The 50643-nt window shown below is 60.2% G+C and carries 36 protein-coding genes; 23 read left to right on the forward strand and 13 right to left on the reverse strand.

All coding sequences use genetic code 11. The features are described 5' to 3' along the window. Positions 1-95 precede the first annotated feature (95 nt). The 9 genes from AC5FXY_RS20115 (at position 96) to AC5FXY_RS20155 (ending at position 9890) form a co-directional block, all read left to right on the forward strand. The gene (locus AC5FXY_RS20115) at positions 96-1190 is read left to right on the forward strand and encodes a glycoside hydrolase family protein (RefSeq protein ID WP_493558516.1); all 1095 of its coding nucleotides are present in this window, start codon (positions 96-98) and stop codon (positions 1188-1190) included. Between the two features lie 239 nt (positions 1191-1429). Beyond that, positions 1430-2932 (forward strand): sialate O-acetylesterase, encoded by a 1503-nt coding sequence (locus AC5FXY_RS20120; protein ID WP_493558517.1) that lies wholly within the window; start codon positions 1430-1432, stop codon positions 2930-2932. A gap of 156 nt (positions 2933-3088) precedes the next feature. Beyond that, positions 3089-3403, forward strand: coding sequence for an L-rhamnose mutarotase (rhaM, locus tag AC5FXY_RS20125; protein WP_493558518.1), 315 nt, complete (start codon positions 3089-3091; stop codon positions 3401-3403). 216 nt (positions 3404-3619) lie between these two features. Next, positions 3620-5041, forward strand: coding sequence for a glycoside hydrolase family 28 protein (locus AC5FXY_RS20130; protein ID WP_493558519.1), 1422 nt, complete (start codon positions 3620-3622; stop codon positions 5039-5041). A gap of 97 nt (positions 5042-5138) precedes the next feature. After that, a complete protein-coding gene (gene fucP, locus AC5FXY_RS20135) occupies positions 5139-6407 on the forward strand; it encodes an L-fucose:H+ symporter permease (protein WP_493558520.1) in 1269 nt (422 codons plus the stop codon). Between the two features lie 113 nt (positions 6408-6520). Then, on the forward strand, positions 6521-7285 hold the full coding sequence (locus AC5FXY_RS20140; RefSeq protein WP_493558521.1) for an SDR family NAD(P)-dependent oxidoreductase: 765 nt from the start codon (positions 6521-6523) through the stop codon (positions 7283-7285). A gap of 130 nt (positions 7286-7415) precedes the next feature. Further along, entirely contained in the window at positions 7416-8273 is an 858-nt protein-coding gene (locus tag AC5FXY_RS20145) for a fumarylacetoacetate hydrolase family protein (RefSeq protein ID WP_493558522.1), read from the forward strand. Then, the gene (locus AC5FXY_RS20150) at positions 8260-9090 is read left to right on the forward strand and encodes an amidohydrolase family protein (protein ID WP_493558523.1); all 831 of its coding nucleotides are present in this window, start codon (positions 8260-8262) and stop codon (positions 9088-9090) included. Before AC5FXY_RS20145 ends, AC5FXY_RS20150 begins: the two co-directional genes overlap by 14 nt. Positions 9091-9101: 11 nt before the next feature. Next, complete coding sequence (locus AC5FXY_RS20155; RefSeq protein WP_493558524.1) at positions 9102-9890, forward strand: L-fucose dehydrogenase; 789 nt, start codon at positions 9102-9104, stop codon at positions 9888-9890. A 32-nt stretch (positions 9891-9922) separates the two neighbouring features. Here AC5FXY_RS20155 and AC5FXY_RS20160 read toward each other — a convergent pair whose 3' ends face one another. The 7 genes from AC5FXY_RS20160 to AC5FXY_RS20190 all read right to left on the reverse strand — a co-directional run bounded on the left by AC5FXY_RS20160 (position 9923) and on the right by AC5FXY_RS20190 (position 19606). Then, positions 9923-10486 carry a LutC/YkgG family protein gene (locus AC5FXY_RS20160; RefSeq protein WP_493558525.1) on the reverse strand — a complete coding sequence of 188 codons (564 nt, stop codon included), beginning with the start codon at positions 10484-10486 and terminating at the stop codon, positions 9923-9925. Then, positions 10483-11859, reverse strand: a complete 1377-nt coding sequence (locus AC5FXY_RS20165) for a lactate utilization protein B (RefSeq protein WP_493558526.1) — start codon at positions 11857-11859, stop codon at positions 10483-10485. Before AC5FXY_RS20165 ends, AC5FXY_RS20160 begins: the two co-directional genes overlap by 4 nt. Positions 11860-11952: 93 nt before the next feature. Then, on the reverse strand, positions 11953-12750 hold the full coding sequence (locus AC5FXY_RS20170; protein ID WP_493558527.1) for a (Fe-S)-binding protein: 798 nt from the start codon (positions 12748-12750) through the stop codon (positions 11953-11955). Between the two features lie 292 nt (positions 12751-13042). Next, complete coding sequence (locus tag AC5FXY_RS20175) at positions 13043-14371, reverse strand: FGGY-family carbohydrate kinase (protein ID WP_493558528.1); 1329 nt, start codon at positions 14369-14371, stop codon at positions 13043-13045. Further along, the gene (locus AC5FXY_RS20180) at positions 14368-15648 is read right to left on the reverse strand and encodes a sugar isomerase (RefSeq protein WP_493558529.1); all 1281 of its coding nucleotides are present in this window, start codon (positions 15646-15648) and stop codon (positions 14368-14370) included. The genes AC5FXY_RS20175 and AC5FXY_RS20180 overlap by 4 nt, the downstream gene beginning before the upstream one ends. A 485-nt stretch (positions 15649-16133) precedes the next feature. After that, entirely contained in the window at positions 16134-17147 is a 1014-nt protein-coding gene (locus AC5FXY_RS20185; protein WP_493558530.1) for a GntR family transcriptional regulator, read from the reverse strand. A gap of 350 nt (positions 17148-17497) precedes the next feature. Next, positions 17498-19606 (reverse strand): bifunctional aldolase/short-chain dehydrogenase, encoded by a 2109-nt coding sequence (locus AC5FXY_RS20190; protein WP_493558531.1) that lies wholly within the window; start codon positions 19604-19606, stop codon positions 17498-17500. Between the two features lie 235 nt (positions 19607-19841). Here AC5FXY_RS20190 and rhaT point away from each other — a divergent pair, with 235 nt between their 5' ends. Then, positions 19842-20972, forward strand: coding sequence for an L-rhamnose/proton symporter RhaT (gene rhaT / locus AC5FXY_RS20195; RefSeq protein WP_493558532.1), 1131 nt, complete (start codon positions 19842-19844; stop codon positions 20970-20972). 311 nt (positions 20973-21283) lie between these two features. Here rhaT and AC5FXY_RS20200 read toward each other — a convergent pair whose 3' ends face one another. Further along, on the reverse strand, positions 21284-22060 hold the full coding sequence (locus tag AC5FXY_RS20200) for a rhamnogalacturonan acetylesterase (protein ID WP_493558533.1): 777 nt from the start codon (positions 22058-22060) through the stop codon (positions 21284-21286). Positions 22061-22385: 325 nt separating this feature from the next. Here AC5FXY_RS20200 and AC5FXY_RS20205 point away from each other — a divergent pair, with 325 nt between their 5' ends. From AC5FXY_RS20205 to AC5FXY_RS20235, 7 genes are all read left to right on the forward strand, one after another. After that, a complete protein-coding gene (locus AC5FXY_RS20205) occupies positions 22386-25598 on the forward strand; it encodes a SusC/RagA family TonB-linked outer membrane protein (RefSeq protein ID WP_493558534.1) in 3213 nt (1070 codons plus the stop codon). 106 nt (positions 25599-25704) lie between these two features. Continuing rightward, entirely contained in the window at positions 25705-27213 is a 1509-nt protein-coding gene (locus AC5FXY_RS20210) for a RagB/SusD family nutrient uptake outer membrane protein (protein WP_493558535.1), read from the forward strand. Positions 27214-27317: 104 nt separating this feature from the next. Next, positions 27318-31049 carry a DUF4450 domain-containing protein gene (locus AC5FXY_RS20215; RefSeq protein WP_493558536.1) on the forward strand — a complete coding sequence of 1244 codons (3732 nt, stop codon included), beginning with the start codon at positions 27318-27320 and terminating at the stop codon, positions 31047-31049. 63 nt (positions 31050-31112) lie between these two features. Continuing rightward, positions 31113-33263, forward strand: coding sequence for a hypothetical protein (locus AC5FXY_RS20220; RefSeq protein WP_493558537.1), 2151 nt, complete (start codon positions 31113-31115; stop codon positions 33261-33263). A 244-nt stretch (positions 33264-33507) separates the two neighbouring features. Beyond that, positions 33508-35169: a glycoside hydrolase family 28 protein gene (locus AC5FXY_RS20225; RefSeq protein WP_493558538.1), complete on the forward strand. Its 1662-nt coding sequence runs from the start codon at positions 33508-33510 to the stop codon at positions 35167-35169. Positions 35170-35434: 265 nt separating this feature from the next. Then, positions 35435-36640: a glycoside hydrolase family 88/105 protein gene (locus AC5FXY_RS20230; protein ID WP_493558539.1), complete on the forward strand. Its 1206-nt coding sequence runs from the start codon at positions 35435-35437 to the stop codon at positions 36638-36640. A gap of 107 nt (positions 36641-36747) precedes the next feature. Then, positions 36748-37572, forward strand: a complete 825-nt coding sequence (locus AC5FXY_RS20235; protein WP_493558540.1) for a hypothetical protein — start codon at positions 36748-36750, stop codon at positions 37570-37572. A gap of 93 nt (positions 37573-37665) precedes the next feature. Here the strand turns inward: AC5FXY_RS20235 and AC5FXY_RS20240 are convergent, their stop codons facing one another. After that, entirely contained in the window at positions 37666-40623 is a 2958-nt protein-coding gene (locus AC5FXY_RS20240; protein WP_493558541.1) for a glycoside hydrolase family 2 TIM barrel-domain containing protein, read from the reverse strand. A 214-nt stretch (positions 40624-40837) separates the two neighbouring features. On the opposite strand from AC5FXY_RS20240, the gene AC5FXY_RS20245 reads away from it, so the two are divergent. Next, positions 40838-42196: a type IX secretion system plug protein gene (locus AC5FXY_RS20245; RefSeq protein ID WP_493558542.1), complete on the forward strand. Its 1359-nt coding sequence runs from the start codon at positions 40838-40840 to the stop codon at positions 42194-42196. Positions 42197-42344: 148 nt separating this feature from the next. On the opposite strand, the gene AC5FXY_RS20250 is transcribed toward AC5FXY_RS20245, so the two are convergent. Further along, on the reverse strand, positions 42345-42893 hold the full coding sequence (locus AC5FXY_RS20250; RefSeq protein ID WP_493558543.1) for a hypothetical protein: 549 nt from the start codon (positions 42891-42893) through the stop codon (positions 42345-42347). 195 nt (positions 42894-43088) lie between these two features. On the opposite strand from AC5FXY_RS20250, the gene AC5FXY_RS20255 reads away from it, so the two are divergent. Beyond that, positions 43089-44525: a M48 family metalloprotease gene (locus AC5FXY_RS20255; RefSeq protein ID WP_493558544.1), complete on the forward strand. Its 1437-nt coding sequence runs from the start codon at positions 43089-43091 to the stop codon at positions 44523-44525. 23 nt (positions 44526-44548) lie between these two features. On the opposite strand, the gene AC5FXY_RS20260 is transcribed toward AC5FXY_RS20255, so the two are convergent. After that, the gene (locus AC5FXY_RS20260) at positions 44549-45121 is read right to left on the reverse strand and encodes a hypothetical protein (RefSeq protein ID WP_493558545.1); all 573 of its coding nucleotides are present in this window, start codon (positions 45119-45121) and stop codon (positions 44549-44551) included. 117 nt (positions 45122-45238) lie between these two features. Beyond that, entirely contained in the window at positions 45239-46339 is a 1101-nt protein-coding gene (ychF, locus tag AC5FXY_RS20265; protein WP_493558546.1) for a redox-regulated ATPase YchF, read from the reverse strand. Positions 46340-46774: 435 nt separating this feature from the next. On the opposite strand from ychF, the gene AC5FXY_RS20270 reads away from it, so the two are divergent. Continuing rightward, positions 46775-47203, forward strand: coding sequence for a Fur family transcriptional regulator (locus AC5FXY_RS20270; RefSeq protein WP_493558547.1), 429 nt, complete (start codon positions 46775-46777; stop codon positions 47201-47203). A gap of 240 nt (positions 47204-47443) precedes the next feature. After that, positions 47444-48643: a hypothetical protein gene (locus AC5FXY_RS20275; RefSeq protein ID WP_493558548.1), complete on the forward strand. Its 1200-nt coding sequence runs from the start codon at positions 47444-47446 to the stop codon at positions 48641-48643. A gap of 153 nt (positions 48644-48796) precedes the next feature. On the opposite strand, the gene AC5FXY_RS20280 is transcribed toward AC5FXY_RS20275, so the two are convergent. Next, complete coding sequence (locus tag AC5FXY_RS20280) at positions 48797-49144, reverse strand: DUF3276 family protein (RefSeq protein ID WP_493558549.1); 348 nt, start codon at positions 49142-49144, stop codon at positions 48797-48799. A gap of 256 nt (positions 49145-49400) precedes the next feature. Between AC5FXY_RS20280 and AC5FXY_RS20285 the strand changes: the two genes are divergently transcribed. Further along, on the forward strand, positions 49401-50327 hold the full coding sequence (locus AC5FXY_RS20285) for a DUF58 domain-containing protein (RefSeq protein ID WP_493558550.1): 927 nt from the start codon (positions 49401-49403) through the stop codon (positions 50325-50327). A gap of 19 nt (positions 50328-50346) precedes the next feature. Next, the gene (locus tag AC5FXY_RS20290; protein WP_493558551.1) at positions 50347-50544 is read left to right on the forward strand and encodes a hypothetical protein; all 198 of its coding nucleotides are present in this window, start codon (positions 50347-50349) and stop codon (positions 50542-50544) included. The last annotated feature ends 99 nt before the right edge of the window (positions 50545-50643 follow it).

A 50643-nucleotide genomic window follows, 5' to 3' on the forward strand; every position in this document is an offset into this window, starting at 1 on the left:
GTTCTGGAGTAAACAAGGACCATCAACCACCCCCAACCCCTCCTCATCTGAGGAGGGGAGCTAGTCCTAACACTAGTTCTAAACCAACAAACCAAATGCTCACCCGTCGTACCTTTCTTACTGGTCTGGCTTTGGCGCCCTTTGCGCGGGCCTTGGCGGGCTTTGCTGATGGCGGCCAGTCCTTATTACTACCGAAGCGGAGCTTTGCTAAGTTCAGCAAGCGGCTGAAGCCCGTTGGGCGGGCATTGGAAATGGAGGACTACTACGTATGGTGCAACAGTCCCATTTACGGGCCCGATGGCAAGGTGCACTTGTTCTTTTCCCGCTGGCCTAAAAGCAAAGGCATGGGCGGCTGGCTCAACAGCTGCGAAATAGCCCGCGCCGTGGCCGACTCGCCCGAAGGCCCGTTTCGGTACGTGGAAACCGTGCTGGCCCCGCGTGGGCCTGGATATTGGGACGCTACCACTTGCCACAACCCGCACATTCAGTTCGTCGACGGTAAGTACTGCCTGTTTTTCATGGGCTGCTCCAACGGCAAGACCGACACCAAACGCATTGGCCTGGCTACTGCTGACCGCCCCGAAGGCCCCTGGGCCCGCCCCGATGAGCCCTTGCTGCTGCCCGGCGAAACCGGCGCCTGGGACGACCATTGCACCACCAACCCGGCCTTCGTCAAGCACCCCAACGGGCAGTACTGGCTCTACTACAAATCCTGGAACACGCAGGAATACCTGACATCCACGCACCCCAGCATCCGCGGCAACCGCAAGTACGGGCTGGCCATTGCCGAGCGGCTGGAAGGCCCGTACGTGAAGTACGCCCGCAACCCCGTTATCGACTTTTCCCGCCTGGGCGACAATACCTCGAACAAGCAGTTCGAAGACGCTTTTGTATGGCGGGAGCACGGCGAGTTCAACCTGTTGGCCCGCGATATGGGCGTATACAACCACGAAGTCGGTCTCTACCTCGATTCCAAAAACGGCACCGATTGGGCTTACCCTAAAGTGGCCTACCTGCCCATCCGCGAGTACGGCATCGAGGAGCCGTCGGCGCCCAAGCACCTGAAACGCTACGGCCGCTTGGAGCGCCCGCAGCTGCTCCTGCGCGACGGGAAGCCCGAGTACCTGTTCTGCGCTTCCCAAGGCGGTAAGCACATGACGGCCTCGGCGTTCATTTTCAAGATTGTGTAAGCAGGACTAAGGCTAGAGCTAGTTCCCCTCCTCAGATGAATTCCGCGCCTCGAGCGGCGTGGGCTAGGGGTGGTTGAATGACGCTTGAACGACGAATTCAGCACGTCATGCTAGGAGGCGTTCAACTATTGGTCAACCACCCCCAACCCCTCCTCATCAGAGGAGGGGAGCTAACTCTAGCTGCAACATTCTAAATGCTTATGACGCAGCGTCAATTTCTGCCAACGACTTTTGCTTGTATGCTGAGCCTAGTGGCTCAGGCCAACATCAAGCTACCCGCGCTCATCGCCGACAATATGGTGCTGCAGCAGAAGACCAGCGTGGCGCTGTGGGGCTGGGCTGATCCGGGCGAAAGTGTTACCATCACGCCCAGTTGGAGCAACAAGTCCATGAGGGTGGTAGCTGATGGGCAAGGCAAGTGGCTTGGCCGCGTGCCTACCGGCAAAGCCGGTGGGCCGTACACGCTCAGCTTCGTAGGCAAAAACCGGCTGACGGTACAGAACGTGCTGCTGGGCGAGGTATGGTTGTGCGGCGGCCAATCCAACATGGTGTTTCCCGTAAGCAAACGGCCAAATAGCGGCTCTTACTCCGGTGTCGTAAACGAAGCGGAGGTAATACCTAAAGCCAACTACCCGGCCATCCGGATGTTCACGGTGAAGAACAAAGTGGCCGAAACGCCCCAGCCGGACACCGAAGGCAGCTGGGTGGTGTGCAGCCCGCAAACGGTAGGGGAGTTCTCGGCCGTGGCGTACTTTTTTGCCCAGGAAATCCACGAGCGCACCAAGCTGCCCATCGGGCTGATTAATTCCACCTGGGGCGGTACGCCGGCCGAGTCGTGGACGCGGCGCGAGGTGCTGGAGCAGGATCCGGACTTCCTGCCCTTCTTGGAGCGTTACCAGCGCGGGCTCGAAACCTACCCGCAGCAGTACGCCGCCTTCCAGGCCAAGCTGGAAGAGTACAAGCAGGAGCGGGCCACCAATCCCAGCCTGCGGCGGGCGCCGCCGCGGGAGCCGATTGGGGCGAACAGCAACAAGTCGCCATACAAGAACTACAATGCCATGATTCACCCGCTGGTGCCGTATACCTTGCGCGGCGTCATCTGGTACCAAGGCGAAAACAACGCCGACCGCGCCCACCAGTACCGGCGCCTGTTTCCGGCCCTGATTGCGAGCTGGCGGCAGGAGTGGGAGCAGCCCAAGCTGCCATTCTACTTCGTGCAGATTGCGCCGCACCGCAGCCAAAATCCCGAAATCCGCGAAGCGCAGCTGCTGACCATGTTGTCAGTGCCCAATACCGGCATGTCCGTAACCACCGACGCCGGCGATTCGCTCGACATTCACCCGCGCAACAAGCAGGTGGTGGGCCACCGCCTCGCGCAGTGGGCACTGGCCAAAGAGTACGGTGAAAAGAAGCGGCCTTATTCCGGCCCGATCTACCAATCGATGAAAGTGGAAGGCAAGCAGGTGCGCCTGCGCTTCATGCATACCCATGGCGGCCTCGTGGCCCAGGGCGGCGCGCTGCGCGAGTTTACGGTAGCCGGCCCTGACAGCGTATTCCGGCCAGCGCAGGCCCGCATCGAAGGCAAGGAAGTAGTAGTGTGGAGTGACGCTGTGCCCCAGCCGGTAGCCGTGCGCTTTGCCTGGCAGTACGTGCCTTTCCCGAATTTCTACAACGGTGCCGGCCTGCCCGCCTCGCCCTTCCGCACCGACCAGTGGCGCACACCCACGCAAGGCAAGCTATAGCAGCATATAGCACCCTGTAGCGCGGACTTTGCAAGTCCGCGTCCACAGATAGTAACCTAAAATACCTGCACCTCACAAGCCCGGATTCTAAAACTGGACTAGTGAGGTGCAGCCACATCGTTCACGCAAACGCGGGCTAAAGCCCGCGCTACATTCATGGAGGAAGTAGCCTTTACCATGCAGCTCAAGCCCGGCAACGAAGCTGAGTACCGCCGCCGGCACGACGAAATCTGGCCCGAGCTGACCAATGCCCTGCATGCAGCCGGCATTCGGGACTATTCCATTTTTCTGGATTCGAGCAGCGGCAAGCTATTCGCCGTGCAAAAGCGCGCCGCGGGCCACACCACGGAGGCGCTGCCCGGCCTGCCTGTGATGCAGCGTTGGTGGGCTTACATGGCCGATTTGATGGAAACCAACCCCGACAACTCGCCCGTGGTGACCCCACTCGCGCGGGTGTTTCACCAGCCCTGACGGCGGATAAAAATTGCGCACAGCAGGAGGGTGCGGGAGGGTGCAGCCTGGGGTAAAGCCCAAATTGGCACCGTGGGAATCGTTCTGGCTGGTGCTCGGCATGGGCAGCAGCGTTGGGAGGAATCGTCAACCACCCGACCGCTGCCCAGCAGCCAAGTGCCAGCCAGAGCTGCCCCCGCGACCAGGCTTTGATCTTCGCCCCTAACCCTTCTGGCCATGCATTCCCTACTGACCTTCCTGCTGCCGCTGCTCACCTGGCTGGGCGCCCTCTCGGCCCCCGAAGCCCCGGCCGCCTTTGATGAGAACTGGACCAAGAACGTAGGTGCCAAAACGGCGCCCACCGCCAAAGCCGTGTTTCTCGTGGCTAAGTACGGCGCCGTGGCCGATGGCAAATCCCTCAGTACCCAAGCCATTCAGAAAGCAATTGACGCGGCCGCCAAAAAGGGCGGGGTGGTCACCTTTGCGCCGGGCGAGTACCTCACCGGCTCCATCTTCCTTAAGAAGGGGGTGACGCTGAACATCCCCAAGGGCGTAACCTTGCTCGGCAGCCAGGACCTGAAAGACTACCCCGACATGCCCACGCGCATTGCGGGCGTAGAAATGACTTGGCCCGCCGCCCTCATCAACGTGCTCGATCAGGACAACGTGGCCATTACTGGTGAAGGCACCGTGGACGGGCAAGGCAAACCGTTCTGGGACAAGTACTGGGCCATGCGCAAGGAGTACGACCCCAAGGGCCTGCGCTGGATTGTGGACTATGATGCTAAGCGTCCGCGCACGCTGCTCGTGGCCAATTCCTCGAATGTGTCGCTGAAAGGCATCACGTTGCAGCGTGCGGGTTTCTGGACGGTGCACATCCTGTACTCCAAGCACGTAACCGCCGACGGCCTGATCATCCGCAACAACATCGGCGGCCACGGCCCCAGCACCGACGGCATCGACATCGACTCGTCTAGCTACGTGCTGGTGCAGAACTGCGACATCGACTGTAACGACGATAACTTCTGCCTCAAGGCTGGCCGCGACTGGGACGGCCTGCGCGTGAACCGACCCACGGAGTACGTGCTCATCCAGAACTGCGTAGCCGGCGCCGGCGACGGGCTCTTCACCTGCGGATCCGAAACGTCCGGCGGCATTCGCCACGTCATTGCCCGCGGACTCAAAGCCAAGGGCACCAAGTACGGCATCCGCCTGAAGTCGGCCACCAACCGCGGCGGCGTAGTGGAGGACATACTGGTAGAAGACATCGAGATGGACGCCGTGCGCGTGCCCATCATCATGACTATGAACTGGAACCCGGCCTACAGCTACTCCACGCTGCCCGCCGGCTACACCGAAGCTTCGCTGCCCGAGCACTGGAAAAAGATGCTGGCCAAGGTGGAGCCCGAGCGCGGCACTCCGCACTTCCGCAACGTGACCATCCGCAACCTGCGCGCTACCGGCGCCAAGGAAGCCATTTCGGCCGAAGGCCTGCCCACGTCGCTGCTCGAAAACTTCACCCTGGAAAACATCACCATGACGGGCGCCACCGCCGGAAAAATTGACCGCGCCAAGGGCTGGAGCATCAAGGGCCTCGACATCAAAGCCGAAGACCAGGAGCCGGTGGCTGTGCTGAACAGCGCCGACATGAAGTACTAGGCGGCGCAAATACATTGACAGACAAGACCGTCCTGCTGAGCGCCGCGAAGCATGACGGTCTTTTTTGCCCTACTCCCCGTTTCATGCCCACCGCCCCATGAAAACCAACCGTCACTTATTCGCCGTGGGGCTCATCACCTCGCTGTTTTTCCTCTGGGGCTTCGCCGTCAACCTGAATCCGGTGCTGATTCCGCACCTGAAAAAGGCTTGCCAGCTTACGGATACGCAGTCTGCTTTCATCGATTCGGCCTTTTTCGTGGCTTACTTCGTGATGGCGCTGCCGGCCGGGCGGTTTATGCAGCGGTTCGGCTACAAAGGCGGCATTCTAGTGGGTTTGGGGCTGTTTGCTACCGGCGCCTTCCTGTTTTACCCCGCCGCCGAAGCCCGTACTTACGGCTTCTTTCTGGCGGCGCTGTTCATCATTGCCAGCGGCCTCACTTTTCTGGAAACCGCCGCCAACCCCTACATCAGCGTCCTCGGCGACCCAGCCGGGGCCACCCAGCGGCTGAACTTCGCGCAGTCGTTCAATGGCCTGGCTGCTACGCTGGCACCGCTTATCGGCGGGCAGTTGATATTGTCCGGGCACACGCTTTCCGCCGCCGAAGAAGCGACCATGTCGCCGGCGCAGCTCGGGGCTTACCTCAGCCGCGAAGCCCAGGCCGTGCAGCTGCCTTACCTCGTGATTGGGGCGGTGGTGCTGCTGGTGGCCGTGTTCATTTACTTTACCCGCCTGCCCGAAATCGTGGAGGACGAAGCCAGCGCTGACGGCAACGGTGGCACCTCGCTTTGGCAAGAGAAAAATTTGCTACTGGGCGTGCTGACGCAATTCTTTTACGTGGGGGCGCAGGTGTGCATCAGCAGCTTCTTTATCCGCTTCGCCGGCTCGGTGGCGGGTATCGGCGAAAAAACGGCCACGCTGTACCTCTCGGGGGCGCTGCTGGGCTTTATGGCCGGGCGGTTTATCGGTACGGCCCTCATGCGGGTGGTAGCGCCGGCGCGGCTGCTGCTCGTGTATAGCCTGATGAACGTACTGCTCATCGGCCTGGCCGTGACGCTGCGCGGGCAACTGCCGGTGTATGCGCTCATAGGGGTGGAGTTTTTCATGTCCATCATGTTCCCCACCATCTTTTCTCTGGGCATCCGCGGCCTCGGGGCCAAAACCAAACTTGGCTCTTCGCTGCTGATCATGGCCATTGTGGGCGGGGCGGTGTTTCCGGTGCTGATGGGCTGGGTATCGGACCTGAGCACCATCCAAACGGCTTACCTTGTGCCCGGTGCCTGCTTTGTGGTGGTGCTGGTATTTGCGCTGAGCAACCTGAAAGCCGTTAAGCAGCCTGCACCTTTGGCCGTGGCCGGTGGCCATTGATATTCGGTGTTGCCTTGCGCGCCGCCTGACAGCAAGTGTCTTTACCGGATAGCCCGTAGCGCTTCGCAAGGCCACGCTTCAGTCACATTTGATTTGACTTTCAACTCCACCCAATGTTTGATCTGAGTGGCAAGACGGCCGTCATTACCGGCGGGGGCAGCGGCATCGGCCGCGCCATTAGTCAGCTGTTTGCCCGGCAAGGCGCTGCGGTGCACATCATCGAGCTGAATACGGAAGCCGGCCAGGCCGCCGCTGAGGGAATCCAAGCTGCGGGCGGCACCGCCCAAGTGCACGCCGCTGATGTAAGCCAGCAGGCGCAGGTAGCGGCTACCGTGGAGGCCATCGGCCGCGTCGATATTCTGATCAACAACGCCGGCATTGCGCACGTCGGCAACGTGGAAAACACCGCTGAGGCCGACCTCGACCGCGTGTACCAGGTGAACGTGAAGGGAGCCTACAACTGCCTGCACGCCGTAGTGCCGCGCATGAAGCGGCAGGGCGGCGGCGTGATTCTAAACGTAGCCTCTATCGCGGCCCACGTCGGCATCACCGACCGCTTTGCGTACTCCATGAGCAAGGGCGCCATCTTCGCCATGACGCTATCGGTGGCCCGCGACTACCTGGCCGATGGCATCCGCTGCAACAGCATTTCGCCGGCCCGGGTGCATACTCCCTTTGTCGATGGCTTCATTGCCAAGAACTACGCCGGCCGCGAAACCGAGATATTCGACAAACTCTCGAAAAGCCAGCCCATCGGCCGCATGGGCACGCCCGAGGAAGTGGCCGCCCTGGCCCTGTACCTCTGCTCCGATGAAGCCGGTTTCGTTACCGGCTGCGATTATCCCATCGATGGCGGCTTTATCCGGCTCAATAATTAGAACTTGAAACCCTTCAGAACGTCATGCTGAGCTTGTCGAAGCATCTCTGCTGCTTCGTTGAGAAAAGTACACGGTAAAGTTGCTTCGACAAGCTCAGCAGGACGGCCAAATAACCGCTTTCATCCACCCTATGAAACTCATTCGCTTCGGCTCGGCTGACCAAGAAAAGCCCGGCGTTCTGCTCGACGGTATTCGCTACGACGTATCGGCGCACGTGCAAGACTACAACGAGCAGTTCTTCGCTCAGAATGGCGTGCAGCAGCTCGCCGACCTGGTGCAGTACCAAGCCGATCAGCTGCCCATCGTGTCTGACGAGGTGCGCCTCGGCTCGCCCATCCCCCGGCCATCCAAAATCGTGTGCGTGGGCCTGAATTACGCCGACCACGCCCGCGAAACCGGCGCTACGCCGCCCCAGGAGCCGGTGCTCTTTATGAAGTCGACGACGGCTATTGTCGGTCCGCACGACGACATCATCATTCCCAAGAACTCCGTCAAGACTGACTGGGAAGTAGAGCTGGCCGTGGTTATCGGTCGAAAAGCTTCTTACGTCGACGAGGCCAATGCCGCCGACTACATTGCCGGTTACGTGCTGCACAACGACATATCGGAGCGCGAATTCCAGTTGGAACGCAGCGGCACCTGGGATAAGGGCAAGGGCTGTGACACCTTCGCGCCATTGGGCCCGTTTCTCGCTACTGCTGATGAAATAACCGATACCGACAATCTGCGTCTGTGGCTGTCGGTGAACGGGCAAACGATGCAGGACGGCACTACCGCTGAGTTCATTTTCCGCATTCCGTACCTGGTGAGCTACATCAGCCATTTCATGACCCTGCTGCCCGGCGACGTAATTTCTACCGGCACGCCAGCCGGCGTAGGGCTTGGCATGAAGCCGCCGGTGTACCTGCAGCCCGGTGACGTGGTGGAATTGGGCATTGATGGCCTGGGCACCTCCCGCCAACTGGTAAGGGCCTATGGCCAGAATTGACGCCCACCAACATTTCTGGCGCTACCAGCCCGAGCGCAACGCCTGGATAACCGACGACATGGCCGTTATCCAGCGTGACTTCTTGCCCGCCGACCTCGCCCCGCCGCTGCGGCAGCACGGCTTCGAGGGCTGCGTGGCCGTGCAGGCCGATCAGTCAGCTACCGAAACCGAGTTCCTGCTCGACCTCGCTGCCCGGCACGAGTTTATTTGGGGCGTGGTAGGTTGGGTGGATCTGCAGGCCGGTGACGTGGAGCAGCAATTGGCCTCGTATCAGCAGCAAGCCAAGCTGAAAGGTTTTCGCCACGTGTTGCAAGGCGAAACCGACCGCGCCCTGATGCTTACGCCGGCTTTTCGGCGCGGCATCGGAGCTTTGCAGCGCCACGGTTTCACGTACGATATCCTGATTTACCCCGATCAGCTAAGCTACGCAGCCGAGCTTGCGGCGGCTTTTCCGAATCAGCCTTTTGTACTCGACCACCTTGGCAAGCCCTACATCAAGCACGGCGAGTTAGCAGGGTGGGCCCGAGACATAAGGGCGCTGGCCGCACGGCCCAACGTCAGCTGCAAAGTGTCCGGCCTGGTCACCGAGGCCGACTGGCGGCAATGGCAGCCAGCGGACTTCCGGCCGTACTTGGACGTAGTGTTCGAAGCCTTCGGGCCGCGGCGCGTGATGTTTGGGTCTGATTGGCCGGTGTGCCTGCTGGCCGGAACCTACAGCGAGGTGGCTGCCGTAGCGCAGCGCTACCTCACTAGCTTTTCGGCCGAAGAGCAGCGCTTGTTTTGGGGCGACAACGCCGCTCGGTTTTACAGTTTGTAGAGGCTACGCATATGAATCTGGAGCTACAGAACAAAGTCATCATCGTCAGCGGCGGGGCTAAGGGCATTGGCGAAGGCATCGTGCGGGTGTTGGCCGCCGAGGGCGCTGTTCCGGTCATCATCGGCCGCAATGAGCAGGACAACGAGCAAGCTGTAGCCAGCATCGAAGCCAACGGTGGCCGGGCAGGGCAAGTGGTAGCCGAGCTATCCGAACCGGAGGCCTGCGAGCGGGCCATACAGGCGGTGGTAGCGCAATTCGGCCGCATCGATGGGCTGGTAAACAATGCCGGCCTGAACGATGGAGTAGGGCTGGAGCACGGCAACTATCAGCGCTTTATGCTGAGCCTGCACCGCAACGTGGTGCACTACTATTTGCTGGCTCACCACGCCCTGCCGGAGCTGATAAAGAGCCAGGGTGCCATTGTAAACATTACCTCCAAAACCGCTGAAACCGGGCAGGGCAATACCTCGGCCTATGCCGCCGCCAACGGCGCCCGCAATGCCCTCACCCGCGAGTGGGCTGTGGAACTGCTCAAATACCAGATTCGCGTCAACGCCGTGGTGGTGGCCGAGTGCTGGACGCCGCAGTACGAAGCTTGGATTCAAACGCTGGCGCACCCCGAGGAGAAGCTGCGCGAAATCACCGGGCGCATTCCGCTGGGTCACCGCATGACCACAGCCGAAGAAATTGGCAACACCACGGCTTTTCTGCTCTCGTCCCGCAGCAGCCACACCACCGGCCAGATCATCCACGTCGATGGCGGCTACGTGCACCTCGACCGAGCATTGGCTAACGCGTGATGCTCAGGTAAAGCCAACGACGGCACGTGGATTTACACCAGCACCACCGTCAGACTACGCGCCCCATGGGCCCCAATTACCAATGACTGCTCAATGTCCGCCGTTTTGGAGGGGCCGGCAATGAACACGCCGTAGGCGCCTGTGCTGCCCATTTCGGCGTAAGCCTGGTGCATGGTAGCTACCAAGCGCTGCTGGTCGAGCACCAGCACTAGGTGCTGGGCAATCATCGGCAAGGCGCGGTGGAGCATGTTGGCTTCAGGTACCCATACCGCCCCGTTTTCAGCTACGCCAAACTCACCCGCCAGCACCGCCAAATCCACCGCTTCAAGCACCGGAATTGCGGTTTGCTGATCAACGTAAACAGTTGCCGGAATCAAGGCCGACGCCACGCGAACGGCGTTAGGGTACAGCTGCTGAACCACCTCGACCAAGGACTGATCTGGGGCCAAGTAAATCACCTGCCCACCAATAAAATGCAGCCACTCCGTGAAGCGCGCTACTGTCGCCTCGCCGCCGAAGTCAGGTAATGGAGGCAGGGGAGTGGCGACGGGGCGGCTAGCGCGTACGGCCGCCAGAATGGCTTCGCGGGAACTCATGCCTGACCGGTTTTTTGCTGTTGCTGATACCATTCGCGGAAGCTTTGTGCAGGCGGCTCGGGCAGCTCCCGGGCTTTGGCCCAGGGGTTCAAGGCGTGGGCGTGGCTAAGGCCATGCGGCAGCAGGCGCAGCCCTTCGCGAGCGATTTTGCCGCCCAATCGATACATGCCCGGCCGGGCCAGCACCCGGCTCAGCAGTTTCATGCCCCATTTCTTACTAGCCGGTAGTTCGTCGGCCTGCGCAATGAGCTGCCGCCACTTATAAAGCTGGTTGTGAATGTCGATTTTGACGGGGCACACGTCGGAGCAGGAGCCGCAGAGCGTGGAGGCAAAGGGCAGCGAGCTGTGCTTGTGCAGATCGATGTTGGGCGAGAGGATGGCGCCGATGGGGCCGGGCACCGTGAAGTCGTAGCTATGGCCGCCGCTGCGCCGGTACACCGGGCAGGTGTTCATGCAGGCGCCACAGCGGATGCACTTCAGCGAGTTGCGAAAATCGGGGCGGCCCAGCTGCCGGGAGCGGCCGTTGTCGACGATGACAATGTGCATCTGCCGGCCCGGGGCGGGTTGCTGAAAATGCGAAGTGTAGGTGGTGACCGGTTGCCCCGTGGCGCTGCGGGCCAGCAGGCGCGTGAACACGCCCAGATCGGCCGTGCGCGGAATCAGCTTTTCCATGCCCATGCACGCGATGTGCACCTGCGCCAGGTTCACGCCGAGGTCGGCGTTGCCTTCGTTGGTACACACCACCACGGCCCCGGTTTCGGCCACGGCAAAATTGACGCCCGTAATGGCTACCTGCCCGATGAGAAACTTCTCGCGCAGGTGCTGGCGAGCGGCTTCGGTGAGTTGCTGCGGGTCTTTTTCGCCCTTGGGCGTACCCAGGTGCTTGTGAAAAGTCTCGCCAACGTCTTCCTTTTTCAAATGAATGGCTGGCAGCACCAAGTGGCTTGGCGCTTCTTCGCGCAGCTGTACGATTCGTTCGCCCAGATCGGTGTCGACTATCTCAATGCTGTGCTGCTGCAGATAGGGGTTGAGGTGGCATTCCTCGGTAAGCATGGACTTGCTTTTGACAATGCTCGTGGCCCCGGCAGCGCGGAGAATGTCCAGCACGATGCGGTTGTGCTCCTGGGCATCGGCGGCCCAGTGTACTTGCACGCCGTTGGCCTGGGCCTGGCGCTCAAACTGCTCCAGGTATTCGTCGAGGCGGCTCAGGGTGTGCTCCTTGATGTCGGAAGCCAGTTGGCGCAGTTCCTGAAACTCGGGTATGGCATACACGGCCTTATCACGTTTCTGGCGCACAAACCATAAGGTTTCGTCGTGCCAGGTGGTGCGGTCCGCGTCGCGGGTAAAAGCTTCAGCGCGTTCGGGGTGACTCATGGTGAAAGTGCGCTGTGAACCTGTAGCGCGGACTCTGTAGTCCGCGTCCACAGATAGTGAGTTTTGTTTTTCTGAAAGGCTTTTGTCTATCAGCTACCGTTCAGCAACTACCGCCTTGGAAACGCGGGCTGAAGCCGGTGCTACAGTGGTGTCCTGCATGGCAGCATTGATAATTTCCACGGCGTGCATCACGCGCATCGGCAGCTGCCGCCGCCGCACAATGCCTTCCAGGTGCATCAGGCAAGACATATCACCGCCGGTGAGCACCTGAGTGCCATTCAGCAGGTGGTCCTGCACGCGGTCTTGGCCCATGCGCGCCGATACGGCTTCCTCCGCCACGCAGAACGTGCCGCCGAAGCCGCAGCATTCGTCATTGCGCGTCAGCTCCGTTAGGGTCAGCCCATCGATGGAGCGCAGCAGCCGGCTTAATTGCCCGTCGCGCACCGGTGTCATTTCCGATTCGTTGGCTTGGTGCAGCCCGCGCTGGCCGTGGCAACTCAGGTGCAGGCCCACTTGGTGCGGAAAGCGGCCCGTCAATTCCGTCACGCCCAATACCGAGGTGATGAAGTCGATCAAATCATAGGTCGCTGAGCGTACGTGCTGCACCGCCGCCGTCTGCTCCACAATGTCGTAGTGTTTGCGCACGTGGTACACGCAGCTGCCAGAGGGGGCCACCACGTAATCGTACCCCTGGAAGGTGTCGGCGAAGTGCCGGTACACTGGCATGGCGTCCCGCTCGCAGCCGGTATTGGCCATCGGCTGCCCGCAGCAGGTTTGCTGCATCGGAAAATCAGCCTGTACGCCCAGTTTCGCCAGCAACTGCAAGGACGCTATGCCTACCTGCGGGTAAAACTGATCGACGTAACAAGGAATGAACAACCCTACTTTCATGGCTAAGCTAAAAGCTAGTTCCCCTTAGATGAATTCTGCGCATCGAGCGGCGTGGGCTAGGGGTGGGTGAAAGTTTTTGACCGAGTCGAAATAGGCTGTCATGTCGAGCGCAGCCGAGACATCTCGCTGGATAGTGACTTCTCTTTACTGCGGATTACTCTTGGACATCAGCACGCAAGATGTCTCGACAAGCTCGACATGACGTTCAGAGTAAACAACGATTGGTCAACCACCCCCAACCCTTCCTCATCTGAGGAGGGGAGCTAGGCCTAGCTCTAGAACTGGTGCGTTGCTAGGTGAACAACAGCTGCGTTTTGGTCCAAGCTTCGCCTTGTTCCAGGTGCGTGAGGGCGCCTAGCGCTGTGGCCTGGGGTACCTCCAGCGTGCGGATATCAGCCATCGGGAAGTTCCAGCTCAACACCTGCATGAACAGCGGATTGCGCGCGAAGCCGCCGTCGACGTAAATGATCTGCTCGTCCTGCCGCACCAGGTTGATGGATTCGGTGAGAATGTCCATCAGGCCGTGAATGAGGTGGTGATATGCCTCTCCAGCGGTTTTGAAACCGTCTAGCTCCCATTCCTGCACCGGCTCGTCGGGGAAAGGACCGGTGCCGGCCATGCACCACGGCAGGAAGCGTGTCGAGGCTTCGTCGTAAGGCCGGGCCAGCACGATGGAGCGGTAGAAATCGGGCTTCACGTGGAAATGGTTGGCAATGCGCTGTACCTGATAATCATGCTCCCGGCCGAAGAACACCCGCGCTGCTTTGGTCATGCGGCCCTTGGGCGAGAGGTAGCTAAGGCAGTCGCGGCGCAGCAGCTCGGGCGTGAGCGGCTGGTCGTTGAAGGGGTTCAGCGTGATGGCCCAGGTGCCCGTGGATACCAGCAGGAAGGGCTCGGCGCACTCCAGCAGGTAGGGCAGCACAGCGGCTGAAGAATCGTGCAGGCCCACACCCACCAAGACGCCGTCGACCACGGTGGCCACGGAATCCTGGGTTAGCGGCGCCAGCTTGTCGTCGATGCCTTCGCGCAGCACCCAATCGTGGTAGGCACCCTTGGTGAAGTCCCACAAGCCGGTGTGGCAGCCCACGGAAGTATAGTCGCTAAAGGCCTCGCCGGTGATAAGGTAGGAGAGGTACTGCGGCAGGTGCAGCGAGGTGCGAATGCGCGAGTATTGCTGCGGCTTGGCGTGCTTCAGCCAATACAGCTGCAGGCCCGAATTCAGCATGCCCAGCTGCGGCGAGCAGGTAATGGCGGCAAAATCTTCCGGCGACTCCTTCAGCGAGGCGTAGAACTGCTCGGCCCAGTGCTCGGGCAAGGGCTTGAGGTAGTTGTACAGCGGCAGCACCGGCTGGCCGTTGGCCCCGAGGTGCACGAAGCTGGCCCCGTACGAGGTGAAGTTGATGCCCTTTACGGAGTAGTGCGGATTGGTGCGCAGCGCGTGCCAGTGGTCCTGCACCCACTGCGTGAGGCGGGCCAGGCTTTCGCAGGGAAAACCATCGTCGTCGACGGTTTCCACGCACATGTGCTGCTTTTCTTCGATGATCTGCCGGTCCTCGTCGAACAGGATGAGCTTCTTGTTCGTCTTGCCCACGTCGAAGACGGCGTAGATGGTCTTTTTCATAGTCCAGTCGACAGGCTGAGCTTGCCGCGTTGCTGAATGAGTTGCTCCCGAATGCGCTCGGTGCGGTAAGCCGATACCGGGTCCAGCGCGCCGCCGGCCTGGCGATAAGCCTCCTGCACGAGCGGGCGCACATCGGTCAGGAAGGCGTCGCGCAGCAGCTCTTCGGCCCGCACCACGTCGTTCTGCTGCTGTAGGTCGCCCAGGGCCGTGCGGTCGACCAGCAGAGCCTTGGCGTAGGAGCCGAGGATGTTGTCGACGGACTGCAGCAGGTCTTCCAGCGGGTCCTTGGTGTTGTGGCTGGCGTCGATCATGTACGCTACCGAAGGGTTTTGCACGGCGGCATCCTGTGCGCCGTCTGCCAGCTCGTTGAAGATCAGGAAAAGCTGGAAGGGCTTCATGCTGCCCGTGGTCAGGTCGTCGTCGCCGTACATGGAGCCGTTGAAGTGAAAGCCACCCAGACGCCCAAAATGCAGCAAGCGGCCCACAATCTGCTCGATATTGGTATTGGGCAAATGGTGCCCCAAATCCACGAGCACCTGTGCCTGCTGGCCGAGCTGCTGGCACAGCGAGTAGGAGGTGCCCCAGTCGGGGATGATCATGGAGTAGAAGTGCGGCTCGTAGGGCTTGTACTCGATGAGCATGGTCCAGTCGGAAGGCAGTGCCTCGTAGATGGCGGCCAGGGATTCTTGGGTGCGCTGGTAAGCGCGGCGAAAGTGCTGCTGCCCGGGGAAGTTGGAGCCGTCGGCCAGCCACACGGTGTGCGTTTTGGCCCCGAGTTGCTCGCCGTAGCGCACGCACTCGATGTTGTGCTGAATGGCCTGCTCGCGCACGGCCGGCTCGGTGTGGCACAAAGAGCCAAACTTGTAGGAGTAAGCCTGATCCTTCTGGTCCTGGAAAGTGTTGGAGTTGACCGAGTCAATGACCAGTCCCTGCTGCTGCAGCCGCTGCTGAATAGCCGCTACATCGGTAGGAATGTCCCAGGGAATGTGCAGCGAAATGGAGTTCGACGAGCCGTTAAGCTGGTTTAGCAGCCCGATGTCCTCGATTTTTTCTTCCAGGTTGCGCGGCTCGCCGCCCAGCGGGTAGCGCCCAAAGCGGGTGCCGCCCGTGCCCAAGGCCCACGACGGAATGGCGACCTGAAAGGCTACCAACTTCTGGATGATATCCTGCGCGTCGAGGCCGCGGCGGGCCAGCAGGTCGCGCACGTAGCCCAGGCGAAACTGGTGCTCCTCCAGCAACGGTTGGTTGAAATCGTGAAGGCGTTGGGAGTCCATCATAAGGAGGCGAGAATTGACAACGGCGCGGGCCGGCTGCAAAGGCAGCCGGGTGACCGTCGGGTGGGACATAGCTAACGGTAAGCAAAGTAGTCGGCGCCCCCGCCGGAACTGTTCTGAACTCTCCTGCTAATGGGCGGAATCGAAAAGAAAGCGGCGAGAACGACCAACTCCCCTCCTCAAATGAGGAGGGGACGCCGCAACGGAGTTGCGGCTGGGGTGGTTGAAGGGCGTCCGCGCCGTTTGGACGATTGCTCAAGAACGTCATGTTGAGCCCCGCCGAAGCATCTCTACCGCTTCGTTGAATCACTCGCCGGTGTCAGCACGCGAGATGTCTCGACTGCGCTCGACATGACGTGCTTGTTTCGTCGTTCATTTAGTAGTTGTTCTGACGGCACGGACGTCCTTCAACCACCCCAGTTGCCGTTAAAGCGGCAACATCCCCTCCTCAGTTGAGGAGGGGAGTATCGTTCTGTACCGAGCTTGTGCTACAGCGAGCCGCGGCGGATAGTGTAAAAGGGATTCTTCACCTTCTCGCGGCGGCCTTGCAGCAGTAGCGTGGCGGCCGTCTGGCCCATGGCCTCGAAGTCGGTGGAAATAACGGTGATGCCCAGCAGCTCTTTCAAGGTGCTGGTATTGAACGACAGAATGCCAATCTCCCGGCCGAGCAAATAAGGCGTCTGGCGCACTTTTTTGATCAGCTCGGCAAGGTCGGTGGTTTCGACCACCACGTAAGCGGTGCCGGCTTCCAGCACCTCGTTCATGGCGTTTTCTTTGATGGCAAACTCTTTCCCGTGCTTGCCGCAGAACGTGCGGAAGCCCCAGGCTATTTCCACCGGGTAATTGTTGCCCACGCTGGGCAGCACCAGCACCAGGCGGTGGTACTTGGCCAGCAGATCCGTCACGCCTTCCAGGGCCCCGAAAATATCCTTGTCGAAATCCTGAAATACGCTCAGGCACGGGTGCTTCAGGTCGGAGAGGTCCTTGTCGAGGAGCACCAGCTCGCCGGGCGGAATCGAATTCAGAATGGCCTTGTAATCGGCTTTTTCCACGTCCTGCGTGAAGTGCGGCATTACCACGTAGTAATTGTACTTGCCGAGGCACTTCTCCATGATATCCTGAAAGATGCTGGCGCTGTAGTGGTGAATCTGCAGGTCCACCTGAGCCCGGTCGCCGAGCGCATTCAGGAAGGCGTAGTAGATGATTTTCTTGTAGGAACTAAGCTTGTTGAAAACCAGCAGAATCTTGATTTTACTCGCATCGGTAGCCTGCACGTAGTAGCCTTTGCCTTGCACCGAGGTGATAAAGCCGCGGGCGCGCAGCTCGCGGTAGGCCTTCTCAACGGTGTCGCGGGCGAGGTAGTACTCGGCGCTAAGTTCACTGATGGAAGGCAGCTGGTCTTCGCGCTTTAGCACGCCTCGTTCGATGTCGGTGATAACCGACTGCACAATCTGCTTGTACTTGGGAGTCTTGTCAAAAGGCTTGAACTGCAGCTTATACATGCCGGGTGTGCGGAGGCAAAAGGAGTGAATTCAGCCAGCAGCCAGCTACTACGGCGGCGCCGTAATGCAGGCGCTGAGACAAGGCGGGGCCGCGGAAAAGAACAAGGCGCAACACCGTGGAACTACTCACTGGGGTGGGAGGGAGTTGAGAGCCTTAAAACTTACCAAAATCGCCGAAAAAGAGGAGCTTCAGCAAGTAAAATATTTGCGCAAACGATGTCGGGAACGTTCTCGCAAAGCCGAACCGTATCCCGGTGCGCAAGTACCAGCCAACCATAACCCAAAACAGCCGGCCGGTCAAGGCGACCGGCCGGCTGTTTTGGGTTAGTGTAGCATGTGTGGCGAGCCGTCTAGCGGACAAAAGCCATGGCCACGCCGCCGTCCACGTTCAGTACGTTACCGGTCGACTTCGACAGCGAGCCGTCGACGAATACCAGCACCGCCTTGGCAATGTCTTCGGCCAGCACTTCCTCACCGAGCAGGGTGCGCTTGGCGTAGTGCGCCGGCAGTTCTTCCACCGATACGCCGTAAGCTTTGGCGCGGCCCGCGGCCCAGTCGCCTTCCCAGATTTTGGAGCCGCGCAGCACGGCGTCGGGGTTGACGGTGTTTACGCGAATCTTATCGGGGCCGAGCTCGGCCGCCAGCAGGCGCGACATGTGCAGCTGCGCGGCCTTGGCCGTGCCGTAAGCCACGTTGTTGGGGCCGGCCACAAGGCCATTTTTGCTGGCGATGTTCACCACCGAGCCGCCCATTTGTTGCTGGCGCAGGATTTCCACGGCCTGCTGCGTCACCAGGAACTGGCCTTTCACCAGCACGTCCTGCAGCAGGTCCCAGTCGGCCTGGGTGGTGTCGGCCAGCGGCTTCGAGATGCTCAGGCCGGCGCAGTTCACCACCACGTCGACGCCACCAAACTGCAGCACCGCTTGGCGCAGCGACTCGCTGATGGCCTCGGCACTAGTCACGTCAATGGCCGTGGCCAGGGCGCTGTCTTTGCCGAACTGCTTGCGCAGGTCCGTCTGAGTTTCTTCCAGCCGGTCGCGGTCGACGGCTACTACGCAGGCGCCGTTTTGCAGCAGCACTTCGCAGATGGCCTTGCCGATGCCACCGGTGCCACCTGTCACGTAGGCCACCTGGCCCGAGAGGGACTTGGGCTTGGGCATGCGCTGCAGCTTGGCTTCTTCCAGCAGCCAGTATTCGATGTCAAACGCCTCCTGCTCGGGCAGGCCCTGGTACTCCGACACGGCCTCGGCACCCTTCATTACGTTGATGGCGTTGGTGTAAAACTCGGCGGCTACGCGGGCGGTCTGCTTGTCCTTGGCAAAGGTGAACATTCCCACGCCGGGCCACAGAATCACCACCGGATTTGGGTCACGGCGGGCTGGGCTGTTGGCGTGCTTGCAACGCTCGTAGTAGGCGGTGTAGTCTTGGCGGTAGGCCTCAAACTGCTCCTGCAGGTACTCTTTCACGGCCGGCAGCGGCTGGCGCATCTGGGCCGGATCAAGTACCAAAGGACGAATCTTGGTGCGCAGGAAGTGGTCGGGGCAGGAAGTGCCTTGCTGCGCGAGACGCGGCAGATCGTGCGAATTCACGAACTCCAGCACGCGGGCATCATCGGTGAAGTGGCCGAGCATGCGGCGGTGGCTGGAAGCCAGGCCGCGCAGCGTGGGCATTACTTCGGCCGCGTGTCGGCGCCTAGTGGTTTCGTCGGGGCCGTTGGTCAGCTTCGGCCCACCGAATACCGGGCGGCGCTTGCCGAAATTATCCTGCAAGTACGCGGCAGCCTGCTCAATGACTTCCAGGGTATTGAGGTAGCACTCGTAAGAGGTGTCGGCCCAGGTAAAGAGGCCATGGCCGCCAAGGATGACGCCGCGGATGCTGGGGTTGTTTTTTACGGCTTCCTCCAGCTGCAGACCGAGGTCGAAGCCAGGGCGCTGCCACGGAATCCAGGCCATCGTATCGCCCCAGATTTCCTTCATGATCCGCTCGCCGTCTTTGCTGGCCGCAATGGCGATGAGCGCGTCGGGGTGGAGGTGGTCGATGTGCTTGAAGGGCAGCAGGCCGTGCAGCGGCGTATCAATGGAAGGCGCGGCGCACTTCGGGTCAAAGAGGCAGTGGTCGAACAAGGCCACCATCTCGTCTTCGTGCTCCAAGCCACGGTATCGGTTCTTGAGGGCGTGCAGCTTGTCCACGTACAGGTTGGCGCAACCAGCTTTGGTCAGCGTGCCTATGTCGCCGCCGGAGCCCTTCACCCACATTACCTCGGCGGGCAGGCCCGTGACGGGGTCGATAGCGGTGATTTTGCAGGAGGTATTGCCGCCCGCGTAGTTGGTCAGGCGCAGATCGGCCCCAAGCAGGTTGGAGCGGTATAGAAACAGAGCTACTTCATCGCCGCTTAGTTCAAGCGCTTTCGCATCGTCCCAGAGGTAGCTGACGTGCTGAAAGGTGAGCGTTTTTTCCATATTGTGCTGCCGTTGAATTGCCAAAAACAGTAGTGCCTTGCTTTGTGACAAAGTACGCCGCTGCCTTTGCGGCCAACCTCCTGCACTCTCCTGCTCGCAGGTAAAAAAATCATTACGTCAAATAGCCGAAAGCGGCGCCTGCGGACTATGCAAACGATTTCTGACTTTTCAGGAGGGAGCAGGAGAGTTTGGCGTGTAGTAAAGAACAGATTTGCCTAAAACCACCTCGCTTCATATGGCTGTTATCTGGGGAGTAATTCTGCATGCGCTCGGAGGCTTCGCCTCGGGTAGCTTCTATTTGCCCTACAAGAAGGTGCAGGGCTGGGCCTGGGAAAGCTACTGGCTCGTGGGCGGCATCGTGTCGTGGCTGATTTCGCCGATTGTGCTCGGCGCCCTTACCGTGCCCAACATCTTCGGCGTACTGAGCGAGGCCAAGAGCGCCGACCTGTTCTGGGTGTACATCTGGGGCGTGCTCTGGGGCTTCGGCGGGCTCACCTTCGGGCTGGCCATGCGCTACCTAGGCTTGTCGTTGGGCATGGCCGTCACGCTGGGCTTGTGCGCCGTGTTCGGCACGGTGGTGCCACCCATCTGGAACAATGAGTTCGGGCAGTTGGTCAGCTCGCCTTCGGGTCGCTCCATTTTGATTGGACTAGTGGTGTGCGTGGTAGGTATCCTGATCTGTGGCCTGGCCGGCATGATGAAGGAGAAGTCGCTTTCGGCGGAGGAAAAGAAGGCGACCATTGCCGAATTCGACCTGCGCAAAGGCGTGATGGTAGCCGTGTTTTCGGGCATCATGAGCTCGTGCTTTTCCTTTGGCCTGACGGCCGGGCAGAACATCGCCGAACTAGCCGTGCAGCACGGGGCTGATCCGCTGTACCAGAACAACGCCATTCTGGTGGTAATCCTGCTGGGCGGTCTTACTACCAACGGTGTGTGGTGCCTGTACCTGAACTACAAGAACAAGACCTTCTCCGACTACGCCAACGTATCGGCCCCCATCCTGCGTAACGTGCTGTTCTGCGCCCTGGCCGGCCTCACGTGGTACCTGCAGTTCTTCTTCTACGGCATGGGCGACACCAAACTGGGCGACTACCGCTTCTCGGGCTGGACGCTGCACATGGCCTTTATCATCACCTTCAGCTCGCTGTGGGGCCTGTACCTGCACGAATGGCGCGGTGCCAATCGCCTCACCATGCGTACCGTGTCCGTCGGTATTCTGGCGGTTGTACTGTCCACCGTTATCGTCGGCTACGGCAACTACCTCGGCTCCCAGGCGCCGGCCGAAGCCAAGACCACGGAGCCCGCCCGCACCGAAGCCAGCCTAACGACTGCGGCGCCTGCCGAATCCATGGTGGCGCAGCACTGATTGAACTTACGAATACCCTGCTCCGAACACCCCTGGTGAGTGAAGCAAAAGAGGTCAGCCAACCGGGCTGACCTTCTTTGTTTGTGGTGGGCAGTACCATGCGTGAGTTAGCAAAGCCGGCCTCCGCGGTAGGTAACTCAACTTATTTCCTGCAGAACGTCATGTCGAGCGTTGCTAAGACATCTTGCCGGATAGTAACTCCTGTATAAGAACATTACGCTCGGACATTAGCACGCGAGATGTCTCGGCAAGCTCGACATGACGTTCTAGAATGTAAACTGTAGCGCCTGCAGATACTGCTTCAGGCCATGCTACCGCAGGTACTTGCGCAGCGGGAGCTTCTTCTGGGCTTTGATAGCCTGAGCCACGGTGGCGGCGTTCAGCTTGGCACCGGCTTCGTTGGTGTGCGTGTGGTCTTCCACGAAGTAAGCGGCTTTGAGCTTCTGCTCGTCGCCAATGGCGTCGTACTGCTTGGCCACTAGCTCATTCAGGTCGATGAACGGTACGTTTTCGGCTTTGGCTACTTGCTCGGCCCAGCCGGCGTAATCAGCGGTGTTGCGCTGGATGCGGCCGTCCTGCCACTTGTTGCGCGGTACCAATGATGCAACGATGGGCGTGGCACCTTTGGCGCGGGCTTCGCGGATGTACTGGCGCAGGTACCAGCCGTAGCTGCGCACCACTTCCTGCTTTTTGGTGATGGGATTATAAATCTCCTGCGCCTCCTCGCCGATGCCTTTGATGGAGCCGCGGGCGCGGAGCGTGTCGGCTAGTGGGCCGCCGTCGTTGTGGCCAAATTGTATAAGGACGAAGTCGCCGGGCTGCAGGGTGCTTAGTACTTTCTCCCAGCGGCGCTCGGTGCGGAAGGTGCGGGAGCTGCGCCCGCCGATGGCCTGGTTGCTGATGCGGATTCGGGTGGTGTCGAAATGCTGCGCGAGGAAGGAGCCCCAGCCCCACATGCGGTCGGAGCCCTGTCCGCTGCCGTTGCGCACGGTGGAGTCGCCGATGAGGTACAGGGTGGGGCGCTGGGCGGGGCGAGGAGTGGCGGCCAGCAGCAAGAGCAAGCCGGCAAGCCAAAGCAGATTTTTCATGGAGAAGGGCCGGAAAAGCGTTGTTTTCTCAATGTTCGGGCACTTGGCGCATGGCTCCCTAGGGTACTCTCCTGTTCAGGCAGCAGGAGAGTTTGAAAAATTTGTTTTTAACGATGTTTTAACGTGCCGCAGGGTCTGGCCTAACCGGCCGAAGTCTTGGTTGCAGCGCTAGTTTGGTGCCGAATAGCCGGCGTAAGCTTCATAAAAAAGTAATGGGCTGGTTGGCAAACAGTAGTCTACAGGACAGTTTCGGCTTGGGAGAGGAATAGTTTGGCTACCGAATCGAACACCTACTGTCTTCCCACTCAACTTCTCTCCATACGCCATGAAAAAAATCTACGGATGGCAACGGGTTCAGCCCAAAGCAGCCCTGTCGCTGCTGCTGCTGGCTGCGCCGGGTATGATGCCGCTCCCTGCGCAAGCGACAGTAATCAGCCCCGCCGAATGGCAGCTGACGGGCAAGGTGGTTTCCAACAAAGGTGAGGGCTTGCCCGGCGTAACCGTGGCGCTGAAAGGCACCACGCGCGGCATCACCACCGGTGTAGATGGCTCCTTCGCGCTAAGCGTACCCGAAACCTCGGGCACGCTGGTGTTCAGCTTCGTGGGGTATGTGACGGTGGAGCGGAAGTTCAGCGGGGTGGAGGCGTTCAATGTCACCTTGCTGGAAGACACCAAGGCGCTGGAAGAAGTAGTGGTGGTGGGCTACGGCACGCAGAAGAAAGCCGATGTAACGGGCGCCATTGCCACCTTCGATGCCTCGCGGCTGGAGGAGCGGCCGCTGGCTCGCGTAGACCAGGCGCTGGTGGGGCAGATGGCCGGCGTGCAGGTAAAGCAAACCACCGGCGTACCAGGCCGTGCGTTTAGCGTGCAGGTGCGCGGCGCGGGCTCTATCTCGGCCGGCAACGAGCCGCTCTACGTTATCGACGGCTTTCCGCTCGACAACCCCAGCCCAAACGGCGGCGCCCGCTTTGCCAACGGCAGCCCGCTGGACAACATCAACCCCAACGACATCGAATCGATTCAGGTGCTGAAGGATGCCGCGGCGGCCGCCATCTACGGTTCGCGCGCGGCCAACGGGGTCGTTATCATCAACACCAAGCGCGGCAAGACGGGCAAGCCCCAGATTTCCTTTAATACCTACGTAGGCATTTCGCAGGCAGCCAAAAAGTTGGATATGCTCAGCGGCGAGGAGTGGACGGAGCGCGCCATCGAAATGATCAACGCCAACTGGGTGGCCTCGGGACCTAACCGCACTCCCTCGCAGACCTCGGCCCAGCGCCGCGCCATCCTGGGCCTTGCGCCCACGGCCATCAACAACACCCTCATGATTGACGACCGGTGGCTGATTCCGGGCCACCCCGGCCTGCAATACGTGGACTGGCAGGACGAAGCCTTCCGCACGGGCCGCACCCAGAGCTACCAGATAGCCGCCAGCGGCGCCACCGACAACGTGAACTACTACGTATCGGGCAACTACACCGACCAGGAGGGCATGATGATCGGGCTGGGCTACAAGCGCTACTCGGCCCGCGCCAACGTGGAAGTAAAGGCCAACAACAAGCTGCGCTTCGGCCTGAACATGACGCCTTCCTACTCCGTGTCACGCGACCCGGGCATCGAAGGCAAAGACAACCGCCTGCACCAGCTCGTGTCGATGACGCCGGTGGTGGAAGACACGGCGGGCGTATCCACGTCGTACGGCAAAAACGAGCCGTACCGCTGGGGCGTATCGACGACCAGCCCGGTGCGCGTGCTGGAAACGGCCATCGGCGAATCCCGGTCGTTTCGCACGCTGAGCACGCTGTATGCCGAGCTGGAGCTGATCAAGGACCTGCGCTTCCGCTCCACGCTCAACCTGGACAACAACGACGTAACGGCTAAGTCGTACACGCCGCGGGCTCGCACGCTGCCTACTTCGCAGGCTTCGGGCTCGTACAGCGGTTTTCGCCGGCAGACGTTCGTGAACGAGAACACGCTGACCTACAGCAAGACCATTGCCGACCGCCACGAGCTGACCGGCCTGGCTGGTTACTCCTACACCACCGCCAAGCTGGACAACGTGCGCCTGGGAGCTACCGGCGGCTTCATCAACAACACGGTGACCACGCTGAATGCCGCCACCAACATCAACGGCACCGGCGCCAACAACACCACCGAGAGCAAGAGCGTGCTCATCTCGTACTTCGGCCGCTTGCAGTACAACTACATGGGCAAGTACCTGCTCTCGAGCAGCATCCGTCGCGACGGTTCGTCGCGCTTCGGTCGCGAAACGCAGTGGGGCGTCTTCCCGGCTGCTTCGGTAGGCTGGCGCATCTCGCAGGAGAACTTCATGCAGAGCATTCCGCACCTGAGCGACCTGAAACTGCGCGCCAGCTTCGGTATGTCGGGCAACAACGCCATCGGCGACTACAGCAGCATTGCCACGCTGGGTTTCTTCAACTACACCTTCGGCGGGGCCCAGGCTTCGGGCCAGGCGCCCAACCGCGTGGATAACCCGCTGCTCAGGTGGGAGCGTAACCAGACCATCGACTTCGGGGTGGATGTGGGCCTGGTCAAGAACCGCATCTACGGTTCGTTTGACTACTACACCAAAACCAGCAAAGACCTGCTGCTGAACGTGCCCATCAACACGGCGGCCGGCTTCGGCAACAACCTCGTGAACATCGGGGAGGTGCAGAACCGCGGCTGGGAAGTGGAACTGACCTCGCACAACCTGAACAACGCCTTCGGCTGGACCACCAACCTCAACTTCTCCCACAACCAGAACGAGGTAAAGCACCTCGGCCCCGGCGACGCGCCCATTGAAGTAGTAGGCTCTTTCGACAACGCCGCCGCCAACACCATTCTGCAGGTGGGGCAGCCGATGTACAGCATCTACGTGGTGCGCCAGATCGGCATCCTGTCGCAGGCTGATATCGACGGCGGGGCACCCCTCTTCGGCAACCAGACCGCCGGCGACCCAATGTACCTGGATGCCAACGGCGACGGCAAGATCGATACCAACGACCGCGTCATCGTGGGTCAGCCGAATCCCAAGTACACCTGGGGCGTGACCAACACCTTCAAGTACAAAGGCTTCGACCTGAGCTTCCTGGTACAGGGGCAGAACGGCGGCCATATCTACTCGCTGCTGGGCCGCGCCATCGACCGTACCTCGGTGGGCTACCAGGAAAACGCCCTGGGCCACGTACGTGACCGGTGGCGCTCCGAAGCCGAGCCCGGCAACGGCGTGAAAGGCAAAGCCAACGCCAAGTTCGGCTTCATCAAAAACACCGATTGGCTGTACTCCTCCGACTACTGGCGCGTGCGCAACATCACGCTCGGCTACGACCTGGGCCGCGTCTTGAGCAAGCGCATTGCGCAGGGCGCCCGCATCTACGTGACGGCCGAGAACTGGTTGGGCCGCGACAAGTACTACGGCGGCTTCAACCCCGACGCGGTGAACACCGACTCGGGCAGCAGCTTCACCTCCGGCGTGGACTACGGCGGACTGCCGCTAGCCAAGTCGTTGATCCTGGGCCTGAACGTGAATTTCTAATTGGGTAACACGTGATGAGGCGACGGGTAACACGGTGAATGTCGCCTGACCCCAACCTTTCTTTCATCACCTCATTGCTGTCACCTGTCACCTCCCGACAATTCCCATGAAAAAGATATATCTGCTGCTGGCCGCTGCGTGCATGCTCTCGCTTGGCGGCTGCGAAAAGGACCTGAACCAGACGCCCATCTCCAACGGCTCGGTACCGGATTTCTACCAAACGGCGCAGGATTTTGAGCAGGCCCTCACGGCCGTGTACAGCCAGCTGCGCGGCTACCCCAACCGGGCACTCATCCTCTCCGAACTGCGCTCCGACAACATCTACGGCGTGAGCGGCCAGGGCGTGCGCGACTGGGACCCGATCAACAACTACCACACCACGCTGTCGGTCAGCAATTACATGTCCGATGCCTGGGCTCAGGATTACAGCGCCATCTTCCGGGCCAACACCCTGCTGGATCAGCTGGCCAAGAACGGCACGGTGCTGGGCGAAACCACCCGCCAGCGCTACGAGGCCGAGGCCAAGTTTCTACGCGCCTTCCACTACTTTGATCTGGTGCGCACCTTCGGCAAAGTGCCGATAATCGAGCGGGCCATGATTCCGCAGGAAGTAGCGCAAGTGGGCCGTAGCGCCGTGGCCGATGTGTACACGCTCATCATGAGCGACCTGACCTACGCCAAGGAAAACCTGCCGGTCACGTATACCGGCGTCAACGTGGGCCGCGCGACATCGGGCGCCGCTAAGGGCCTGCTGGCGCTGGTGCACCTCACGCGCTCGGGCCCCACTTACGGCATCGAGGGGCCGGGCCTGGGTCTGAACGAGTACCAGCAGGCGCTGACGCTGCTCAACGAGGTAATTGCCAGCAACCGCTACACCTTCGCCACCAACACCGGCACCGCTACCACGGCTTACGGCAACATCTTCTCTTACACCAACGAAAACAACCCCGAGGTGGTGTTTGATGTGCAGTACATCGTGGGCCTGGGCGCCACGTATCCCGGTATTTTCGTTCCCGATACGTACTTCACCTCGCTGGGCATTCCATTTGGCTCGCGCGGCATCGAAACCAAGCCCGTGTCGCAGGACATGCTGGCTTCCTACGCCGCCAACGACGCCCGCCGCGCCTTCAACATTCAGGTGGGCTTCACCCACGCCGGCGTGAGCGACACCCGCCCGCTGCTGAAAAAGTGGGTCAGCGCCGCCGGTCGCGGCACCGGCGACTCCGACTGGCCCATCAACTTCATCGTGATGCGCTACACCGACATCCTGATGATGAAAGCCGAAGCCATCTTGCGCGGCGGCGTGGGCAACCCCGCCGAAGCCCTGACCATCGTGAACCAGGTGCGCACCCGCGCCGGCATCCCGGTGCTCACCGGCGTGACGGCCGCGCAGCTGCTGGAAGAACGGCGCCGCGAGTTCTTGGGCGAAGGCCTGCGCTGGCACGATCTGGTGCGCTCGGGGCAGGTATTGAACGTGGTGAATGCCTGGAGCGCCCGCGAAGACAACGCCAACAAAATCACGCGCAACATCGGGCCCAACCACATCATCTACGCCGTGCCGCAAAGCGAGCTGAGCGCCACGCCGGGCCTCTACGAGCAGAACCCCGGCTACTAGCCGCACCCGTTTAGCTTTACTTAGGAAGCCCGGTTTTTCGTCGTGCACAGCCGGCGAAAACCGGGCTTCTTTGCTTTCTCCGACCACCTAATCCCACCCAGATTTTGGCCGAAAACAACTTACTGCTTGCCTGCGCAGCACCGGGCAGCGCTTGGCGCCGCTCAGCCCACCGGCTGGTCTTGCTCTGGGCGGGCTGCCTGCTGAGCCTGACTTCGCTGGGGCAGACGGCACCGGAGCCGTCGCTCTGGCACAATCAGCCCCGCACCGTGCGCTACCAGCCCGATGGCGAAGACTTCGTCATCCAGAACGGCAACCGGCGCTTTACCCGCGCGCTGTACGGCACCAATACCGCCTTCCGCGTAGAAGCCGGCGACTTGCCTGAGTTTGCGCTGTACCTGCCCGGCATGGGTGGCAACCTGAAGTTCGGCCTCGTGGCCAGCGGGCAAAGCAAGTGGCTGACGCAGGCCAGCAGCATCGAGGCCCGCTACCGGCCCGGCGCCATGCTCTACACCATTCAAGATCCGCTGCTGGGCCCACAAGGCCGCCTATTGCTGACGGTGCTAGCCATGGCCGATGCGGAAGGCGCCGTGGTGAAAGCGGAGCTTCAGAACGTAGCGCCTGGGCAGGTGAGCCTCGTGTGGGCTTTCGGTGGTGTGACGGGCAAGAAGTTCAGCCGTGACGGCGACATCGGTGCTGACCCGGAATCCAACTTTTACCTCAAGCCTGAAAACTGCCAGGGCAACACTATTGATATCAGTGCGAACAGCTTTACCCTGCGTTACGGCCCCGAACCGAAAGACGGCTCAGCCCGCAAGCATCTGGTGGGAGTGGGGCCGACGAAGAGCACCCTGCGCGTAACCGATGCTACGCAGCAGGAGTCGCCGCAGCAGCTATGGGCTGCCACTGCGGCCGCAGCCCCCGCAGTGGCTGGTAGGGTAGAGGTCAAAGTGGGTGAGGCGCTGTACTTTGCCTTGCAGAAACCAGACGGGACAGCAAAGCCGACCGCACTGCGCTACGCCGATTTACCCAAGGCCTTCACGCAGGCCGAAGCTGCCCGGCAGCAGCTGGCCAGCCGGGTGAAGGTCATTACTCCCGATCCGTACCTCAACACCCTGGGCGGCGCGCTGAGTGTGGCCGCCGATGCCATCTGGGAAGCACCGTCCTACATGCACGGCGCGGTGGCCTGGCGCATGCGCCTCAACGGCTGGCGTGGCCCCTATGCCGCCGACCCGCTCGGCTGGCACGACCGCGCCCGCACCCACTTCCGGGCCTACGCGCAGTCGCAGCTGGCGCAGCCCGAAATCGGGCCGGTGGTGATGGACACGGCCCTGAACCTGGCCCGCTCGCAGGAAAAGCTGGGCACCAGCGTGTACTCCGAGGGCTATATCAGCCGCAACCCCGGCGGCGACTTCCGCCCGCACCACTACGACATGAACCTGGTGTTCATCGACGAGCTGCTGCGCCACCTGCGCTGGACCGGTGACCTGGCCTTCGTGCACGAAATGTGGCCGGTGCTGTCGCGCCACCTCGCGTGGGAAAAGCGCAACTTCGACCCCGACGGCGACGGGCTTTACGATGCTTACGCCGCCATCTGGGCCAGTGACGCGCTGCAGTACAGCGGCGGTGGCGTGACGCATTCTTCGGCCTATAACTACCTGGCCAACCAGATGGCCGGTGAGCTGGCCGCCCGCATCGGCCAAAACCCCGAGCCGTACCGCCAGGAGGCTACCAAAATCAAGCAGGCGCTGAACTCCCGCCTGTGGATGCCCGCCAAAGGCTGGTACGCCGAGTATCAGGATGCGCTGGGCCAGAAGCAACTGCACCCTGCCGCCGGCCTCTGGACCATCTACCACGCCCTCGACTCGGAAGTGCCCGATGCCTTTCAGGCCTATCAAGCCTTGCGCTACGTGGAAACGGAGCTGCCGCGCATTCCGGTGCGCGCCGCCGGCCTGCCCGACGAAGGCTACTACCTGCTCTCTACCACGAATTGGCAGCCCTACGACTGGTCCATAAATAACGTGGCCATGGCCGAGGTGCTGCACACCACGCTGGCCCAGTGGCAAGCCGGCCGCAGCGAAGAGGCCTTCAAGCTCTGGAAAAGCGCCCTGCTCGAAAGCATGTACCTGGGCTCCAGTCCTGGCAATTTCCAGCAGGTCTCGTTCTACGATGCCCACCGCGGCGAGCTGTACCGCGACTTCGCTGACCCCATCGGCGTAGCGGCCCGCACGCTGGTGGAAGGCTTGTTCGGCATCCGGCCCGATGCTTTGATGGGCACATTGCTGGTTCGCCCCGGGCTGCCGTCCGCCTGGAACCACGCCTCGCTCACCGTTTCGGATGTCTCCTTTGACTTCAAGCGGGACGGCTCCCGCGATACGTACATCATAAGCTCCCGCCTGGCGCAGCCGTTGCCCTTGCGCCTGCTGGTGCCTGCCCGGGCAGTGCGCGTGGAGGAGGTATCGGTGAATGGGAGCCCAGTGCAGTGGAAAAACGTAGCCGATGCCGTAGGGCGGCCCACCATCGAAATCAGCAGCGGACCCGCTGCGCGCTACGTGGTGGATATCCGCTGGCAGGGCGACGCGCCGGATGCCGCCGCAACAGAAGCGGCCTATGCAAGCGGAGCCGCCTTCACGGCGCGGTTTCCGCACGCCAGCATCGTGAAAGTGTTCGACCCGCAGCAAGTGCTGAAAGACGTGCGCACCAGCGGCAGTGAACTGACGGCGCAGGTAGCGGGCGAAAAGGGCAGCCGCACAGCCTTCGCGCAGCTGCAGCAAGGAGAGCTGACGTGGTGGGAGCCACTGCGGCTGGCCGTGAAGCCGCCCCTGGAAATAGTGGAGTACGCTGAGCAGCCCGACGGCAGCCTGCAGCTGCGGGTGCGGCCCTACGTGAACGACCCGCTTGGCATGAAAGACGGAGGAATTCTCGGCCGCGGTATGCAGCCGGTAGCCACCTTTCGCCTGGCGCCCGGCGCCACCAGCTCGGAGGTTCTGACCATTCCGGCCGCGGCGCTGGTGCCCGGCCGCAACACGCTCTGGCTGACGTACGGCGTAAAGGCAACCTCCACGCCGGTGGACGTCATTACCTGGACCAAACCCGCCGACCCCGCTGCCAAGTGGGAGCGGCTGGACCTCGCCCGCCACTTCAACGACCAAGTCACCAACATTTTCCAGAAGAACAAGTATGTCTCGCCGCGGCCGGTGGGGCCCACGCTGCAACTGCCCACGCAGGGTATCGGCAACTGGTGCTACCCGCTGATCGATGCCAAAATTGACGACACTGGCCTACGACAAATTGCCGGAGCGAAAAACGAAATCATTCTGCCAGTCGGCGTGCCACTACGCACACCCAGCGCGGCTGGGGCAAAGAACATTCTATTCGTTTCGCAATGGGACAACTACCCCAACGCCGCTACTGTGCCGCTGAAGGGCAAGGCCTCGCACGCCTACCTGCTCATGGCCGGCTCTACCAATCCCATGCAAAGCCAACTAGTGAACGGGGAAGTAGTAGTGCAGTACACTGACGGCAGCACCGCCACGCTGCCGCTGCGCAACCCCGACTCGTGGTGGCCCATCGAACAGGATTACTTGGACGATGGCTTCGCCTTCCAGACCGGAGCGCCCAAACCGTTCCGCGTGCACCTCAAAACTGGTCTCATTACCCGCTCTTTCGATCAGTACACCAGTATCAAAGGCTACAGCAACCGCGTCATTGAGGGCGGCGCCGCTACCGTGCTGGACCTGCCGCTCGATCCGCAGAAGAAACTCAAGAGCCTCACGGTTCGCGCCTTGGCCAATGACGTGGTCATCGGGCTGATGAGCGTGACGCTGAATCGTCGGTAACCTGCTGTCCAAGCTGTCAGCCGAGCCAAATCGATCTGCCACCCGAAATCTTCCCCACCAACCATGCGTATTTCCCGCCTCCTGTTTCTTTCGCTGTTCGGCCTCGGAGCCGCCACGCTGCCCACCGCCGAAGCGCTGGCCCAGGCCATCAACCGCCAGGCCGTGGTGGAGCGGCACAAAGTCGTCAATACCCGCACCGATTCGCTGGCTTCGCTGAACGTGGGCAATGGCGCTTTTGCCATGACCGTGGACGTAACCGGGCTGCAAAGCTTCCCCGAGTATTACCAGAAAGGAGTACCGCTGGGTACGCAATCGGAATGGGGCTGGCACAGCTTCCCCAACAAGGAGAACTACAAGGTGGAGGAGGCTCAGCGCCAGTACGACCTGAACGGCCGCAAAATCCCTTACACCGTGCAGGTAAAAGCTCCTGAACGCAACAAGGGCGCCGTGGAGTTCTTGCGTGCCAATCCGCACCGTCTGCAGCTCGGCAACCTGGGCTTTGTGCTGCTGAAGAAAGACGGCTCGCGGGCCACGATCAAAGACCTGCGCGATATCCGACAGGAGCTAAACCCCTGGACCGGCGAAATCCGCAGCCACTTCACCCTCGAAGGCACGCCGGTGGATGTGCTCACGGTGGGTCACCAGGACGAAGACCTTGTAGCCGTGCAGGTGAAGTCGCCGCTGGTGAAGGCCAAGCGCCTGCAGCTGGCCCTGCGCTTTCCTTTCCCTACGGCGCAGTGGGACGATGTCGGCGTAAACTACAAGGATGCTGACAAGCATACCTCCAAGATCGAGCAGCAGCAGGGGCGCGGTGCCGTCGTCTCGCACCGCCTCGACAACGACCAGTACTTCGTCTCCTTTGGCTGGAACGACGATGCCAAGCTCGCAGCCGGTCAGGCCCACGAGTTTGTGCTGACGCCGAGCGGCAAACAGGAGGTGCTGGAAGCCAGCACCCGTTTCTCGCAGGAGAAGAAGGGAGCGGTACCCGCTTTTGCCGATGTACAAAAGAACAGTCAGGCGCGCTGGAAAGCCTTTTGGCAGAGCGGTGGCGCCATTGACTTTGGGGGAACCCAGGACCCGCGCGCCAAGGAGCTGGAGCGCCGGATGATCCTGTCGCAGTACCTGATACGGAGCCAGGAAACGGGCCAGTACCCACCGCAGGAAACCGGCCTGACTTACAACAGCTGGTTTGGCAAGCCGCACCTCGAAATGCACTGGTGGCACGCCATGCACTACGGCCTGTGGGGCCGCACCGAGCTGCTGGAAAAAAGTCTGGATTGGTACCTTCGGCCCGAAATCATTGCAGGTGCCAAGGCCATTGCGCAGCGGCAGGGCTTCGAGGGTGTGCGGTGGCAGAAGATGACCGACAACCAGGGCCGCGAAGCGCCTTCGTCGGTAGGCGCTTTCCTGATCTGGCAGCAGCCGCACTTTATCCACATGGCTGAACTGGTGCGCCGCGACCGAAGCAACTCCGCCGCTGTGCAGAAGAAGTACCAGGATCTGGTGTTTGCTACGGCCGATTTCATGGCCTCGTACCCCTTCTACGAAAAGGATAAGGACCGCTACATCCTGGGCAAAGGCCTGATTCCGGCGCAGGAACGTTTCAAGGCCGAAGAAACCTTTAACCCGACTTACGAGCTGGTATACTGGAACTGGGCTTTGAACACAGCCCAGGAGTGGCGCAAGCGCGCCGGCCTGCCGCGCAATGAGAAGTGGGACCAGGTGCTGCAGAAGCTCTCCAAGCTACCCCAAGCCAACGGCGTGTACCTGGCTGCCGAAAGCGCCCCCGACTCCTACACCAACCCCGAGTACAAGACCGACCACCCCTCGGTGCTCGGCGCGCTGGGCATGATGCCCACCACCGGCCAGCAGGACGTGGCCACCATGCGCCGCACCTTTGATCTGGTGTGGAAAGACTGGACCTGGAACCACACCTGGGGCTGGGACTTCCCGATGACTTCCATGACCGCCACCCGCCTCGGCCTGCCCGATAAAGCCGTGGACGCGCTGCTCATGCCCATCCGCACCAACACTTACCTGCCCAACGGACACAATTTCCAGGATGACCGCCTGCGCATTTACCTGCCTGGCAACGGCGGCCTGCTAGCCGCAGTAGCCCTCATGTGCGCCGGCTACGACGGCAGCAAAGAAGCCACTCCCGGCATTCCAAAGGAATGGAAGGTAAAATGGGAAGGCCTAAAACCAATGCCGTAAGCACAACAAATTCCCCTCCTCAGATGAGGAGGGGACGCGGTGGCGCAGCCGCCGCTGGGGTGGTTGAAGGACGCCCGCGCCACTTGCACGACTTCAAAAGGCCGTCACTTGCTATTAAGCAAACAAGCGAGATGTCTTGGTCGCGCCCAACATGGCAGACAATTTTTAGCCTAGTCTTTCAACCACCCCCAACCCCTCCTCATCTGAGGAGGGGAGCTAATTCTAGCCTACCGATTTCCACGCGATGAAAAAATACCTTCCCATACTCGGTCTGCTAGTCTCTCTCAGCCTGACTGCCACTGCTCAATCCTTTACACCGAATCTGCCCAAGGTCAACCTGACCGAGTTTCGCAAGGACACCATCAGCATCAGTAAGTACGGCGCTGTACCCGACGGTGTCACCCCAAACACGGCAGCCATCCAGCAAGCCATCAACGCTTGCAGCAAGGCGGGAGGGGGCGTAGTGCTGGTGCCGCGTGGGCACTGGCGCACGGCTGGATTAGAAATGCGCTCCAATGTGAACTTGCACATTGCCCGCGGGGCGCTGGTGCAGTTCAGCAACAACCGCGCTGATTACAAGCTGATCAAAACCAACTGGGAAGGCCTCGCCGCCGTGCGTAACCAGGCCCTGATCTATGGCCGCGAACTGGAGAATGTAGCCATTACCGGCCAAGGCATTCTGGACGGCGCGGGCGAGGCTTGGTGGATGGTGCAGAAAGGCCGCACCATCGAGAGCGAATGGAAGCAAATAGTAGCCTCGGGCGGAGTGCTCAACGAAAAGCAGGACCGGTGGTATCCTTCGGCGCAGGCGCTCAAAGGCGCTACCACCAAAGAAGCCGGCGTGCTGACCGAGGAAAAGCAGAACATTCAAGACTTCGAAGAAATCAAGGACCACTTACGCCCCGATTTCCTGGTGCTCGACCGCTGCCAGCGCCTGTTGCTGGAGGGGGTAACCTTCCAGAACTCGCCAGCTTGGACGTTGCACCCCATGATGAGCCAGGACGTGGTGGTGCGCGGCGTGACGGTCCTCAACGGCCCCTACACCCCCAACACCGATGCGCTCGACCTCGAATCCATCAACGGCGCGCTGATAGAAAACTGCACCTTCGATGTGGGCGACGATGCCATCTGCATCAAGTCGGGCCGCAACGAGCAGGGGCGGCAGCGGGCCATGCCTACCGAGAACATCTTGGTGCGCAATTGCACCGTTTACCGCGCCCACGGCGGCTTCGTGATTGGCTCCGAAATGTCGGGCGGGGCGCGCAACATCTACGCGCAGAACCTCACCTTCATCGGCACCGATATCGGTATCCGCTTCAAGACCACCCGCGGCCGGGGTGGGGTAGTGGAAAACATTTTCATCGACGGCGTCGACATGAAGAACATTCCCATGGAGGCCATCCTGTTTGACATGTACTACATGATCAAGGACCCCACGCCCCAGGTGGCGGGCTCCAAGGAACGGCCCGTGTCGCCGGCCATGCCGGTGGGCGAGGGCACGCCGCTGTTTCGTAAAGTGTACATGCGCAACGTGACCTGCAACGGTGCCCGCACCGGCATGCTTGTGCGCGGCTTGCCGGAGCGCGCCATTCAGGAAATCAGCCTCGAAAACGCCGTGCTGCAGAGCCGCAAAGGCTTGGTGTGCATCGAAGCCGAAAACATCAGCCTCAAAAACGTAACGCTGCTGCCCACCGATTCCGACCCGGTAATGGAAGTGCACAACAGCCGCAACATCACCCTCGATGGCATCAGGTACCCGCCCGGCGCCACCACGCTGCTGCGCGTATCGGGCGCCGAAAAAGCCAGGGACGTGAAGCTGACCAACACCGACGTGAGCAAAGCCAAACTGGCGCTGGAATACGGTACTGGCGTGAAAAAGAAAGTTGTCAGCGTGGCCAAGCGCTAATTGACTTCAGGCAAAGCAGGCCCAGAAATGCCTTTGTCCTATGCTGTAAATGCCATTCGGTTTTTTCATGCTGAGCTTGTCGAAGCATCTCTACCGCTTTGCTTGATTCCAACCTTACGTCAGCGGTAGAGATGCTTGGCTACGTCTTCCTTCGGTTGGCTACGCCTTCCTGCGGTTCAGCAATCGGACACCAGATAGAGCAGGGCCCTAGGTCGAAATTCTCAAAACAAGCCGAAGTCACCCCTTCCGGCAATTTCCAACCAATATGCGCCTCCATCGTTTCTCGCTGCTCATCTGTCTGCTGGGCCTCGTTCAACTAGCCTCTGCCCAGTCCAAAACTACCCAGCCGTGGTCGGTGCGCATGGCTGATTCGTTTATGCGCTGGTACCCCGATTCGGTGCCGGCCGTGCGTAACAAGGCGGCCCGCTGGGGCTATGAGCACGGCCTGATGCTGAAAGCCGTGGAGCGGGTGTGGCAGCGTACCGGGCAGCCGCGCTACCTCGATTACGTGGTGCGCACCATGGACCAGTCCATCGGCCCTGATGGCGCTATTCAGCGCTTCAAGCCGGAAGACTACAACCTCGACAACATCAACGCCGGCCGCGTGCTGCTCACGCTCATGCAACAGCCTAGCTTGCCCCGCCGCGAGCAGTACCGCACGGCCGTGCAGGCGCTGCACAAGCAGCTCGACGAGCAGCCGCGTACCAAAGAGGGCGGCTACTGGCACAAAAAGCGCTACCCCCATCAGATGTGGCTCGACGGCCTGTACATGGCCGAGCCTTTTTCGGCCGAGTACGCCAAGGTTTTCAATCAGCCTCAGGGTTTCGACCAGGTAGCCAAACAGTTTGCGCTGGTCGAAAAGTACCTCGTCGATTCCAAAACCGGCCTGCTGTACCACGGTTGGGACGAAAGCCGGGAGCAGCAATGGGCCAATAAGCAAACCGGCCTTTCGCCCAACTTCTGGGGCCGCGGCATCGGCTGGTACGCCATGGCCCTGGTGGATGTGCTGGATTATTTTCCCCAAAATCACCCGCAGCGCAAGAATCTGGTCGGCTACCTGCAGCGCCTTGCGCCCGTGCTGGTGAAGTATCAGGACCCCAAAACCGGCTGCTGGTGGCAGGTGTCGGACCAAGGCACCCGGGCCGGCAACTACGTTGAAGCTTCCGCTTCGTGCATGTTTGTGTACGCGTTGCAGAAAGGCGTGCGCCTCGGCTACCTCGACAAGAAGTACGCCGCCACCGCCCGCCGGGGCTACGACGGCATCTTGAAGGAGTTCGTGCAGACCGAGCCCGACGGTACCGTGGCCCTGAACGGCACCGTAAGCGTGGGCGGCCTCGGTGGCACGCCCTACCGCGACGGCAGCTACGAATACTACCTCTCCGAACCGATTCAGAAAAACGACTTCAAAGGGGTGGGACCGTTTATCATGGCCAGCATCGAAATGGAAATGAGCGGAAGCAAGCTGCCGTAGGTTAGTTTGCGGGCCAAAAGGACTTGGGGCTTTACTTGGCCCGACCACAAACGCGGCGGCTGCGTATTGGCCCTGACGTTTGACGTTGCCTTCATCCGACTCTTCCTATGCTCGTTCCCGCTGCTTCTCGCTTTCCTCGCCTTAGCCGCTCGCTTGCGGTAGCCCTGTTGCTGCTACCGGCTGGCGCTGCCCTGGCCCAGCGCCCGGCCAAACCGGCTAAAGTGACTTCGTACCCTGCCGGCGCTACTTTCAATAAAGCCGGCTCCGACGTCCGGGCCATTGCCATTGCCGACACCGTGATGCAGGCCATGGGCGGCTACGATAATTGGCAGAAAGCCCGCTACATCGCCTGGGAGTTTTTCGGCGACCAGTACCAGATCTGGGACAAATACACCAACGACTTCCGCTGGCAGAAGGGCGACCTAGTGCTGACCGGCAACCTGAACACCCGCGCCGGTAAGGCTTATAAAGCCGGGCAGGACATCAGCAGCACGGAAGAAGGACAGAAGCTACTCACCAACATGTACCCCGTGTGGGCCAATAACTCCTGGTGGCTGATCATGCCCTTCAAGCTCAAGGATTCCGGTGTCACGCTCACCTACAAAGGCAACGCTACCACCCAGCTGGGCGCGCCGGCCCGCGTGCTGCAGCTCACCTTCGAAAACGTGGGCGTAACGCCCCAAAACCGTTACGAGGTGTTGGTGAATCCTCGTACCCAACTCATCGAGGAGTGGGCCTTTTACCGCAACGCTACCGATGCCGCGCCCAGCTTCCGCCGCCAGTGGGCCGAATACCAGCGCTACGGCAATATCCTGCTTGCCGCCGGCCGCAGCGACGGCAAAGATGGCCGCCGCCTGAACCACATTGCCGTGCTCGACGCCGTGCCGGCCGGCCTGATGCAAAGCCCCACACCGGTAGAGAAGCTAAAGTAATACCGCTGCCTGCTGGCGGATTCTTGCGCTGCTATTTAACCTAAGTCGCAGAAAGTTTTAGCTCTGGTATCTAACTTGGATTACCTACTGCCTTCAAAACAGATCGTCTTTGGCCGGGGCGGTGTAGGGCTGAGGCTGGCTGCTCGGTTTGGGCAGGCCGAAGAAGAAGTAAAGCGTGCGCCGGGTCGGGCCGCTGACGTGGTTTAGCTCGCTCTGCGGGCCCAGGTTGTGGGTGTTGGCGTCGATGTTCAGCGCCAGCTTGGTACCCAGCGGCGGGATGCGGTCGAGGAAGGAGAGGTTGCCTACGGGCAGGGCCGGATGGGGCTTTACGCCCGAGAGGCCGTAGAAATCAAACAGGCGCACGTACAGGCCCACGTCGGGCGTGGCTACCAGGAACTTGCCTTCCACCGTGTTCAGCTCCAGCCAGCGGATGTCGGCGAAGTAGCCCTTGAATTCAGGGTAAATCCAGGGAGCGGCACCGGTCTGGGTATTGTTGTAGGCGTTTTCCCACACATTGGTCGTCACGCCCTGCAGGCGATTCTTCCACACGCGGTAGGGGCCTTTGCCCAGCCACTTGGCCCCGAGCACGTAGTTTTCGGGGTAGGTGAAGCTGAGGCCGGTAAAGGCAAAGTCGCCGTTTAGGCTGTACTCGTAATCAAGCTGCAGCCAGCCCGAACCGTACATCTTCCAGCGTACCGCCGTCAGGTCGCCGGTGTAGCGCGCCTCAATGACTTCGCCATCGGCCTCGGCGCGGTGCTGCAGGCCCTGGAAGGCCGCGTTGCCGGCCACGAGCACCGGCCCGCCCGCAAAGGAGAGCTTGTCGCCGTTGTTGCCCTTCAGCGCGGTAATTCGGCCGTTTTGCTTGTTCCAGGTGATGGTGATGTTAGCCGCTTTGAGCGTGAGCGTGGAGTCGGTTTCCGCTTTTTCCACGGCTTGCTTTTCCTGCAGCGTCACTATGTCACCGAGCAGCCTGGCGTTGGGCGCCGTCTGCCAGCTCCACTTGTACACCAGGTTCTTCTGCGGGTCGTAAGCCGAGAGCAGCAGGGCATCGTAGCGCTGCCAGTCTTTGGGTAGCTCGAGCTTTAGCTGGCCCGTGACCAGGGGCGCTACTTTGGGGCTGGTGGCGCGGCCTTTCTGCTGCGTTATGTAGCCGCTGAACGTTTCCCCCGGCTTGCGGTAGTTCACCAGCTCCCACTGGAAAAAGCACTGCGCGAGGTCGAGGAAGTGGTAGCGGTTTTCGAGGTTGATGACCCCTTTGAAGTTGGCGGGCAGCACGGCTACCGACGGCGCTGCCGCGGCTGCAGGTGCCGGTTGCGGCACGCCCTTCTTAGCCTTCCTCCCTTTCAGGCCCGCAGTTTTCACCGCTGGGCTCGCCTTGATAGGAGAGAAGATTTCACGCAGCGCGTAGAAGCTGCCTTCCTTTTCACGGTGCGGGCCGAGTACGCCATCGGGCGCATTCACCCCGTTCACGTCGATGATGCCGCGCTGGTCGGTACGCACCAACCCCTCATCTACCAGGGCCCAAAGAAAGCCACCGCCCGAGCGCGGCGCCTGCCAGTGCAGCTCCCATATATCGGCCAGGCCGGCCGCCGCGCCGCCGTCGTCCTGCGCGTGCAGGAATTCGGTGGGCATGTAAATAAGCGAGTCGCTGAGGATTTTTTGGGTGCTGTAGAAGTGCTCGTAGTGGTTCGTGTCGATGCCGTTGTGCTGGTTGCCGGGGCGGTGGTGGGCGTGAATCACGGGCCGCTTCTGTAGGTCATACAGGTGAAAGTCGTCGTCGAGCTCCTTGTTGGTACCGCCTTCGTTGCCGTTGCTCCAGAACAGGATGCTAGGATGATTGGCGTCGCGCTGCACCATCTCGCGCACCAGCGGTGCACCGGCCCGGGTGCTGTAGGCCTTCTGCCAGCCGGCCAGCTCATCGAGCACGTACAGGCCCAGCGAGTCGCAGAGCTCCAGAAAGCGTTTGTCGGGCGGGTAATGGGCCATGCGCACGGCGTTCATGTTCATCTCCTTCATCAGCCGCACGTCCAGGAGGTGAATCGCGTCGTTGAGCGTGCGGCCGGTTTCGGGCCACCAGCTGTGGCGGTTGATGCCTTTGAGCTTCACCTGCGTGCCGTTGACGAAAATGCCCCGGCCGCGCCGGATTTCGACGGTTCGAAAACCGAATTTTTCCTCCATCTGGTACAGCGGCTGCCCGCCGGCCGTCAGCTGCACGCGCGCCCGGTACAGGTGCGGCGTTTCGGAAGTCCAGCGCAGCGGCTGCTTGACGTTCGTCTTGATTTGCACCAGCGTATCGCCGGCGCCGGCGGTGCCACGGGCCGTGCCCACTACCTGGCCCGCCGCGTCCAGAATGTCGGCTTGTACCTGCGTGGCTTGCTGCAGGCCGCGCAGGTGTACGTTCATGGCAAACGCGCCATCGGCCTGGGCATCAATAGCCGTGTGCGAAACGAACTGCTTCGGGAAAGCCTCCAGGTACACCGGTCGGAAAATGCCCCCGAACACCCAATAGTCGGCCAGCCGCTCGGCGTTGTTGACCGAGGCATCAGCCGACATCTTGCTCACCGTCACTTCCAGCAGGTTGGACTGGCCCGGCTTGAGCTTGTCGGTAATGTCGTATTGAAAGCGGTAGAAAGCTCCTTGGTGGATCGGCCCGGCCAGCTGCCCGTTGATCTTCACCTCCGTGTCGGTCATCGAGCCTTCAAACACAATAAATACCTGCTTCTGCTGCCAGTCGGCGGGCACCTGAAACTGGTGCCGGTAGCGGCCCTGCTCGTCGGCGAAGCGGAAATTTTTTCCGTAGGTCTTGTAGTCGCGGCCGTAGTTGTAGGCCCCGAAACCCTGCTGCTCCCAGCACGAGGGCACCTGAATGGTGGTCCAATACCCGCTTTGCCGCCCGCCAGTGCAGAAGAAGTCCCACGTCTGGGTGCGGGTATTGTCACGGCCCGAAAGGTATTGCACCTGCTTGAGTGGCGCTGCCGTTTGGGCCAGCAGCGGGGCGGCCAGCAAACATAGCATCCACAGTAAAAGCCAACGCAGGGTAACAACGGGCATAACGGAAACGGTAAGGGAGGCGACAAACCAATTTGCTCGCCTAACCTACTGCTGCGCGCTCAAGCCGGCGTTCTGTAGTGTCCTGCTTCTGCTTGGGCTGCCTCTTTTTTGTTGATTCCCGTTCGTGAAATAGCACCACCCGCCTTCACTACTAAAAGCGAAGTGCCAGCTTTTGGCAATTAGCCCTAGTTTTGGTGGAATCGTACTTGTCTGTATGCTCCGCCGTTTCGCCCTGCTGCTTCCGCTGATTGCCACTGCTGCCTGCGTGCCCCTCGGTACGCCCATCACCGACCCCAATGCCGGCCGGCCCGGTCAGGGAAGCGCCGTGCAAGCGCCCCGGGCCAACACCCAGCTGCGGTTTGAGGACTACGTGTACGAGCAAGACGTGCAGAGCGTGCAATGTTACGCCGCTACGGGCCAGCCCACGGAGGTGTTCAACGCGCCGGTAGTGCCCCTGTCGCAAAGCGGCTCGGTGGCGCTGGAATTCGACATTCTGGGCAGCCAGAGCCGCCGCCTTACGGCCCGGCTGGTGCACTGCAATGCCGACTGGTCGCCCTCGGTACTCACGGACCTGCAATTTCTCAGCGACATCAACGAGTTCAACATCACCCAGTACCGCACTTCTGTCAACACGCAGGTGTCGTACTACCATTACCGGCTGCAGGTGCCGCCCGTAAAGCTGTCCGGCAACTACCTACTGGTGGTGCAGGACGGTACCACGCGCCAGCCGCTTATCTCGCGGCGGATATTGGTGTATGAAAATCAGGTACAAATTGCTGCACAGCTCGGTCTGGCACCTGGCGGTACCGCTCGCTACACCATGCAGCAGATCGATTTTACGATTCGCTACGGTTCCTATCCGCTGGTGAACCCCGCCGTGGAAACCAAAGTGGTGATGCGCCAGAACTTCCGCTGGGACAACGCCAAGTACAACCTGCGGCCCACCTTCGTGCGCGACGCCGAGCAGCAGCTCGACTACCAATACTTCAACTTCGAAAACGCCTTTCCCGCGCTCAACGAGTTTCGTTTCGCCGACTTACGCTCGCTACGTACGGTAGGCCTGGGCGTGGCCCGCTTGGACATCCAGGCGTCGCCGCGCGAAGTGCTGCTGCTGCCCGAAGAAACCCGCGCCGACCGCAGCCACACCCAGTATGAAGATACCGACGGGCAGCGCGTGTTCGAAAGCCGCGAATACGGCAACGGCGCCACCAATGCTGATTACGTCTGGACCACCTTCCAGCTCCGTGCCCCTAGCGTGGCTCCCGGCCCGGTGTACGTCTTCGGGGCTCTTTCCGATTGGAAGCTGAAGGAGGAGTTCAAAATGACGTACAATGCTGAGCAGCAACAATACACCGGACGCTTCCTTTTGAAGCAGGGCTACTACAACTATTACTACGTGGTGGGCCAACCCGGCGGCGCACCGCCCGATGCAGCCTATTTCGAGGGCAGCTACCAGCTCACCCAGAATCAGTACGATATCCTGGTGTATTACCGCCCGCCTGGCACCCGTGCCGATCTATTGATCGGCTACCGACCACTGGCGGTTAACGGTACACAAGTGCGCCAGCGCTAGGAGGCACCGAATATTGAATGCGCAACGTGTAACAGATCCTGAAGGCAGTACTAGAAATGTACTGGTCGGGGGATAATGGCGGGCTACACGCAATTTCTCGTAGCCCAATGACATTTCGTGCTGCTGCTAAGGCCTATTACTGCCGGCATTAGCTTAAGTCTTGTCCCAGCACGCGCTGCGAATCGCGCACTACCGTAGCCCAGGTTTGCTGCATCAGCTCCGTTTCCACGCCGGTGCGGGCTACGTACTGCTGCTGATACTGCTGCAGTTGGGTATGCAGGGCCCGGGCGCGGCTCTGGAAACCAGCAAAATCAGCTACCAGCTGACCTTTTTGCTCGGGCTGCAGCAGGCGCTGGGCGTACACTTTGAAGTACGTATTGGCCAAGTACTCCCGCAGCATAAGCAGCTGTTGCAGCTCGTCGCGGTCGGTGTCGGAAAGCTGATAAGCCATTTGCAGCTCGATGGTAAGGATGCCAGCGGGCTTAGCGGCGGCGGCGTATTCCTCAAAAATGGCGGTGTACTGCTCCGGCGTTTCGGGCTTCACCTGAAACAGCTTGTCGAAGATGAGCATGTTGGCCAATTGCTGCTCCACGGCCTGCCCGAAGTACACGGCCAGACCGAAGTGAGCGTACACTTCCTTGGTTTGCTCTTCGGGGGCGAGCTGGTTGAAATGGTCGAGGATGGGCTGAATATTCATAAGGACGACGAGCAGGCTGCAAGTACGGCAAAAACCGAATGGCCCGGTATTGGTATAACCCGGTAGCAGATTCAGGCGGGCTGGTCTGGGAGGCCAAGGCCTGCATTTGGTGCAGCCGTAACCTTCCCCTACGGCTGAGCCGTTGCAGGACTAGTTCCCGTCGTTCTTTCATTCCTACCTCTACTTTCCAAACCTATGCATACCACCTTGCTTCGTCGCCTGCGGCCCCTGGCTTTGCTGGGGCTGCTGCTGCCGCTGGGCAGTTCTACTAGTTCGTTCATAAACCGGCCCGCTTCGGCAGGCATGGCCCCGGTTCAGGGCGCCCAGCCCGATCCACAGATTGTCGCCATGTTCGGCCTGCTCGACAACGCCAAGCTGCAAAGCTTTATCGACCAGAAAGGCATGCAGATGGGCCGCGTGTCGGATCGGCCCAACGATGTGAAGGGCTTCACCATCGTCGATTCGCCCGTTATCAACGCCTTCGCCACGCCCGATGGCCACGTGTACTTTACGCGCGGCATCATGGCGCACTTCAACAACGAAGCGCAGTTCTCCGGCGTGCTCGGCCACGAAATTGGGCACATCACCGCTCGCCACGGGCAGAAGCAGCAGACACGTTCCACTATTGCCAACGGGGCGCTCATTCTTGGCTCTATTCTGTCGAAGCGCGTGGCTTCCATTGCCCAGCCCGCCTCTCAGGTGGTGGGCATCGGCCTGCTGAAATACGGCCGCGACGATGAAAACGAATCCGATCAGCTCGGGGTGAAATACGCCAGCAAAATCGGATACGACCCCGCGCCCATGGCCGATTTCTTCCTGACGCTGCAGCGCACCGAGCAGCAAAGCGGTGCCGCTGGCCTACCCACTTTCCTATCATCGCACCCAAACTCCGCCGACCGCTACCAGAACGTGAAGAAGCTGGCCGCGCAGGCTGAGCAGCAAGCGGGCAAACAGCTTACCGTCAACCGCGACCAGTACCTGCGCATGATTGACGGTTTGGCCTACGGCGACAACCCCCGCGAAGGCTTCGTGGAAGGTGGGGCGTTTTACCACCCCGAATTGAAGTTCCAGTTTCCGGTGCCACAAGGCTGGAAAACCCAGAACTCGCCCCAGCAATTTCAAATGGCCGAGCCTCAAGGCCAGGCTGTGCAGGTATTGCTGCTCGCCCCGGGCAAGTCTCTCGATGAAGCCGCGCAAGCCTTGGTGCAGCAGCTAAAAATTCAAGGCGCTCAAGCCAGCCGCACCACCATCAACAGCTTCCCGGCCATTGCGGTGCAAGGCGACCAAGCCGGTCAGCAAGGCGTGCAGGCCCGCACGCTCTCGTACCTGATCCAGGATGGCCAAACCATCTATGCGCTGGTGGGCATGAGTGCTCCGGCTACTTTCAATACCTACGGCCCCGTGTTTCAACGCGTAGCCCAAGGCTTCCAGCGCCTCACCGATGCCAACAAAATCAACCGTCAGCCCGAGCGCGTGCGCATCAAGTCGGCCACTGGCAATCAGACTTTGGCACAGGCCCTGTCGGCAAACGGCGTTCCAGCTAAACGGCACGAAGAACTGGCTATTCTGAATGGGATGAAAACCACTGATAAGCTGGCTTCCGGGCAGTTGTTTAAAGTGGTGGGTAAGTAACCCGGCTGACGATTTAAAAGGCGCTAGGCTTCGAGTTGGTCGAGGCCTAGCGCCTTTATGTGTTTCTCGACTTCGGTGCGCTCAAACAAAATCCACACGTCGTCGCCAAATGGCAGGCGCGGTATGAAATTGTCCTCTTTATACCAATTGGCTATACCTACCTGATAGTCGGCAAAGGAGAGTACCACTAGGTGCGGCTCGTTATAGTAGGTTACCTCCTTTTTGCTTTCCAGTCCGTGTTCCGTCCAGGTTTCTTCCCGCAGACCATACACGGAAAAGCCGGTTAGCGTCTGACCGAGGTAACGTTGCCAATGGGCAGCAGTTGGTGCATAGCGTTCGGGGCCCGTGCGGAACGACTCAGGTGATATGGCCAGACTGAAGCTCATCCAACCTTCTACATTTGCCCAGCTGAAATACAGTATGGCTCCGTTTACAAAGAGAAGCTCAAGCTGCAGAGAAATGATATCCGTGCTGAATTGATTAGTAATAAGGCCTTCTTCCGGAAAGGTGTCGTGATAAAATACGGCCTTCAGTTCACGTCCTACTGCTTGGTTCAGCGGCTCGAAGATGTGCCGTTGTAATGCCTCTTGCATCATGCGCTACTACGGAATAGAAAGACGCCCCAACCGAATACCGGCCGGGGCGTTGAAGTTACTAGTTAGCCTGATGCCTGGCTGCGCTTAGCATGCCGTTATGCAGCGAGTAGAGGCAGCTTACACGTTGAAACGGAAGTGCATGATGTCGCCGTCCTGCACCACGTATTCCTTGCCTTCCACGGCCATTTTGCCGGCTTCCTTGATTTTGGCTTCCGTGCGGTATTGCTCGTAGTCGGGCAGCTTGATTACCTCAGCGCGGATGAATCCCTTTTCGAAATCGGAGTGGATGACGCCAGCGGCGGCCGGAGCTTTGTCGCCGCGGTGAATGGTCCAGGCGCGTACTTCCTTGGGCCCAGCAGTGAAGTAGGTGATGAGGTTCAGGATGTCGTAGGAAGCGCGGATGAGCTTGTCCAGGCCCGATTCGGTGAGGCCGTATTCGCCCAGGAACATGGCCTTTTCTTCCGGGTCTTCCATCTCGGCAATCTGTGACTCGATGGCGGCCGAAATCACCACAATCTGGGCGTTTTCGTTGGCCACGTGGGCGCGCAGGGCTTCCACGTAGGCGTTGCCACCGGCCGGAATGCTGCCTTCATCCACGTTGGCGGCGTAGATGACGGGCTTGATGGTGAGCAGCTGCAGGTCTTCTACTGCGGCCAGGTCGTCCTCCGAAGCGTCAAGCGAACGGGCGTTGTTGCCGGCTTCCAGGTGCGCTTTGAAGCGCTGCAGGGCCGTTACTTCCTTCTTGGCCACCGCGTCGCCGCTTTTGGCCGAGCGCTCCGACTTCTGCAGCTTCTTATCGATGCTTTCGAGGTCCTTCAGCTGCAGTTCCGTGTCGATTACGTCCTTGTCGAAGACTGGGTCTACCCCGCCAGCTACGTGCACGATGTTGGGGTCGTCGAAGCAACGCACCACGTGAATAATGGCATCAACCTCGCGGATGTTGGCCAAAAACTTATTGCCGAGGCCTTCGCCTTTAGAAGCACCTTTTACCAAGCCGGCAATGTCAACGAACTCCACGATGGTGGGTATCACGCGCTCGGGTTTCACGATTTCCTCCAACACCAGCAGGCGCGGATCGGGCACGGTTACCACGCCTACGTTCGGCTCGATGGTGCAGAAAGGATAGTTGGCCGATTCGGCCTTGGCGTTCGACAACGCGTTGAACAGGGTAGACTTACCTACGTTAGGCAGCCCGACGATACCGCAGCGAAGACCCATGGGGCGGTGAATGAGTGACTTAGTGAATGAGCGAATCCGGCCAGCCGGCCAGATTCGGCTGCAAAGGTACGAAGCCAAAGCGGGCGTAGCACAGTGCCGCAAAATGTAGCGGTCAGGGCCCGCACAGCCAAGAGGGGTATGGACGAATAAGTTTGGCAGCTGCACTAAGTTGAAAGGCTTTGCCGAGAGCAAGGGGCGCTACCTCCCAACGCTGCTTATTCCTTATGTAATCGGTTACTGCACACGGCGGCATCAATCTCGGGCATAGGCCATGTATTTCCAGCTAGCATATAAGTGCCTGTACCTCCGCTAGCAGTTATCGAATTGCTTGTATCCAAACAACGATGTTGCAACTAAGAGCAGTTGCGGGCGGTTTTGCTGTACTAATAGCGTTTCGCGAAACGTATCTTTGTTATTGCCATTTCGAGTACTACTATGTCCACGCCCGACCGTTACGTTCAGCTGCTTTCGCACCACGGCCTGCGCAATACGGCCGTACGCCGCACCGTGCTGCAGGTGCTTTCTAGCTCTCCTTATGCTCTGTCGAGCAACGAGATAGAGCAGGCACTCGGCGGCGAGGCCGACCGTATTACGTTGTACCGTACGCTCAAGGCTTTTGAGGAAAATGGCCTGATTCATCGTGTGCCCGACAATACGGACACCGCCAAGTATGCGGCTTGCTCCATCGAATGCTCGCAGCACGAGCACTTCGACAACCACGTGCATTTTAAGTGCTCCAGGTGCCAGCACACGTATTGTTTGCAACAAGTAAGCATTCCAACGGTGGCCTTGCCGGCCCAGTTTACAGCTGATAATCGCGACTATTTGCTTCAAGGAACGTGCGGACAATGCAAAAACACCTGAGCTGAACACTAGTATTGAGCTCACTGAAAACAGGCCTGCGTGGGACGTAGGCCTGTTTTTGTTTGATGGGCTAACTGAAAGAGCAAGTCGTAGACCAGCTTAGGTCTTGGCTTAGTAGGTTAGTGAGGCTAGAAGATGGGGCTACAGCGGAATGATGGAATAATTTTTTGGCTATTTTTAATTGCAACATTGTTTCAAATAATATCTTTGGGCGTTCAATCACTTTCCCCTTGCTGAGCTATGAAGCAAAAACATCTTTACCCGGTTGCGCTCTTTTTAGGGCTTGGATTGGCTACTTCCTGTGAAAAGAAGACGGCCGAGCCGGCCAAGCCGGAAACCGAAAGCAGTTACGCCCGGCTGTTGATAACCGACAAAACCAGCAACGTTGTTACACTTATTAATCCTGCCAGCAAGGAGCAAACCACTTTTCAGGCTACGCACGGCGGTAGCTCCGTGTACCCTTCAGCTACCGGCCGCTGGGCGGCAGTAGTGAGCGGGAGCAATAACCTGGTGGAGTTTTTCGACACCGGCATCGACCGGCACGACGACCACGTGCACGTGCGGGGTACGGCCAAATGGGGCCTGACCAAGTCCACCGAGCCCACGCCCTCACACGTGTATGCCTCGCATAACATGCTGAGCATTTTCAATGATGGCAACGCTTCCATCAGCTACGTGGGGGAGGGGCAGCTGCACACCGAAGCGGCACCGGCCCGGTTTGTGACCGGAGCCCCGCACCACGGTGCCATGATTCGGTTCGACAATGGCAATTATGCCGTGACGCACAAAAACAACACGGAGTCGGGCTCGTTGCCGGAGCAAGTAAAGATTGTGAACACCCAAGGCACCGTGCTGGCTGCCCCGAGCGTATCTACGCAGGGCATCCACGGGGACGCCGGCGACGGGCAGCAGGCGCTGTTTGGGTCGTCGAGCGGGGTGCTGGTAGTGCGTCAGACTGGCGAGCAGCGGCTTATTCCGTATCCGGCGGGCGCGGGCTCCAACTGGCTGTCGACTATTTACTACGCCCGCAAAGACCGTACTTTTCTGGGCTCCCGCAACGGCTACGGCGTGTTTCGCATTGATCTGAATGCCAATACCATGACCCAGGTAGGAACCACTGCCCGGTTCGTGCGCGTGGCCTTGGACGAGGAGGGCGAAACCATCATGGTGCTCGGCGAGGATGGCCAACTGACGGTGTACGACGCGGCCACCGGCACGCGCATAGCCAGCCGCTCGCTTAGTGGGCTGCTGGATGCTCAGGCTGCTACGCCTTACCTGGCCGCAAGCCGGCGCTACGTGTACGTAACCAATGCCCCGCAAGGCAAGGTGCACATGCTGAACAAGAGCGACCTGTCCGACAAAGAAACCTTCGCCGTGAGCGGGCAGCCGCTGCGCTTGGCTTTCGTCGGGGCTGACCTCGACAGCGAAGACGGCCACTAGGCCACCACTTTTAGACCGAGATTGACCTAGCCCCGCCGCCAGTATTTAACTGGCGGCGGGGCTTTTTTGCGAGAAGCTCGGAAAACAGCGACGCGCAAGCGCTGCGGCCGGAGCTGCAGCGCTTGCGCGTCGAAAATGCTTGGTAGCCTAAGCTTAGTAGTTGTCGGGCGTATAGGCAGGACCTTCGTAGCGGTTGGGGTCTTCGAAAGCGGGACGGGGGCGGTCCAGCTCGGCTACTTCTTCAGCGGTCAGCAACTCCTGACGCACGTAATCGATGGCGTCCTGTAGGGCGTCGGCGAACTTCAGAAAATCCTCTTTGTACAGGAAGATTTTGTGCTTCTCGTAGGAGAAGGTATCATCGTCGCGGAGGCGACGCTTGCTTTCGGTAATGGTCAGGTAATAATCCTGACCGCGCGTCGCCTTCACGTCGAAGAAGTACGTGCGTTTGCCGGCTTTAATGCGCTGGGAATAAATCTCGTCCTGTTCGTAGCGGTCTTCCACGGGTTCCAGCTAAAAAGATGAAGAAAAGGGAGGGAGTTGGGTTATTTTGAGAGGATTGAAAAATCTCCGGCTAAAGCTAGCCGTTTGGGGGCGTAGATAAAAATTTACTTGCAGAAAATTGAGCCATACCAAGTTTTGAGCGGCCCTAGGAAGGCTTCGGATGGTACATTTCCGCCTTAAGCCTGACATGGCGGGCACTTGTGGCGCAACGGGCTCGTTACCTTAGCGGTCCTTAGCCGCTTCTTTTGTCTTGCCTATGCCTTCCGCTCAGCCCCTCGATCTGGCCACCGTTCGCTCGTTTGAAAACCTGGAGTTTCTGGCCCGGCAGCTGGTAGATGGCTTTATTACCGGGCTGCACCAGTCGCCCTACCATGGCTTTTCGGTGGAATTCTCGGAGCACCGGCTGTACAACCCAGGCGAAAGCACGCGGCACCTCGACTGGAAAGTGCTGGCCCGCACCGATAAGCTATTTGTGAAGCGCTACGAAGAGGAAACCAACCTGCGCTGCCACGTACTGCTGGACGTATCCTCTTCGATGTACTACCCGCGGCCTCACTACGATAAGCTGCACTTCTCGGTGCTGTGTACGGCCGCGCTGGCCACCATGCTGCAAAGGCAGCGCGACGCCGTAGGCCTGGTCACGTTTTCCGACAAAATAGAGCTGCAAACCCCGGTACGTTCCACCAGCACGCATCGCCACACCCTGCTGCTGCTGCTGCAGCAACTCATGGAGCGGCAGGCGCCCACCGAGCGCGGCGGCACCAATGTGGCCAGCGTGATTCACCAGATTGCGCAGCAGATTCCCAAACGCTCCTTGGTAATCATCTTCTCCGACATGCTGGGCCGCAGTCAGCAAGACCAGACCGAAACGCTGGCCGCGCTGCAGCACCTCAAGCACCAGCACCACGAGGTGCTGCTGTTTCACGTGATAGACCGCGCTACCGAAGCCGATTTTGACTTTGCCGAGCGCCCGTACGTGTTCGAAGACGTGGAAACGGGCGAGCGGGTGAAGCTCAGCCCCGCACAGGTGCGGGACCAGTACCGCAAAGCCATGCAGGAATACACCCAGGAGCTGGCCCTGCGCTGCGGTCAGTATCGCATCGATTTTGTGCCGGTGGATATCCGCGAGTCGTTTGACAAGGTGCTTTACGCCTACCTAGTGAAGCGCCGAAAAGTCCGGTAATCAGCTCTTTATTCTTACCATGGAATCACTCGCGCTATTTGTCGCCTGCTTTATTTTGACAGTGCTCAGTGCTCTGCTCACTACTTACATCGCTCAGGGGCGTTCGTTCTGGCGCTGGTTTCTGATTGGGATGGTGCTGCCATACTTGTCCATTTTCATTGCCATGATTGTGGTGTACCGCGAGCAGCGGGCCGAGGAAGGCGCATCCAAGCCATAAGCTTTGTAGGACCAACTTAATGGGCATTGCTGCTGACGTAGGCTTGTTGCATGTACTTGTGTAAACTATCATCAGTGTAGCGCGTTGTTCAGTCCCAAC

It is taken from the genome of Hymenobacter sp. FMD4 (genome assembly GCF_058932745.1).

Excerpts from the sequence above, each read along its gene's own strand:
- AC5FXY_RS20115 (WP_493558516.1), top strand. The coding sequence starts at position 96 with ATGCTCACCCGTCGTACCTTTCTTACTGGTCTGGCTTTGGCGCCCTTT.
- AC5FXY_RS20120 (WP_493558517.1), top strand. The coding sequence starts at position 1,430 with ATGCTGAGCCTAGTGGCTCAGGCCAACATCAAGCTACCCGCGCTCATC.
- rhaM (WP_493558518.1), top strand. The coding sequence starts at position 3,089 with ATGGAGGAAGTAGCCTTTACCATGCAGCTCAAGCCCGGCAACGAAGCT.
- AC5FXY_RS20130 (WP_493558519.1), top strand. The coding sequence starts at position 3,620 with ATGCATTCCCTACTGACCTTCCTGCTGCCGCTGCTCACCTGGCTGGGC.
- fucP (WP_493558520.1), top strand. The coding sequence starts at position 5,139 with ATGAAAACCAACCGTCACTTATTCGCCGTGGGGCTCATCACCTCGCTG.
- AC5FXY_RS20140 (WP_493558521.1), top strand. The coding sequence starts at position 6,521 with ATGTTTGATCTGAGTGGCAAGACGGCCGTCATTACCGGCGGGGGCAGC.
- AC5FXY_RS20145 (WP_493558522.1), top strand. The coding sequence starts at position 7,416 with ATGAAACTCATTCGCTTCGGCTCGGCTGACCAAGAAAAGCCCGGCGTT.
- AC5FXY_RS20150 (WP_493558523.1), top strand. The coding sequence starts at position 8,260 with ATGGCCAGAATTGACGCCCACCAACATTTCTGGCGCTACCAGCCCGAG.
- AC5FXY_RS20155 (WP_493558524.1), top strand. The coding sequence starts at position 9,102 with ATGAATCTGGAGCTACAGAACAAAGTCATCATCGTCAGCGGCGGGGCT.
- AC5FXY_RS20160 (WP_493558525.1), bottom strand. The coding sequence starts at position 10,486 with ATGAGTTCCCGCGAAGCCATTCTGGCGGCCGTACGCGCTAGCCGCCCC.
- AC5FXY_RS20165 (WP_493558526.1), bottom strand. The coding sequence starts at position 11,859 with ATGAGTCACCCCGAACGCGCTGAAGCTTTTACCCGCGACGCGGACCGC.
- AC5FXY_RS20170 (WP_493558527.1), bottom strand. The coding sequence starts at position 12,750 with ATGAAAGTAGGGTTGTTCATTCCTTGTTACGTCGATCAGTTTTACCCG.
- AC5FXY_RS20175 (WP_493558528.1), bottom strand. The coding sequence starts at position 14,371 with ATGAAAAAGACCATCTACGCCGTCTTCGACGTGGGCAAGACGAACAAG.
- AC5FXY_RS20180 (WP_493558529.1), bottom strand. The coding sequence starts at position 15,648 with ATGATGGACTCCCAACGCCTTCACGATTTCAACCAACCGTTGCTGGAG.
- AC5FXY_RS20185 (WP_493558530.1), bottom strand. The coding sequence starts at position 17,147 with ATGTATAAGCTGCAGTTCAAGCCTTTTGACAAGACTCCCAAGTACAAG.
- AC5FXY_RS20190 (WP_493558531.1), bottom strand. The coding sequence starts at position 19,606 with ATGGAAAAAACGCTCACCTTTCAGCACGTCAGCTACCTCTGGGACGAT.
- rhaT (WP_493558532.1), top strand. The coding sequence starts at position 19,842 with ATGGCTGTTATCTGGGGAGTAATTCTGCATGCGCTCGGAGGCTTCGCC.
- AC5FXY_RS20200 (WP_493558533.1), bottom strand. The coding sequence starts at position 22,060 with ATGAAAAATCTGCTTTGGCTTGCCGGCTTGCTCTTGCTGCTGGCCGCC.
- AC5FXY_RS20205 (WP_493558534.1), top strand. The coding sequence starts at position 22,386 with ATGAAAAAAATCTACGGATGGCAACGGGTTCAGCCCAAAGCAGCCCTG.
- AC5FXY_RS20210 (WP_493558535.1), top strand. The coding sequence starts at position 25,705 with ATGAAAAAGATATATCTGCTGCTGGCCGCTGCGTGCATGCTCTCGCTT.
- AC5FXY_RS20220 (WP_493558537.1), top strand. The coding sequence starts at position 31,113 with ATGCGTATTTCCCGCCTCCTGTTTCTTTCGCTGTTCGGCCTCGGAGCC.
- AC5FXY_RS20225 (WP_493558538.1), top strand. The coding sequence starts at position 33,508 with ATGAAAAAATACCTTCCCATACTCGGTCTGCTAGTCTCTCTCAGCCTG.
- AC5FXY_RS20230 (WP_493558539.1), top strand. The coding sequence starts at position 35,435 with ATGCGCCTCCATCGTTTCTCGCTGCTCATCTGTCTGCTGGGCCTCGTT.
- AC5FXY_RS20235 (WP_493558540.1), top strand. The coding sequence starts at position 36,748 with ATGCTCGTTCCCGCTGCTTCTCGCTTTCCTCGCCTTAGCCGCTCGCTT.
- AC5FXY_RS20240 (WP_493558541.1), bottom strand. The coding sequence starts at position 40,623 with ATGCCCGTTGTTACCCTGCGTTGGCTTTTACTGTGGATGCTATGTTTG.
- AC5FXY_RS20245 (WP_493558542.1), top strand. The coding sequence starts at position 40,838 with ATGCTCCGCCGTTTCGCCCTGCTGCTTCCGCTGATTGCCACTGCTGCC.
- AC5FXY_RS20250 (WP_493558543.1), bottom strand. The coding sequence starts at position 42,893 with ATGAATATTCAGCCCATCCTCGACCATTTCAACCAGCTCGCCCCCGAA.
- AC5FXY_RS20255 (WP_493558544.1), top strand. The coding sequence starts at position 43,089 with ATGCATACCACCTTGCTTCGTCGCCTGCGGCCCCTGGCTTTGCTGGGG.
- AC5FXY_RS20260 (WP_493558545.1), bottom strand. The coding sequence starts at position 45,121 with ATGATGCAAGAGGCATTACAACGGCACATCTTCGAGCCGCTGAACCAA.
- ychF (WP_493558546.1), bottom strand. The coding sequence starts at position 46,339 with ATGGGTCTTCGCTGCGGTATCGTCGGGCTGCCTAACGTAGGTAAGTCT.
- AC5FXY_RS20270 (WP_493558547.1), top strand. The coding sequence starts at position 46,775 with ATGTCCACGCCCGACCGTTACGTTCAGCTGCTTTCGCACCACGGCCTG.
- AC5FXY_RS20275 (WP_493558548.1), top strand. The coding sequence starts at position 47,444 with ATGAAGCAAAAACATCTTTACCCGGTTGCGCTCTTTTTAGGGCTTGGA.
- AC5FXY_RS20285 (WP_493558550.1), top strand. The coding sequence starts at position 49,401 with ATGCCTTCCGCTCAGCCCCTCGATCTGGCCACCGTTCGCTCGTTTGAA.
- AC5FXY_RS20290 (WP_493558551.1), top strand. The coding sequence starts at position 50,347 with ATGGAATCACTCGCGCTATTTGTCGCCTGCTTTATTTTGACAGTGCTC.